A 55,995-nucleotide genomic window follows, 5' to 3' on the forward strand; every position below is an offset into this window, starting at 1 on the left:
GTTTATGGGAGGTCCGCCTTTTTCCGGCTTCGCAATTATACCTCCAACGCTGGCTAAGCGTGCAGAGGGAATAGCAGGGGGCTTGACCCGCATTTTTCGTAGGGCGGAGTTTCCGCAAGGCTGGTCGGGTAGGGATAGTTTGCGTGCAAAAGGCAATGCAGGGCTATCATTAAGACTGGAAGCTGCAATATTTGAACTGGAACAGTTTCAGGCACTGGAATTTGCAACCGTGGCACGTATCATCCAGCAGTTTCACGATGTGGCAGATAGGTTGATAGCTGATATGGGCGCGCATAAAATTCGTAGTTATCCGCCTGGTGATAAAGGTGAAGCAGACTGCCATCCTATAGAAATGCGTACATTGGTGACCATTGACCTGGGTGGTGACAGGCATGATGATCTGGACTTTGACCGGGCGACGGCAATCCAGAAATCCATGGTGGATGACAATGTACGGCTGGGCCAGCCTGTGCGATGTGCCGCGATAAGTGCCGCTTGCGATGAGAAAAAGCATCGTGGGACATTGCGTGTGGGGATTTCCATGCCGCAAATAACCGCCCTTGCGGAGATGTCAGAGCAGGATGCCGCGGCTAGCCTCTCCCGCGATATAGCACAGATTTTACGCGCATATCATAACGCCATGCAGAGCTGATAATGTATAATAAAACCCGGCCTGAATGGTTCAGGCCGGGTTTTTGGATTTGATAGGCTTGATGAGCGCACTCATCATAGGGCGCTTTAGCCAAAAGTGCGCTGCCACCAACCCTTTTTGCTGCCTGCACCGCCATTGGCGTCGTTGCTTGCTTCAGGATTTTTATCAGGCGCGGCGTCTTTTTGTGCCTTGTCTGAGTCAGCGGCTTTTTTAGGTGCCGCCTTGCGCGGTTTTCTGGCGGGCTTTTCCGTTTTGTCTGCGGCATCCTCTTTGGCCTTGGCAGGTGCACGTTTGCGCGGAGCAGCCTTTTTGACAGGTTTGTCTGCTGTTTTTGCACTGTCCGCCTTAGTATCCGTATCAGCTTTGGGTTCCGCCTTCTTGCGTGGTTTGCGCTTTGGTTTTTCTTCTTTCTCAGCCTTCGTGTCTTTGGCTTTCACATCGCCATCATCGGCTTTCTCCGCTTCGGCTTTCTTATCGGTAGCCTTGCGTGTGCGGCGGCGCGGTTTTGGTTTTTCTTCTCCGTCTGAAGCTATTCCTTCAGCTTTTGTTCCGTCTTTTTCTACGGAATCTTTATCAGCGGATTTTTCACCGGTACCGGCCTGTTCGGCATCGTCATTAGTTTTTTTGGAGGCACCGCGGCCACGTCCGCCGCGGCTACCGCGCCGGCTGCGTTTTGGTTTATCCTCTGATGCTTTATCCTTGCCGGAATCTGAATCTTTGGCTGATTTGTCATCTGCGCTGTCATCACCACTGGAATCCTCGCCGTCATTCTGGACAGCATTTTTGCGGTTTTCCTTGCGGCCACCGCGGCGACCACGACGGCGACGTCGGCGTTTTGGCCGATCACTTTTTTCGTCGTCATCACTGTCATCGACCGCGGAAACATCATCCTCATCTTCATCATCATCAACAATGGGTTCGAACTTGGGCGCATTGGCGGGTTTGGGACCAGAGGAGGACACGGTCATTTTGGCGCCTTCTTCCTCACCATCGGGCAGTATTTCCACGTTGACGCCATAGCGTTCTTCGATTGAGGCAATATCGTTGCGCTTATGGTTCAACACGTAAATCATCGCTTCGCTGCTGGTGCGCATGGCGATGGATGTGCCTTTGCCTTTGCCTGCTTCTTCTTCCAGTAGGCGCAGTGCGGCCAGACCGGCGGAAGAGGCAGTGCGGACCAGACCGGTGCCGTCACAGTGCGGGCATATCCGTGTCGTAGCCTCCAATACGCCTGTGCGCAGGCGCTGACGGCTCATTTCCATCAGGCCAAAGCCGGAAATGCGGCCCACCTGAATGCGTGCACGGTCGGATTTCAACGCATCACGCATCGCTTTTTCAACCTTGCGGACATTGGATCCATAATCCATGTCGATAAAATCAATCACGACCAAGCCGGCCATGTCGCGCAGGCGAAGCTGACGCGCAATTTCATGCGCGGCTTCCAAATTGGTGGCAACCGCAGTCTGTTCGATGCCATGTTCCTTGGTTGAACGGCCCGAGTTGATATCGATGGAAACCAGTGCCTCTGTCGGATTAATGACGAGATAACCGCCAGATTTCAGTTGCACTACCGGGTCATACATGGCGGAGAGCTGGTCTTCCGCGCCGTAACGCTGGAACAGTGGAACAGGATCGGCATAGCTTTTGACCCGCCGGGCATGGCTGGGCATGAGCAGTTTCATGAAATCCTTTGCAGCCCGGTATCCATCCGCGCCTTCAACAAGGACTTCCTGGATTTCGCGATTATATATGTCGCGAATAGCACGCTTGATCAGGTCGCTGTCGCTATGGATCTGCTGTGGCGCGGATGCACCCAGGGTCTTTTCCCGAATTTCATCCCAAAGCCGCGCGAGATAATCAAAATCGCGTTTGATTTCAGTCTTGGTGCGCGACAGTCCAGCGGTCCGTACAATGCAGCCCATGGTTTTGGGCAGTTTCATTTCCGCAATAATGGACTTGAGCCGTTTGCGGTCGGCACCGTTGGAAATTTTCCGGCTGATGCCGCCGCCATGTGAGCTGTTGGGCATAAGTACGCAATAACGGCCGGCCAGTGACAGATAGCTGGTAAGGGCTGCGCCTTTATTGCCGCGTTCTTCCTTTACAACCTGGACCAGCAGGACCTGGCGGCGATGGATAACATCCTGGATCTTGTAACGGCGGCGCAGCGCAAGGCGTTTCTTGCGGGCTTCATCGCTCGCCTTGGCACGGCCGCCCTTGCGGCCGCCGCGACGGGGGCGTCTGCCTCTTTTGACTTTCGTGTCTTTGCTCTTGTCTTCTTCTTCCGCTTCTTCCAAATTATCATCGGCGTCATCGTCATCGGACGCAGCTTCACTTTTCTGCTCGATAATACCGTTTTCTTCGATCAGCTCTTCTTCGAATGAAGACCGGCCTTCGTTATGTTCTTCATCGTCGACGGAAGGCGGGCTTAAATCACCGCTTTCCTCTTCCTGATCACGAAGTGCCGCTTCTTCTTCAGCATGCTTGGCTTCTTCGGCCAGTAATGCGTCGCGGTCTTCTTTTGGTATCTGGTAATAGTCGGGGTGAATTTCGGAAAAAGCGAGGAAACCATGGCGGTTACCACCATAATCAACAAAGGCAGCCTGTAGCGAGGGTTCAACCCGCGTCACTTTTGCTAAATATATATTACCTTTTATCTGCTTGTGTTCAGCAGAGTCGAAATCAAACTCCTCAATCCGGTTCCCTTTGAGCACAGCCACGCGGGTTTCTTCCCGGTGGCGCGCGTCGATTAGCATGCGCGTTGTCATTAATTCGTCTCCGCGCAAGTCGCCGTGACAGCTTATGTCCGGTGGGCTTGCGCATATCTGTGATGGAGCGTCCGCGAAGCAAAGGCTGGGCGGGCTTCCAATGGTTTAATAAAGAAATAAACGTGTCTGCTGATAGGACGTGAGCTGCGACATTGGCGCAGTGTCCGCGAGCTATCCGCGCGATATCGCTTGGAAGCGACTGCGGTGCTCGGGCGTAACTCAATTCCATATAGCATCAACCTGGTCATAGCCGCCGCAGAAATGCACGGGGGCTGAGAAAAAGGGGCGTTTGGCAAGCAGTTGAACAGCTTTACCAGCCCCTATATTGTCATAGCTAGCACCGGTTTACATATGCAGCAACCAAAAGGTTGCGCAAATTATCGCTTTTGTAAAATTATTGGCATCTGCACAGGGAGATTAAAACGTTTAATTTTTGTTAACTATTCGGGCCTAGACCATTTTGAAACTGTCCCAAAACGGGATTCAACGATAAAAATGGCGGGGAAGAGCTTATGTTTTTCAACTGGATTAACGAGGTTAAAAAGTGGCACAAAGCGCGCATGTTTATGATGTTGTCGCTTGCTGGCCTATTGTTCGCACCAAATTTTGCATACGCGGGTGAAGTTTCGCGCGTTGAATTGCGGGGCCATGACGTCACGCTGCACTTTGACGGTCTGATCACGCAGGCATCGGGCTTTACGCTGGAAGGCCCTGATCGTATTGCAATCGATATAAAAGGCGCAACTGCGCACAAGGGTGCGCATGGCGGTAACGGTCTTGTACGCACAATCCGCAAAGGACAGTTTTCACCTGATACAGCGCGTATTGTGCTTGACCTTGATCGGCCTGCCACCATCGGTTCCGGCCGTTTCTCGAAAAATGGCCGTATGCTCACGCTTTCCCTGATTGAAACGGACCGGAGCAGATTTGCCCGGCTTATCAAGTCAGGCCGCAAGCAGTTCCTCCCACCACTCAATTTTCGCGCTAAACCGCCGCGCAAGCAATATAGCGTGCGCGTGCCGCTGCCCAAAGCGAAGCCTGCCGTGAAGCTACCCAAAATATATGGCCCGAATGATGATAGCCGTCCGCTGGTCATTATTGATGCAGGGCATGGCGGCCATGATCCGGGCGCGATCAGCCCGCATGGCGGCAAGCGCGAAAAAGACGTAACACTGGCCATTGCCAAGGCGATGCGTGACGAATTGCTCAAAAAAGGACGTGTGCGTGTTGCCCTCACACGTGAAAATGACCGCTTTCTGGTCCTGCAGGAACGTTATGGCATCGCGCGGCGGATGAACGCAGACTTATTCATTTCGGTGCATGCAGATGCCGCAGGTAATGAAGATGCGAATGGTGCCACGGTATATACATTGGCTGAAGCCGCATCCGACCGGGAGGCAGCACGTTTGGCAGCGCGCGAGAACAAGGCAGATATCATCAATGGCATAAATCTTGGCGATACACCGGATGATGTGAATTCGATTCTCATCGACCTGACACAGCGCCAGACCATGAACCTGTCTGCTGATTTTGCGAAATTGGTGTTACGCGAAGGACGGGGTAATATGACATTTCGGACCAATTCACACCGCTTTGCATCATTCGTCGTGCTCAAGGCGCCTGATGTCCCGTCTGTCCTTTTGGAAAGTGGGTATCTCACCAATGAAAAAGATGTGGATTTCCTGACCTCCAGTGCGGGTAGGGACAAGCTGGCAAAATCAGTCGCCAATGCAATCAATGTTTATTTTGCGCGACAACTGGCCATGCGTTGAGGCCGAGGCTTTCTGAATTGCGGCTTAACTGCATTTTGAAATTATAGACAATTTACCGATTTTAGCGTCTGGCCTATCCGCGCAAAGCTGTGCTAACCAGCGCAGTAATGGAACAGACAGATGATATGAGTTTCGCAGCGCGGATGCGCCAGTTCACAAGCGATTTCGCCGAGCGGTTCAAAGCATTGTGGCAAAAACGGTGGTTTAAGCTTGTCGCCATTATTATCGGTGCCATGCTGTTTGCATGGTTCCTGCTATGGCTGCTGGTGATACGCAACCTGCCGTCTGCCGAAGCCTTGGTGGATTACCAGCCCGAGCTGCCGACTATGGTGCGCGGCTATGATGGGGAAATCACCCAAAGCTATGCCCGCGAACGCCGCGTGCAGCTGCAATATATCGATTATCCCGATAAACTCATCGAAGCGTATCTGTCTGCCGAGGATAAGACGTTTTTCGACCATGGCGGGCTCGATTATCCGGGGCTTGCCGGTGCAGTCTTTGATTATGTCACCAAAATCGGTTCGGGTCAGCGCGCCCGGGGCGGTTCGACTATCACGCAGCAGGTGGCGAAAAACCTGTTAATCGGCGATGAATATTCAATCGACAGGAAACTTAAAGAGGCCCTGCTTGCCTATCGCATAGAAGATGCACTGACCAAAGAGCAGATACTCGAGCTCTACCTGAACGAGATTTTTCTGGGCCGCAGTGCCTATGGCGTGCAGGCCGCAGCGCGTGCCTATTTCGACAAGGATGTGGGCGATCTTGAGCTGCATGAAATGGCCTATCTGGCGATCCTGCCTAAAGGACCGTCCAATTATCGTCCCGAAAATAACGAGGCCCGGGCTATTGAACGCCGCAACTGGGCGCTCGGCGAAATGACGGACAATGGCTTTATCAGCGCAGCGCAGAGAGATGCGGCGCGTGGGCAGCCATTGGGCACAGTGCGCAGCAAAAGCGATGGTTTTACAAGGGTTGGCGGATATTTTATCGAAGAAGTCCGCCGCCAGCTTATTGAAAAATATGGCGAGGACAGCGAAGATAGCGAACACGGCATCTATTCAGGCGGCCTTTGGGTGCGCACTTCACTGCGCCCCGACATACAGGTTGAGACAACCAAGGCATTGCGTGATGGCTTGCGCCGTTATGCTCGCGGTAAAGGCTGGAGCGGTCCCATCAACACTATCGAAATTGACGAACAATGGGCGAGCCGCCTGCGTTCGACCTTTATCGGGCTTGATTATTCCAACTGGCGCGTGGCTGTGGTTGTTTCAAAAGAGGGCCGGACCGCCACGATTGGCTTTACCAATGGTGAAACCGGCACGTTGCCCAGCTATGCCGCATCATTGCGCGGCAAGAAAGGCACGGCGTTCAACATGATGAAGCCGGGTGACATCATCGCAGTCGCACCCGATGGCAATAACTGGACATTGCGCAATATCCCCGAAATATCCGGCGGCATGGTGGCGCAAAATCCATATAACGGGCGTATCTATGCGATGCAGGGCGGGTTCGACTCGCGTATCAGTTCCTTCAACCGCGCGACACAGGCGGAGCGCCAGCCGGGTTCGACGATCAAGCCATTTGTATATGCCACTGCGCTGGACCAGGGCATGACTCCGGCGACCAAGCTGGTTGACGATACATTCTGTGTCTATCAGTCGGCGACATTGGGCCGCAAATGCTTCCGTAATTTCGGCAATGCGCGCGGTGCGGGTTCGCAGACACTGCGCTGGGGGCTTGAACAGTCACGCAACCTGATGACCGTACGTGCGGCCAATGATGCCGGCATGGAAAATGTGGTAAAAACCATCGCCCGCATGGATATTGGCGAATATGAGCCATATCTCGCCTTTGCGCTGGGTGCGGGCGACACAACGGTCATGAAAATGACCAACGCCTATTCAATGCTGGTCAACCATGGCCGGGAGCTGAAGCCGAGCGTGATCGACTATGTGCAGGATCGTAATGGCAAGGTTATTTTCCGCACTGACAGCCGTGACTGTGCGGGGTGTAACATGCCCAAATATGACGGCAAACCGATGCCCCGGCTCAATCCGGTTGGCAAACAGCTGATGAACCCGATGACCGCCTATCAGGTGGTACATATGCTCGAAGGCGTGGTGCTGCGCGGTACGGCACAGAACCTGCGCGACCTTGACCGGCCCATGTTTGGCAAGACAGGCACGTCTTCGGGCCCCACAAATGTGTGGTTCGTGGGCGGAACGCCCGATGTCGTGGCTGGGGTATATATGGGTTATGACCAGCCGCGTAACATGGGCAGCTATGCCCAGGGCGGTTCGCTCGCCGCACCGATATTCAAACAATTCGCCAGAGCAGCGTTCAAGGATATGCAGATCACGCCGTTCCGTGCACCGCGCGGCATCCGCATGGTCCGTATCGACCGCAAGACCGGCCGCCGCGTCTATGGCGCATGGCCGGGCGATGATCCCAAGGCGGCGGTGATCTGGGAAGCGTTCAAACCCGAAACCGAACCGCGCCGCACGATCCGCAAGGAAGAGATCGAGCAGACAGCGAAGAAAAAAGCGGCACCCAAGGCGCAAAGAAGGGTGGAAAGACAACAACAGTCCGACAGCGACTTCCTACAGGACCAGGGCGGGATTTATTAGAGCTTTGGAAATCTTCTTACCGGTAAGATGGGACCGATGAATTATCGATATAGATGATACCGTCATATTGGTCGCTTGCTATTATCGAATAACTCCCGAATTGTCCGCCCCAATTATATGCGGATGTCAGTTCGAACAGGAATTGATTGCCGTTTTGGCGTGATTGGCTTTTCGAACTGTCAACATAGATTGCGGCCTTGCGAACCGAATAGGCGATTGCTTCCAGGCTGTTATTTTGCGGGATCAGGACCGAAACTCCGCGCTGGTTATTGCCGGCTGTGGTCCCGCGCAGCATGTACAGGCCGATCGTGTATAAATCGTCGGGATAAGCCTGACGCAGGTGAAAGCCCATGGGAGTGTCCGGCCAGTTGGGGATTACATTGGGCGCTGGAACCGTGTCGCTCTGTTCATTCGCTACATGCCGGTTATGCGCCCAGACCACAATTTTTTCGTCTGGATACAGCCTTGAGCGTATCTGACCCAGTACCCCGGCCATGTTCCGGTCACGGACATTCCCGGTATCACGGCTGCGGTAGGTGGCAATGGAATTTTCGAGCTGTCCGGCCGCAGCGAAAACTGAAATATACAGTATCTTATGTGCCTGTTCCGGGTTTGTGATACTGTCCAACGCTTGCAGGTCCTGCTGCAGCCGGGTGCGCAGATTTTCGCTCTGCTGGACAATGGTTGTGCAAGTGGCGGTTTGCTGCGCAAAGCAGCCTTGCTGTGAAAACCGGCCTTGCAGGTCCCGAAAGGTCTGGATATTGGCGCGAATACCAGCTTTGTCATTTGCATCCAACTGCGCCGATACGGGTAAGGAGGCAATGAAGCTGTCGATCTGTGCGTAATAGCCGGAACTTATCTGTGTATCGAAACCGACCAGCCGAAGAGGTTTGCTACCTGTTTGTGTATCCTTGACATAGCTGAACAGTTCGAAAACTTCATCGGTGTGCCATACCGGAAAAATGAACCGCATCATCTGGTCAGCTGTCAGGTTGTCCTGGTTACTATCGACATGAAAACCTCCAAAAAAACCGCTTTCAAATGCAACAACAGTAAAATCCATTTCCTGATGCAGATATTTTATCAGGCGGGTTTTGACATGGTTGAATTCCCTGGTGCCATGCGAACTTTCACCCAGCTGCACGATTTTTCTGTCGCCAATCAGGCCTGACAGGAAATCCAGATCGGAAAAATCCTGGTCATATGTAATTGACCGGATCGGATAATGGTTGGCCGAAAGCCACTGCGTATAGGCCTGCGGTGCTACAGGGCCGGGGGAAAGTGCGGGGGTGCGTAGTTCCTCATTTGACAGAAGTTTGTCCTGCGTGAGGTCGGGCGATGTTGTTCCGCTGGGCGGAGGCGGAGGCGGCGGAGGTGGAGGCGGTGGTGGAAGTATTGTGGTAGGCGGTGTGCTGGAGCTGTCGCCGCCGCCACATGCAGGCAACAGCAATGTCATAAACGCGGATAATACAAGTGCTATTTTTCTATTATCACAAACGTCCATAAATATCCTCCACACGATTCCACCTTGCCGACTCAATACTATTGCGTATCAGCCAAAAATTCAGACTACAAGTATCAGGCTGGGTCATGGCGCAGCTTGCTTAACTCCGAAATAGCCATGTCTAGGCATCAGCGCAGTCACACCATTAGCGCAAAGGTTGTCATTGCCGCGCTTTACATATGCGCGCAATCATTTATGGCGCTTCAGATAGCAATTTAACGACATCTGTGACGGAGAGATGCCATGCGTGCCGAGGGGCAGGGCCATATTGAAACGATTGAGGCAGCGCTGAATCTTGTGCGTACGTCGCTGGACTGGGATAATGCTCTGCGCCGCCTGGATGAGCTGAATGCGCGGGTGGAAGATCCCACGCTTTGGGATGATCCAAAGGCCGCCGAGGAAGTGATGCGTGAGCGTCGCCGGCTGGAACAGGCCGTGTCCACCGTCAATGACATCAGCCAGGAAATGGCTGATGCAGTCGAGTTTATCGAAATGGGCGAGGCCGAGGGCGATAACGAGATTGTCGATGAGGGCCATGACACGCTCGAAAAACTGGCCGCGCGTGCAGAGAAGGACAAGGTGCAGGCGCTGCTCGCACATGAAGCCGATACGCTCGACACCTATCTGGAAATCCACGCCGGGGCAGGGGGCACGGAGAGCCAGGACTGGGCCGAAATGCTGCTGCGCATGTATCAACGCTGGGCCGAAAAGCGGGGGTACAAGGTGGATATGATTGAATATCAGGCGGGTGATCAGGCTGGCATCAAGTCGGCGACGCTGCATATCAAGGGTGAAAACGCTTATGGTTATGCCAAGACCGAAAGCGGTGTACACCGGCTCGTGCGCATTTCACCCTATGACAGCGCAGCCAAGCGGCATACCAGCTTTTCCAGCGTCTGGGTCTATCCGGTGATTGACGACAGTTTTGAGGTTGAGATTAACGAAAGCGACCTGAAAGTGGATACCTACCGTGCGTCGGGGGCAGGCGGGCAGCACGTCAACACCACTGACTCTGCGGTGCGTATAACACACGTGCCATCGGGCATTATCGTCGCCAGCCAGAATGACCGATCACAGCACAAGAACCGGGCGACAGCCATGGGCATGCTGAAAGCGCGGCTGTACGAAGCGGAAATGCAGAAACGTGAGGCCGAAGCGAGCGGTGAATATTCGGCCAAGACCGAAATCGGCTGGGGCCATCAGATCCGTTCCTATGTGCTGCAGCCCTATCAGATGGTGAAGGACCTGCGCACGGGCCTTACATCATCGGCGCCATCCGACGTGCTTGATGGCGCGCTCGATCCTTTTATGGCCGCCGCATTGTCACAGAAAGTCACGGGCGAAAAAGTTGATGTCGAGGATGTCGACTAGCCATTCGCTTAAACTTTTGATGGGCTGTGTTTCTAAGCCTTGGACAAGCACGTAGGTCCACGTTAAAGACGAGGCATGTTACAAGTGAAAAATCTGTGTACAGGGGCAATATTGCTGGCTTTGGCCGCATGCCAACCGGTTGATACCGATACTAGCCGTCCGGAGACGTCGCGAGCATTTCCATCGCCTGACCGTCCTGTGTCAAAGGTTATCGGCAACAGTTTTTCGACCGAAGAAGCCCGTGATGACCGTGATGAAGCCAATAAAGTCATGGATATGGCGGGCATTGAGGCGGGAACGACGGTTGCGGATATCGGTGCGGGTGGGGGTTATTATACTGTCCGGCTTGCCGAACGTGTTGGCGAATCCGGGCGCGTGCTGGCACAGGATATTGACGCAGATGCGCTTAAGAAACTAGGCACACGTGTGGAACGCGAACGGCTCGACAATGTGTCGATCAAACCCGGTGAAATTGACGATCCAAAGCTTCCCCAAAACAGTTTTGACCGCATATTCATGGTGCATATGTACCATGAGGTAACTGAACCTTACGCCTTTATCTGGCGGATGCGCCCGGCGCTTAAAAAAGGCGGGCAGGTGATTGTGGTCGATGTTGATCGCCCGACAACGAAACATGGCATTCCGCCCAAATTGCTGTTCTGCGAATTTGCGGCAGTTGGATACAAGCTGGTGGAGTTTGAGGAAAAGCCGGACATTGCCGGATATTTCGCCCGCTTCGAGGCTGAGGGGGAACGGCCCGAACCATCTGAAATTAAAAGCTGTTCCAATCAGAAAAGCTGATATTGAAACATAAATCATTTGAAAGACGGAAGATTTATTCCGCGCATTTTGACCGCCATTTCTATATAGCGGGTCGCAAGTAAGGGGAATGCACATTGTTTAAAGGGTTGAAGCCAATCCAGTATGCTGGCCGTGAAGTCTGGCCGCTTATCGAAGGCGGTAAAGGCGTGTCGGCAACAAACCACGCGAGCTCCGGCGCGTGGGCCGCCGCTGGCGGTATTGGTACCGTATCGGCGGTAAATGCTGATAGCTATGACGAAAACGGCAATGTCATTCCGCAGACATATGAAGGCAAAACACGCGGTGATCGCCATGAAGAACTGATTGCCTATGGCATTGCGGGCGGCGTTGCCCAGGTTAAACAGGCTTATGAGATTGCAGGCGGCAAGGGCGCGATCAATATCAACGTGCTGTGGGAAATGGGCGGTGCGCAGGATATCCTTCACGGCATATTGGAACAGACCAAGGGCATGGTGCAGGGCGTAACGTGCGGTGCGGGCATGCCGTATAAACTCTCTGAAATAGCACAGCAATATGGTGTCTATTACTTGCCGATCATCAGTTCCGCGCGCGCATTTCGGGCGCTATGGAAACGCGCCTATCATAAGGTGCCGGACCTTTTGGGCGCTGTTGTTTATGAAGACCCGTGGCTGGCAGGCGGGCATAATGGCTTGTCCAATGCGGAAGATCCACGTGAACCGCAAGATCCTTATCCCCGTGTAAAAGCCGTGCGTGACATCATGCGCGATTGCGGCATTGATGACAGCGTGCCTATCGTGATGGCGGGCGGTGTATGGTTCCTGCGTGATTGGGAAAACTGGATCGATAATCCAGACCTTGGCCAGATTGCATTCCAGTTTGGCACGCGGCCGCTGCTCACTAAAGAAAGCCCGATTCCGCAAAAGTGGAAAGACGAGCTTACCAAGATTGAAGAAGGCGACGTGCTGCTCCATAAATTTTCGCCGACAGGATTTTATTCGTCGGCTGTACGCAATGATTTCCTGAATTCATTGGAGGCACGTTCGGAACGACAGATACCATTTTCGAAACAAGCTGATGATGAACACACTGAACAACTTGATGTGGGCGTGAAGGGTAAGAATTACGTCACGCCGGAAAACCTGAATAAAGCGCGTAGACTGGTAGAGCAGGACTTTACTGCCGGACTTAAAACGCCTGACGACACTATTGTGTTCGTCACACCCGAAGACCGCGATATGATCCGCAAGGATCAGCAGGATTGCATGGGTTGCCTGTCGCATTGCGGTTTTTCGTCATGGAAAGATCATGATAATTTCACGACAGGGCGTCTCGCCGACCCACGCAGTTTCTGTATCCAAAAATCACTGCAAAATATCGCACATGGTGAAGACGTTCAGGAAAATCTGATGTTTGCTGGACATGCGGCCTATAATTTCGGGACCGATCCGTTCTATTCCAACGGGTTTGTGCCAACTGTGGAAGAGCTGGTAAACCGGATATTGACGGGAGATTAATGCATGTTTGAGCGGGTGGCATGGGGCATATTGGCACTGATCCATTTATCTCCTGCTGCGGCATTTTTCCTACCTTCGTTGATCACGAAACTATATGGAATTTCATCTGGCAGCGACACTTTCATCTTGCTGCATCACCGTGCGGCATTATTTCTGGTGGTTTTCATCGGCTGTATATGGGCAATTTTCGATCCTGATGTACGCAGGCTTGCTGTCGTGGGCACGGCCCTGTCGATGCTTGGTTTCCTTGCGATTTATATTATGGGAGGACAGCCGGATGCACTTCGCTCCATAGCGATTGCGGATAGCATAGGTCTTCCGTTTTTGGCATATGTAGCCTGGTTGGCCTTCAGGCATTAAGTAGTTTTACTGACTACATCCAGCCATCCAGAACCTGGTCCGGTGGTCTGTGGCCGTCTGCCCAGATGCGAATATTGGCAATAACGCGTTCACCAGAAGCCTCGCGGCCTTCAAAAGTAGCGCTGCCGACATGCGGCAAAAGCGTTACATTTTTGAGCGCCAGCAGACGCGGATCGACTGCCGGTTCATGGGTGTAGACATCAAGCCCGGCACCTGCGATTTCACCTTTTTCCAAGGCAGTAATCATGGCTTCTTCATCAACAATCTCGCCGCGTGAGGTGTTAATGAGATACGCGTCGTTTTTCATCGCCGCGATCCGCTTTGCGTTTATCATTTCATGCGTTTCAGCATTATGCGGACTATGCAGCGTTATGATGTCGCTATCCTGGATCAACGCATCAAGGTCACCCCGATATTCCGCGCCCAGCATCTGTTCGAGATGTTCGGGCAGACGGCGGCGGTTATGGTAGATGATGCGAAGACCAAAAGCGCGTGCCCGGTGGGCGACGGCCTGTCCGATACGCCCCATGCCGATAATGCCCAAAGTCTTGCCGCCAATGCGGTGGCCCAGCATGCCGGAGGGTTTCCATCCCTCCCATTTGCCCGAACGCACCAGTTTTTCGCCCTCGGCAAAGCGGCGTGGTACGGACAGGATCAGCGCCATGGTCATATCGGCGGTGTCATCGGTAAAAACACCCGGCGTGTTGGTGACCATGATGCCCCGTGCACGAGCGGCCTTCAGGTCAATATGGTCCACGCCGGTGCCAAAATTGGCTATGAGCTTAAGCCGGTCGCCGGCACCATTGATAAGATCAGCATTGATATCGTCCGTCACAGTGGGGACCAGAACATCAATATCCTGCATCGCATCATGCAGCTGTTCAGGTGTCATAGGAATGTCTGCGCGGTTAAGAGACGCTTCGAACAGTTCTTCCATCCGTGCCTGCACACTATCGGCAAGATCACGCGTAACAGCGATTTTGGGTTTGGCGATAGGGGTGGAGAGGCGGGCACTGTTGGGCATATGCACGCTATCTGGCAGATTTTACCAAAGGTCAAGCGGGCGGCGCTTGAAAGTTATGGGTTAATCCCTGTAAGAGGCATGCATATGATATATGGTAAGCGGAGCAAGCATATGCGGCCCTTTCACAGGCGCATGATACAGATATTTTCAGGCATATTTTTGCTGAGCGGTATGGTGTTTGCCAGCGCGCCCGCACATGCGCAAAATGTCGAAACGCCCTATTGGGCTTCTATCAGTGACGAGAAGGCAAATGCCCGGGTCGGTCCGACGCGTGATTACCGGATTGCATGGGTATACCAGCGTAAAAACCTGCCGGTTAAAGTGCTGAAACGGTATGAAAGCTGGCGTCAGATTGAGGATCATGACGGTGATGTTTCATGGATGCTGGCTTCGCTGCTGTCACGCAAGCGGACTGCGGTTGTCATTGACGGTATTCAAAAAATGCATGCAGAACCTGAATCCGCATCGAAAGTGATATGGCGTGTCGAGCCGGGTGTTGTTGGCGTGCTGGGAAGCTGTTCCAATAACTATTGTGAATTCGATATAGATGGACAGTCCGGCTATGTGGCTGCGGCTGGTTTATGGGGCGTTGGCAAGCCCTGACATTACCAACTATTCCATAAAAGTGCCGCCCGGTTTAATGGGCGGTACTTTTGGTTTTCCTGCAAGGTTGGATTAATCGAGCAATTCAATTGCCACTGCTGTTGCTTCGCCGCCGCCGATGCAAAGCGAAGCGATGCCGCGTTTTTTGCCATGGGTTTGCAGCGCAGCGATCAGTGTAGTCATAATCCGCGCCCCGCTGGCACCGATCGGATGGCCTAGTGCGGTTGCGCCGCCATGCACGTTAATCTTATCATGCGGAATGCCCAGATCCTGCATCGCGAACATAGCGACGCAGGCAAAAGCTTCATTGACTTCGAAAAGGTCAACATCATCCATCGACCAACCCGCTTTTTCCAGAACCTTGTTTACCGCGCCTACCGGAGCCACCGTAAACTGCGAAGGTTCCTGCGCATGTGCGGCAAGGCCGACAATGCGTGCAATCGGTTTCTTGCCATGCGCGTCCGCTACGCTTTGACGGGTCAGTACCATCGCCGCGGCACCATCGGAAATTGAGGAGGAGGTGGCAGCGGTAATCGTGCCGTCTTTTGCGAATGCTGCTCGCAGGTTCGGGATTTTATCCGGGCGGCCCCGGCCAGGTTGCTCGTCAGTATCGACGGTAACGTCTCCCTTGCGGGTGGAGAAAGTGACGGGCACAACTTCGCGGTCAAATGCGCCGCTCTCAATTGCGGCATTGGCACGGCGCAGTGATTCGATGGAATATGCATCCTGTGCCTCACGGGTCAGCTGATATTCGTTCGCCGTGTCTTGCGCAAAAGTGCCCATGGCACGGCCTTCTTCATAGGCATCTTCCAACCCGTCGAGAAACATATGGTCATACACGGTATCATGGCCGATGCGCGCGCCGCCACGATGCTTTTTCATCAGATAGGGCGCGTTGGTCATGCTTTCCATGCCGCCGGTAACGATCAGGTCGATCGAACCTGCCGCAAGTGCTTCTGCGCCCATAATCGCTGATTGCATGCCCGATCCGCACACCTTACCGACCGTTGTGGCTTCGACTGATTTGGGCAAACCGGCTTTTAGCGCAGCCTGACGCGCTGGCGCCTGACCCAGACCAGCGGACAGCACATTGCCCATATAGATACGGTCGATATCATCGGTATTCACACCTGCGCGCTCCACTGCGGCCTTCACCGCAGTCGCGCCGAGTTCCGTTGCCGATACATCGGAAAATACGCCCTGCATGCCGCCCATCGGGGTGCGGGCATAGGACAGAATGACAATCGGATCGTTTTCGCTGAATGTGGCCATGGGGGGACTTTCTGTGTTCGAGTGAAAATTGTTATGCGATGTAGGTAAGCCTTTCCGCCACATTTTTCAAATCCAATATTGCGCTGCAACATCAACTTCTTCACGAAATTATATTACAAAAATCCGCGAAGCTGATTATGGTGCCTGACAAAGATTTGGCGTTTAAGGAGTCTCACATGTCAGCAACCCCCGATTTTGATTTCCAACTGGGCGAAATGGCGGACCAGATTCGCGACACCACACGCCGCTTTGCCGAAGATAAAATCATGCCGATTGCGGCTAAAATCGATGCAGAGGACTGGTTCCCCGAAGACCTGTGGCCGCAAATGGGTGAGCTTGGCCTGCACGGGATTACTGTGGCAGAGGAAGATGGCGGGCTGGGGCTTGGCTATCTGGAACACTGCATCGCGGTGGAAGAAATCAGCCGCGCGAGCGCCTCGGTAGGCCTCAGCTATGGCGCACATAGCAATCTGTGTGTCAATCAAATGGCGCGCTGGGCTTCACCTGAACAGAAAGCAAAATACCTGCCCGGGCTGGTGTCGGGCGAACATGTTGGCTCGCTTGCTATGTCCGAAGCAAATGCCGGCAGCGATGTGGTGTCGATGAAACTGAAAGCTGACGCGGTGCAGGGTGGGTATCTGCTCAACGGTACGAAGTTCTGGATCACCAATAGCCAATATGCCGAAACGTTGATCGTCTATGCTAAAACCGGCGAGGGCAGCGGCGGCATCACGGCGTTTATTATCGAAAAGGACATGGAGGGTTTCTCCATCGGTCAGAAAATCGACAAAATGGGCATGCGCGGAAGCCCTACGGCGGAACTGGTATTTAACGATTGCCATGTGCCTGAAGAAAATATCATGGGCCCCGTCAATGGCGGTGTCGGCGTGCTTATGTCGGGTCTGGATTATGAGCGCGCTGTGCTCGCCGCGATCCAGCTCGGTATCATGCAGGCGTGCCTTGATGTAGTGATTCCGTTTGTGCGTGAGCGTAAACAGTTTGGACAACCCATCGGGTCGTTTCAGCTTATGCAGGGTAAAGTGGCCGACATGTATGTCGCGCTGCAATCTGCGCGCTCCTATGTCTATGCCGTGGCCAAGGCGTGTGATGCGGGCAAGACTACGCGGTTCGATGCGGCGGGGTCTATCCTGCTTGCCTCCGAAAATGCTGTCAAAGTTTCGCTCGAGGCGATTCAGGCACTCGGCGGCGCAGGCTATACCAAGGATTGGCCGGTTGAACGCTTTATGCGCGATGCAAAACTGCTCGACATTGGCGCAGGCACCAACGAAATTCGCCGTATGTTGATCGGCCGTGAACTGATCGGGGCTGCTTGATGGTGTGGCACTGGCTTTCCGCCGCCGCGATGGTTGTTGTGGCCGTGCTGCATTCAACCGGCGGGGCACAGTTGGTGCTGGAACCTATGCTGGCTAAAGGCAATCCGCTTCCCGAAATGGCGATAGCCCCGGCACTGCTGCGCTTTTGCTGGCACGCGCTTTCGCTGCTTATGCTGTTCAGTGCGCTGGTGGTTGCATGGCCTGCGACGCCGCGTATTCTTGTCATTGCAGCAGGGGCGGTCTGGATAGGCATGGCAATTGCTGACATAGTAACTTCACGTTTTGAACATCCCGGCTGGATTCCGATGGGGATTGCCGGCGCCCTTGCACTTATTGGAGCGTTTCGATGACCGCACCTGTACTCGACACGAAAATCAATACCGAATCTGAAGCATATCGCGGCAATACAGCGCATAACACTGCGCTGAAAGACGAGCTTTGGGAGAAAGTTGCCGAAGCGGCGAAGGGCGGCAGTGAACGGTCGCGTGAACGACATGTTTCGCGTGGAAAGCTGCTACCGCGCGAGCGGGTTGAACGCTTGCTTGATCCGGGCTCACCTTTTCTTGAGGTCGGGCAATTGGCGGCTAACGAACTTTATAAAGATGATATTCCCGGTGCTGGCCTGATCTGCGGTATTGGCCGCGTGTCGGGGCGGCAGGTAATGATTGTGTGCAACGATGCCACCGTTAAAGGCGGCACATATTACCCCATGACCGTCAAAAAACATTTGCGGGCGCAGGAAATTGCCGAGGCGAACCATCTGCCGTGCGTCTATCTGGTCGATAGCGGCGGTGCGAACCTGCCGCATCAGGCCGAGGTTTTCCCCGACCGTGACCATTTCGGGCGGATTTTCTTTAATCAGGCGAATATGAGCGCGAAGCAAATCCCGCAGATCGCATGCGTGATGGGGAGCTGCACCGCGGGCGGTGCCTATGTGCCCGCCATGTCGGACGAGACCGTGATTGTGCGTAATCAGGGCACGATTTTCCTTGCCGGACCGCCTTTGGTGAAAGCCGCGACGGGCGAAGAAATCAGCGCCGAAGACCTAGGCGGCGGCGACCTGCATGGGCGTAAGTCCGGCGTGGTCGATCATGTTGCGGAGAACGACGAACATGCGCTCACCATTGTGCGCGATATTGTCTCGACCTTGCCCGAAAGCCGGGAGCCCGATATCGCCATCGTTGACCCGCGTCCGCCCAAATATGACGCCGAAGAGATTTACGGTATCCTGCCCGACGATGTCCGTGCGCCCTATGATGTGCATGAGGTGATTGCGCGGCTGGTCGATGGCAGCGAATTTCACGAGTTCAAGGCGCTGTACGGCACATCATTGGTGTGCGGATTCGCGCATATATGGGGCATGCCGGTCGGCATTATCGCCAATAACGGAATTTTGTTCAGCGAAAGCGCGCAAAAGGGCGCGCATTTCATTGAGCTATGCTGCCAGCGCCGCGTGCCTTTGCTGTTCCTGCAAAATATCTCCGGCTTTATGGTCGGCGGCAAATATGAGGCGGAAGGCATTGCCAAGCACGGCGCAAAGCTGGTGACGGCCGTAGCCACCGCCAGCGTGCCGAAAATCACTGTCCTGATCGGCGGATCATTCGGCGCGGGCAATTACGGCATGTGCGGCCGCGCATATAACCCGCGCTTCCTGTTCAGTTGGCCGAACAGCCGTATTTCGGTGATGGGCGGCGAACAGGCGGCATCGGTGCTAGCCACCGTCCACCGCGATGCGGACAAATGGGATGAGCGCGAGGCCGAGGCTTTCAAAGACCCGATCCGCCAGAAATACGAAGACGAAGGCAACCCCTATTACGCCACCGCCCGCATGTGGGACGACGGCATTATCGATCCCGCGCAAACACGCGATGTGCTGGGGCTGGCATTCGCGGCGACTCTGAATGCGGAAGTGCCAGAGCGGGCGCAATTTGGTGTGTTTAGGATGTGATGATGGGGGGGCGGTAATATGGATCAGAATGAGAAAGAATATTTAGAACGTCCAGATGGTGGAACTGTGATAGGCGCTGGATCGTTCCTGCTATGTGTCGGCATTATTGCAATGTTTGTTGTGGTGAATGCTGAGACCGTCAACACGTTCACAATATCACTCGCTATCGCGCAAATTGGGATCGGATTGGGTGTTCTGCTTATAGCTTTAGGCTATGTGGTGCGTGCTATATGGTTTTTGCCAGGGCGTGAAATTGAAAAGCAAGTGATCGCTAGTAGCAATGCTGCCGTAAGTGAAACGTGTGAATTTTGTGACCAAAAAGTATTTGCACCCAATAAGCCGTGTCCAAAAATTCCATCTGAGCGGCTTACCAAAATAGCTTCGCAAATCGATAACGAGCAGTGCCGCACATATTGTATTAAAAACGGATATTTGGAAGAAGAGCAAACGGATGATTAAATCCCTCCTTATTGCAAACCGGGGTGAAATCGCCTGCCGGATTATCCGCACCGCGCGGGATATGGGCATTCGCACGGTGGCGGTTTATTCCGATGCCGATGCAAAGGCGCTGCATGTACGTGAGGCCGATGAAGCGGTGCATATCGGGCCATCGGCGGCGACCGAGAGCTATCTGGTGGCCGATAAGATACTCGCGGCGGCGAAGGAGACGGGCGCGGAGGCGATTCATCCGGGCTATGGTTTCCTGTCCGAAAATGCCGATTTTGCGCAAGACGTGATTGATGCGGGACTGATCTGGGTCGGACCAAAGCCGGATAGCATCCGCGCAATGGGCCTGAAAGACGCGGCCAAGACATTGATGGACAATGCGGGCGTGCCCACCACGCCAGGCTATATCGGCGACAATCAGGACGCGGATTACCTCGCCGAACAGGCCGGGAAAATCGGCTATCCGGTCCTTATCAAGGCGGTCGCGGGCGGCGGCGGCAAGGGGATGCGCAAAGTCGATGCGGCGGCGGATTTTGCGGATGCACTTGTGTCGTGCCAGCGCGAGGCGGCGGCCTCATTCGGCAACGACATCGTCCTCATTGAAAAATGGATTGAAAGCCCGCGCCATATCGAGGTGCAGGTGTTCGGTGACAGCCACGGCAATGTCGTACACCTGTTTGAACGCGACTGTTCGTTGCAGCGCCGCCACCAGAAAGTGATCGAGGAAGCCCCCGCACCGGGCATAGACGAAGCCACCCGCGAAGCCGTATGCGCCGCCGCTGTACGTGCGGCACAGGCGGTGGATTACGAGGGTGCGGGTACGATCGAATTTATCGCCGACGGGTCCGAAGGCCTGCGCGCCGACCGCATCTGGTTTATGGAAATGAACACGCGGCTGCAGGTCGAACATCCTGTCACCGAAGAAATCACAGGCGTTGACCTGGTCGAGTGGCAGCTCCTTGTGGCGAGCGGCGCGCCCATTCCGGTGCAGCAGGACGAACTTAGCATTGATGGCTGGGCCATAGAGGCGCGCCTCTATGCGGAAGACCCCGTCAATGGCTTCCTGCCCAGCACAGGCCCGCTTGACCGGCTGTTCCTGGATGCCGACCGCATTGAAACGGGTGTGGAGGAAGGCGATGAAGTCAGCCCGCATTACGACCCGATGATTGCCAAGCTGATCGTGCATGATGAGACCCGCGAAGAGGCAATCGCTGTTCTGGCTGAATGCTGTGAAGCGACCGAGGTATGGCCGGTAAAAACCAATGCTGGTTTTCTGGCGCAGTTGCTGCATCAACCGGAATTTCAGTCAGGTGATATGACAACCGGATTTATCGGTGGTCTGGATGAGGCCATTACGGCCAAACCCGAACTGGATGGCGGTACAAAGGCTGCTGTGGCACAAAGCCTGGCCGCCAATTATGCCGATCTTGCTTCTCAGCAGTCGGGCTTGCTCAATTTCCGGCTTAACAGTCCGCACAAGGATGGCTTTACCGTGCGCGTTGATGGTGGACCCACTACTATACCCATGGACGGCAGTGAAATGGCCGGTCTGATGCCGCTCGCCAGCAATGAGTTTATCCTGTTCGACCGCGGTTTTGCTTATTCGATCAGTCGCCGCGCGACGGGCGCAGGTGAAGGTGCAGCCTCCGATGGTGCGATCCTCTCCCCGATGCCGGGCAAGATTATCGCGGTGAATGTCGCGGCCGGGGATGCCGTGACCAAAGGGCAGAAACTGCTTACACTCGAAGCCATGAAGATGGAGCACAGCCTGGTCGCGCCGTTTGACGGGACCGTGGCGGAGTTAAATGCCGAGCTCGACGGGCAGGTGAGCGAAGGCACATTGCTAGTAGAGATTGGGCTGGCAGAGATTGATGCGGGCGAGGATAGCGAATAATTGAACGCTGGGTATCTTGCATATTTAGCACCGTCGTTCGGCCTTATCCTTGGCGCGATATTTGGTAGTTTTATCGCTGCATTGGTGTCACGCTGGCCGAATGGCAAGTCAGTGATGGCAGGGCGGTCACAATGTGATGGGTGCGGCAAAAAGCTGCGTCCGCACGAACTTATCCCAATAATATCCCATATCCTGCAACGTGGAAAGTGCCGGTCCTGTGATGCCACCATTGACCATGAAGCTTTGTTTATCGAGCTTTGTGCGGCGGCAATAAGCGGGCTGGCATTGTGTATGTCGCCGGATTGGTATGGCGTGGCGGGGGCGGTCTTTGGCTGGATATTGCTGGCACTTGCTGCATTGGACCTGCGGCATTACTGGCTTCCCGACCGGCTCACCTTGTTGCTGGCGGTAACCGGACTTATCGCAGTTTTCATTTTCAACCGCGGCCAGATTACGGATCATATTGCGGGCGGTGTCGCCGGATTTGTGCTGCTGTGGCTGATCGGATGGGGGTATAAACACCTGCGCGGGCGTGAGGGTCTGGGCAGCGGTGACCCCAAAATGCTGGGCGGCATCGGGATATGGCTGGGCTGGGCTGGGCTGCCCTTTATATTGTTAGGGGCAAGTGTACTGGGGTTATCGATCGCTGCTGTACTGATGCTAACGGGACGGAAAGTCGCCGCCGATATGCACCTGCCGCTGGGCGCGTTGATGGCACTGCCTGCGTATATCTATTGGCTCGTGTTCAACTGAAACCGGCAGCGGTTCAATCCCCCATTTCATATTGCAACCTTTTCGCTTATGCTACGCACAAAGATAAAAGGAGAGCATCATGCCCGAGGCCAATTCATCCGATAAGTCCACTGAAATGCAGGCAGCGTTGAGTAAACAGCGTGCTGATTTCACCGCGTCCATGCCCGAAGCGATGAGTGTGCGGCGTGACCGGATCGACCGCGCAATTGCGCTGCTGATTGATTATAAAGACCAGTTCGCAGATGCCGTTTCCGAAGATTTCGGTCACCGCAGCACTGAACAGACATTGATGACTGACATCATGCCTTCGGTCAGTGCGATGAAACATGCGCGCAAGCATTTTGAAAGCTGGGCCCGCGGCGAAAAGCGCAAGGCGACTTTTCCGCTCGGCCTGATCGGTGCAAAGGCTGAGGTCGTGTATCAACCCAAAGGCGTGGTTGGTGTGGTGGCTCCGTGGAATTTCCCGGTTGGCATGGTGATGGTACCGATGGCGGGCATACTCGCCGCGGGCAATCGTGCGATGATAAAACCGTCTGAATTTACGGAAAATGTGTCGGCACTGTTTGAGGAAATTGTCCCTAAATATTTTGATGAAACCGAAATGGCGGTGTTTACCGGTGGGCCAGAGGTTGGGATCGCCTTTTCGCAGCTTGCCTTTGACCATATGATCTTCACAGGTGCGACCAGTGTCGGCAAGCATATTATGCGCGCGGCAGCGGAAAATCTTGTGCCGGTAACGCTCGAACTGGGCGGCAAGTCACCTACTATAGTCGGGCGCAGCGCGGATCAGAAAAAAGCGGGTGAACGCATCGCAACGGGCAAGATGATGAATGCCGGGCAGATATGCCTTGCGCCCGATTATCTGATGGTTGCGTCCGACCAGGAAGAAGATGTGATCGAAAGTGTGAAGCAGGGCGTGCATGCGCAATACCCCGCGCTGATCGACAATGATGATTACACATCGGTGGTGAATGAGCGTAATTATGATCGGTTGCAGGGCTATCTGGCCGATGCGCGCGAAAAGGGTGCGGAAGTGATCGAGGTCAATCCGGCTGCAGAGGACTTTGAAAGCTATAATGGCCGCAAAATGCCGCTGCATATCGTGCGTGGTGTTAATGATGACATGAAAGTTATGCAGGAAGAGATTTTCGGACCGATCCTGCCAGTAATGACGTATCGCAGCATTGATGAAGCGATTGACTATGTGAACGATCATGACCGGCCGCTGGGTCTTTACTATTTCGGGTCAGACAAAGCAGAGGAGCAGCAGGTGCTGAACCGTACAGTTTCTGGCGGTGTAACGGTGAATGACGTGATTTTCCATAATGCGATGGAAGACCTGCCTTTTGGCGGCATTGGCCCGTCTGGTATGGGCCATTATCATGGTGCAGACGGGTTCAAAACATTCAGCCATATGCGCGCGGTTTACCGTCAGACCGGCGTGGATGTCGCGGGCATGGGCGGGTTTAAACCGCCCTATGGCAAAAGCACACATGCGACTTTGAAACGTGAACTTAAGAAATAAGGAGCCAAGCGACTATGAGCAACAGGAACCGGGCACTGTTATTTGGTATAGTGAGTGCAATCTTTTTCTTTCTCGCCCTTGAAAGGTATCAGGAAGGTGAAAGTGTGTTGAGAGCAGGCATGAGTGCTGTTGCTGCAATATGTTTTGCGATCATTGCCATTATATCGTTTCGAAAGAAAAGCGGCGACATACAGGAGCCGTAAAGAAATCATTGCATATGGCCCATTGCATCCGGTAACGCTCTCAGTTAGAGACGCAATCGCTTTACGGCATTGCCCGTGAATATGTGCCCCTGTGGTGGAATTGGTAGACGCGCCGCACTCAAAATGCGGTTCCGCAAGGAGTGTCCGTTCGAGTCGGACCAGGGGCACCATTACCTAATGCCATGACCCTTCACTGAATTATTCCGGCCGCGGCTGTGAATAATCGACTGTGTGGTCACAGCTGCCATCATTTTCACAATCGTTGATGCCGTCCTGGTCCTTGTCCCAGCTTGGATGCAGACCAGCTGTATATTCAGGGCAATATGTGGCACCGAATGCGGCGTCCGGAAGGCGTGTCGCACGAGCTTCTTCATCGCTGGCATATCGGTTGCCCTTGTCATCGCAAACTCCGGATTCCTGCACGGTTTCCGCAACCTCTGGCACTGTAGTTTCTTCGTTTTGCTGATCTTGCGTGTCTGGTTGTTCTGCGGGACTGCACGCGGCTAATACGAATGTGGTAATGACAAGCCCGGTTCTTATAAACATGATTTCCCTCTTTCTTTAGTATGTGCCGAATATTTGAGTCGACAGGGAGGCTCGCATTCCTTTCTTTTATAGTCAAATGCGTATCATGGTTTCATTCTTTATCGCTTTATGCCTAAATGCGAAAAAGATAAGGAGAAAATATGACATCTATTTCAGGCAAGACAGTTTTCATAACAGGTGCGGCAGGCGGCATAGGCCTGGAAATAGCCCGCAGTTTCGCCGCGCACGGTGCCAATGTTATGATGTCAGATATTGATGGTGATGCATTGGAACTAGCTGCTGCAAAGCTGAAAAAAAGCCACAATAATGTGGCGACGATCCAGTGCGATGTTGCCGATTATGACGCTATGCAGAAAGCTGCGGAAGCGACCATCGAACATTTTGGCAAGGTGCATATGGTCGTCAACAATGCGGGTGTGGGTTCTGGCGGCAGGACGGGTTCCATAGCGATGCGCGACTGGCAGTGGGTTGTTGATATCAACCTGATGGGCGTGGTCAACGGCGTGGAAATATTTACACCGTTGATGGAATCGCATGGGGAGGGCGGACATATCATCAACGTTGCATCGATGGCAGGGCATGTCTCCATGGCTGGCATGGCACCCTATCATGCCACGAAATTTGCCGTTGTGGGGTATAGCGAAAGCCTGCTCCAGGAAATGAAAGAGCGTGGGATTGGTGTGAGTGTCCTGTGCCCGGCTTGGGTCAAGACACAGATCCACCTGAGTGGCAATGATGCACCGTCAAGGGCAGGCAAGGAGCCTAACCCCGACGACCCGCTTGCACAGCAAATGAAAGCCGTGATCGAAAGCGGGATGCCCGCCGATATTGTGGGGGAATGGGTTGCCGATTGTGTGGAAGCGGGCCGTTTCTATATATTCACCCATCCCGATTTTTATGACGCCATTGCAGCGCGGCATAAGCATATCGCGGCTGATTACCAGGCGACAAAAGATGATCCGCGATTTGCGCCTTATAAGGCATCGTAAAGATAAGCAGGGGAGCAGTATAAAATGGCACAGATAATGGCCAATGGCATTCCGATTGAAGTTGAAGATCATGGAGATAAGGGCAATCCAGTTATCCTGCTTATAATGGGGTTTTCGGTACAACTCACTTTCTGGCCAGAGGATTTTGTGCAGTCGCTGGTTGATGCAGGATACCGCGTTGTGCGTTTTGACAACCGCGACATCGGCCTGTCGCACAAGTTTGACGGCGTGAAAGCGCCCAACCCGCTCTGGCACCTGCTGGTTAAGCGCTTCCTGCCATCGCGGCGTATGGCGCCTTATTCGCTCGAAGATATGGCGGCGGATGCAGTCGGCGTTCTGGACGCGCTGGAAATTGAAAAAGCGCATGCCATCGGCGTGTCTATGGGCGGAATGATTAGCCAGATACTTGCTGCCGATTATCCGGAACGTGTGCAGAGTGTTATCCCGGTGATGACATCGACCAATAACCCAAGACTGCCGCGGGCAGACCCACAAGTGCAAAAGGCGCTGTTCGCCATGGCGGGCAAAAGGCCCGAAGGCGAAGATGAAGCTGTCGCCATGTCGATGCGGTTTTTTGAGATTATCGGTTCAAAAGATGCGGGCCGTGACCTTCAGGAAGTCGAAGATATTGTCCGCACGGCCTATCGCCGCAGTCATTATCCGGCGGGTCCGAAGCGGCAGATGGCGGCGATTATCGATACATGGGACCTGCGCGGCTGGACCCGGCGGATACAGGCACCGGCACTTGTGATCCATGGCGCGGCCGATCCCTTGATACCGCCTGCCTGCGGCGAGGATGTTGCCGCAAATATCAAGGATGCGAAGCTGGAGATTGTGGAGGGCATGGGACATGACCTGCCGCCCAGCCTGCTGGACAGTATTACAGCCAAAGTCCTGGCGCATATCGGTCAGAACAAGGGTCCGTAGTGATGATAAATACCATATTGTCGGTGATGGTAATCGCTGCCGTCGCGCTTATTGGCGGCGCGATCTATCTATTGCGCCGGGGCGGCGCCAGAAAACAGCCATTACTGATGCTACTCCTCGCGGCAATATTATTTGCCAATGTAGCGATACTGGCTATCCCGAATGAACGCGGCCTGTCACCCGCAAATAACGATGTGGATACCCCGGCTGACGCGCAGCCTGGCCAGTAGTCTTTCTATGTAGTGAATTACTTGATCGGTGAGTCCGGTGCCAGCCGCATGTCGAGGTAATTGTCGACCGATTTCATCATGTCTTCCAGTTCGTGCTCGAAGAAATGGTTGGCACGTGGAATTTCATCGTGGTGAATGGTGATATGTTTTTGCGTGCGCAGTTTGTCGACCAGCTTTTGAACAGCCGCCGGGTTAACAACCTCGTCGCTCGCGCCCTGCACCATAATGCCCGAAGCGGGGCAAGGGGCAAGGAAGCTGAAATCATACATATTGGCGGGGGGTGCAACCGAGATGAAACCGCGAATTTCCGGACGACGCATCAAAAGTTGCATACCGATAAGCGCACCAAAACTGAACCCCGCAACCCATGTGGTCTGTGCTTCGGGGTGAAAGCTCTGCACCCAGTCCAGTGCAGCTGCTGCATCGGAAAGTTCGCCTATGCCGTTATCGAAGCTGCCCTGTGAACGGCCAACGCCCCGAAAATTGAAGCGCAGTGTCGCAAAGCCGCGCTTGACGAATGTCTTATACATTGCCTGCGTAATCCGGTCATTCATGGTGCCGCCGCCCTGCGGATGCGGGTGCAGGATCATTGCGACAGGCGCGCGTGGGCGTGGAGCTGGGTTGAAGCGGCCTTCAAGGCGGCCTTCTGGTCCGGGAAAAATGACTGATGGCATAGGGTGTGGTTTTCCAGTTTTATCTGTTTATACAGGCTTTACGCTGTGATTTTGAAGTGCATGCTATATAGGAAATATTCGTAAAAGCGCAACAAAATGCGTGAACATCGCGTCAACAGGACAGAAAGCACATCAGCCCATGGCCAGCAAGCCGCGCATATATCTGGATCATGCTGCGACAACCCCTATCGGGGATGCCGCGCAAAAGGCGTTTGCAGGAGGCATGGCAGCATGGGCCAACCCGTCCTCGCCGCATATGGACGGGCGCAATGCCCGTGCGGCGCTGGAAGATGCGCGAAGCCGCATCGCCAATGCGCTGGACTGGGACGGCGATATTATTTTCACCAGTGGAGCGAGTGAGGCTATCTCGATCGCACTGGGGCGTACGAAAAAAACGCGTATTGTCACTACGCCCGTTGAGCATGATGCAGTCCTGCGCATAGCGAAGAATGCGGAAAAGCTGGCCGTGGATTTGCAGGGGCGCGTAGTGCTTGCCAACCTTGAAAAACAGCTTGGAAACATGCCGGAAGAAACCCTGGTCGCTGTACAGTCGGTCAATAATGAAACCGGCGTGATGCAGGACATGATGGCGATTTCCAGCGCCGTAAAGGAAGCAGGCGCTGTGCTGTTCGGCGACTGCGCACAGTCAGCGGGCAAGAAAGCCTTGCCCGATGCCGACATGATATCGATTTCTGCACATAAATTTGGTGGCCCGCCGGGCTTTGGCGCTTTGTTGATCCGCGATCTTGCGCATATCCATGCCTCAGGCGGTCAGGAAAAAGGCTATCGTTCGGGTACAGAAAACCTGCCCGCAGCACTTTCCATGGCGGCGGCGCTCGAAGCATCACGCAGTTGGACGGAACGTGCCGCAGAGCTGCGCGAGCAACTGGACAAATCCATCGCGGTGGCGGGCGGTGAACTGGTTGCAGGCGATGCAGAGCGATTGCCAACCATTGGTGGATACCGGATGCCCGGTGTCGCCGCCAATGCGCAGCTTATCCAGTTCGACCTTGCGGGCATATCGGTCTCGGCGGGCAGCGCCTGTTCGTCCGGTACGCTTAAGACGAGCCATGTGCTGTCGGCCATGGGCTGGGAGGACATGCCGGCAAATGAAGTTGTAAGGGTGAGTTTTGGACCTGATACGAGCCGCAGTGATATCTATGCATTTGTTGATGCGTGGAAAGCGATTTTCGAACGGGCAAAGGGGCAGAACGGGGCATGAGTGAACCCATTTACCTCGACTATCAGGCAACCACGCCGCTGGCACCGGAGGCCTATGCCGCGATGGAGCCATGGTTGAAAGCTGGTTTTGCCAATCCGCACAGTTCGCATGGGGCAGGCCGGAAAGCCGCCGCCACAGTCGAGGTCGCGCGCGGGCAGGTTGCGGGGCTATTGCCTGGTAATGGCGAAGTTATTTTCACCAGCGGCGCGACCGAGGCGATTAATCTCGCCTTACGCGGTGCCCTGCCGCATATTGGTAAACAGCGACGCAAACTGGTTACCATTGCCACCGAACATGCCGCCGTGCGTGATACTTGTTTTTGGCTTGAGAAACAGGGCTATGAACTTGTGCTGTTGCCTGTAGGTCCGGACGGATTGGTAGATATGGATGCAGCACAGGCTGCAATTAATGATGAAACCGCGATGGTGGCGGTCATGTTGGTCAATAATGAAATTGGCGTGATCCAGCCGGTACGCGAACTTGCCGATATGGCGCATGATGCTGGCGCGCTTTTCCTGTGTGATGCTGTGCAGGGTTATGGCCGCGCAAAGATACCAGGCAATGTAGACATGATTGCCCTGTCTGCACACAAGATTCATGGCCCCAAAGGTATCGGAGCGTTGTGGCGGCGCACTGGTACGGCGCTGGAACCCATAGTTTATGGAGGTGGGCAGGAAAACGGTGTGCGTTCCGGTACGTTATCACCAGCTTTATGTGCCGGGTTCGGTGCAGCCGCGAAACTGGCAGCCGAACGGTTTGATGAAGATCATGCACATATCAACGGGCTTTGGGAGCAGGCGCGCGCCTTATTTGCCGACTGGACTATCAATGGTTCCCTGGAACATCGTTATAAAGGCAATTTCAACATACGCCGTGACGGGCTGGATGTGGCCAGACTCATGTCGGATGTGCGCGGGGTTTCGTTTTCGGCGGGGTCTGCCTGTGCCAGTGGTTCGGGCCGTCCCAGCCATGTGCTGAGTGCGCTAGGCCTTGAACCGGGACAGGTAAAATCGTCCATTCGCCTTGGTTTTGGACGCTACACAGCCGAACAGGAGCTCACCCGTGCAGCGTTCATGATCAATACAGCTGCAGAAGCGATTATAGGATGATATGACCCGGATTACGTTTATCAGTGCCAATGGAAATACCGAAACCCATGTCACCGGCAATCCGGGTGATCGGCTGCTGGATATAGCGCAGAATAATGATCAGCCGCTGGAGGGTACATGCGAAGGGCAGATGGCCTGTTCAACGTGCCACGTGATCGTATCGGATGAAGATTTTAGTGCCCTGCCGGAAGCAGAAGAAATGGAAGAGGACATGCTGGACCTGGCCGCCGGGGTCGCACGCACCAGCCGCCTTGCGTGTCAGATTTTCCTAACCGAGGATATGGAAAGCCTGACGGTTCGCATCCCGGGTGAGGCACATAATATGCAGGGAGTGTAGACATGATGCCAATTTGGTCGCGCAGGACATTTTTATCAGCCTCACTTGCTTCGTTCGCGCTCAGTGCCTGTAAGCAGGACGTATCGCTGCCTGTCGCCGTACCATTGATCAACGATCCGGCGTTACGGAAACTCGAACAGGAATCAGGTGGCAGACTGGGCGTTGCCTGCATCAATGCCGCGGGCGACACCCTGTTTGCCAATCGCGCCGATGAACGCTTTGCCATGTGCTCAACATTCAAGGCGCCATTGGCTGCCGCGCTGTTTGAGGCGCATGATCGCGGTATCGCCGACCGCTTTGCGCGTATCAGGGTGCGTGAAGATGACTTTGTGCCCTATGCTCCTTTTACTGAGAACCTTGTGAAAGAAGGGCAGGATACGACGCTGGACGAGATGGCTTATCAGGCTGTCATCATCAGCGATAACGCGGCCGCGAATATCGTGCTGCGTGCAATTGGCGGGCCGGAAGCATTTACGGATTTCCTGCGCAGGCAAGGCGATGATGTGACCCGGCTCGATAGATACGAGCCGGAGCTTAATGAGAACGCGATTGATGATCCGCGTGACACAACCAGCCCGTTGGCCATGGCAGGGTTGCTGCGGCGGTTGCTGCTCAAGAACGAAGGCAGTGCGGCACATGCGGACAGGCTCATAAAGTGGATGCTGGACACCAAAACCGGAATTGCTCGTATTCGGGCCGGGTTGCCAGACGCATGGCGTCTTGGCCATAAGACGGGGACGGCACCGCAGTCGGCGCCCTGCTATAACGACGTTGGTATCATTTTCCCGCCGGATCAGCCGCCTGTCTTGCTTGCGGTTTATTTTGACAGACCGGATGTCGCCTGGAAAGAAGCTGAAGCGGTGATTGCCGAAACCACGCGGCTGGCGGCACAGAAAATAGTTGTAAAATAACACATAAAACCAGTTTTCTCAGACTTCCTGCCCTTGTATCGGAAGCTGCGTCTCTCCATAATATCAAGTCTAAACAAAGGAGAGAAACATGAGTGTAGCAAAAACAAGTGAAATTATTTCCTCATCCAGCGTGAGCGTTGAAGATGCCGTAAAGCAGGGCCTGGCGCGTGCTGGCAAGACCATCAAAGGCATCACAAGCGTGTGGGTAAAAGACACCAAGGCGACCGTTGAAAACGGCGAGATCGCGGAATGGCGCGTGAACATGGTCATTACGTTCGTCCTGAACGACTAATTCTGGAAACGGGCGGCTTGCGGGTATAGTCCATGCAGGACTTGCATTTGCCGCAAAGCCACGCCATATGGCGCATGGGAGTCGGGTGGACGCAGTGTTCGCCAATCTGGTCAGATCCGGAAGGAAGCAGCCACAACGATTTTTCTGCGGGTCGCCCGGCTCCTACCACATCTAATGCAATGAAAACCCCCGCTTGTCCGGGGGTTTTTCATATGTAGCGCGATGGCGCTGTGGATATGTCACAATCTGTTTCGACAAAAAGGCAATAAGCGCCTAAACTGTTTCCATGGCTGATTCCCCAGAAAAAGATCTGATAAGCGATAATGAAGCGAAGCCCGTACGTGACAGCGCAGAGGGCAGTTCAGGCGATATGCCTTCGCTTGGTATGGATATGCCTGCGCTGGATATTCCTGACGCATCATCATCTGCGTATGCAACTGAACCGAAAGCAGAAATGCCTGTTGCCAAAAATCCTGTAGCCCCAAATACCGATGACAATGCTTACCGGGTTCTGGCACGTAAATACCGGCCGCAGACTTTTTCAGAGTTGATCGGGCAGGATGCGATGGTGCAAACGCTTGGCAACGCTATAAAACGCGACCGGCTGGCACATGCATTCCTGATGACCGGCGTGCGCGGGGTTGGCAAGACATCAACTGCGCGCCTGATTGCCAAGGCGCTTAACTGTATCGGCACGGATGGTGAAGGTGGTCCGACCATCGATCCATGCGGCCAGTGTGAGCCATGCACTGCGATTGCAGAGGGGCGTCATATTGACGTTATCGAAATGGATGCCGCGAGCCATACCGGCGTTGATGATGTCCGCGAGATTATTGAGGCAGTGCGCTATGCCGCCGTGTCGGCGCGTTACAAAATCTACATTATCGACGAAGTTCACATGTTGTCCAAAAACGCATTTAATGCACTTTTGAAAACACTGGAAGAGCCGCCTGCACATGTGAAATTCCTGTTCGCTACCACGGAAGTCAACAAGGTTCCGATCACTGTATTGTCGCGCTGCCAGCGTTTCGACCTGAAACGCATTACGGCAGACATGCTTGCCAGCCATTTTGCAAAAATCTGCGTGGCTGAGGGCGTGGAAGCTGAGGCGGATGCGCTAGGCATGATCGCACAGGCCGCAGAGGGTTCTGTGCGTGACGGCCTGTCGATCCTCGATCAGGCGATAGCCCATGCCGATATGCAAAGCGATGGCGAAAACACGCAGGTTACCACGCTGCAGGTGCGTGACATGCTCGGCCTATCGGACCGTGGTGCGGTGCGGCGGTTGCTCGGTCATATATTGGAGGGTGATGCGAAAAAAACGCTTGCCGCAATGGATGAACAGCATGTGCTGGGCGTTGAACCGCTGGCACTCGTGCGTGCACTGATGGATTATGTGCACCAGCTGACCCTAGCCAAGATCAAGCCACTGGATCAGGTCACGATGAGTGAAAATGAGCGAGCGCAACTCAATGATTGGGCGGCACGGCTCACGCATCCGCAGCTGCACCGTCTGTGGCAATTACTTTTGAAAGGGCATGACGAGGTGCAGCGTGCGCCCATGCCTGCACAGGCATGCCAGATGGCATTGCTACGCCTGCTTCATGCCACCAATATGCCCGATCCCGGTAAGTTGATAAAGGATCTGGCTGAAGGCAAGGCTGTACCCACCCAAAGCGCGCAGCAGGATCATTCTGCACCAGATGGTGATGCACAAGGTACCGCCGCGCAGCAGAACAAAAATCCGCATGCCGGTGTGCCGGATAATTTTGCGGATTTTGTGGAGTGGCTTGACCGTACCGGAAACCTCACACTCGCGCAGATACTGCATGACCGTATTCGTGTGGTGGAATATGAGCCGGGCAGGCTCATTTACCAGACAGCGACTGATTTCACCCAGGATTTCGCACCGCAGCTACGTGATGCACTGCTGCAGCTGACGGAGCAGCGCTGGCAGATTGAAATAGGCGAGGGGGAAGCTCAGATAAGCCTGATGGAACAGGCCGAGGCGCGAAAACAGGCGGCACGGGCAGAGCTTGAAAGTTCGCCAATGGTGAAGGCAGCCAAAGCGGCTTTTCCGGACGCGGAATTACTGGATAATGATGCCGTGCAGCGCGGCAATGGACAATGGAGCAAAAGCGCATGAAGAGCATGGAAGAAATGATGAAAGCGGCACAGGAAGCCGCACAAACTGTGCAGAAACAGATGCAGGAAGCACAGACCAAGCTGGAGGCTATTGAAGTGGAAGGCGTGGCCGGTGGCGGTTTGGTCAAGGTGCGCGCAACCGCCAAGGGCCGGGTGATTGGTATCAATATTGATGAAAGCCTGTTGGTGGCCTCTGAGAAGCAGATTACTGAAGATCTGGTGGCGGCGGCATTCAACGATGCGCGTGCCAAAGCGGACAAGGCGAGCGAGGCTGAGATGGGCAAAATGTCTGGCGGGCTTAACTTGCCCGAAGGCTTTAAAATGCCATTCTGACAGGCGGGTCACGGTCCGTTTGCTTAACAATGCTTGTTTCGCCTGAAGTGACGCCCATATTCATGGTAAGAACCGGCGCGCCTATTCAGGGTGTCCGTCAAAAAAATATGTGAAAGTAGTATATGAATCAGCAATTTCCTCTTCTTCCACTTCGTGACATTGTGGTGTTTCCGCAGATGATCGTGCCGCTGTTCGTGGGCCGCGATAAATCCGTTGCGGCGCTCGAGGCAGCGATGAATGCGGATAAGGAAATCTATCTGGTATCGCAGCTGGACCCTGCCTGTGATGACCCGGTGCGTGATGACCTGTATGACATGGGCGTAGTGGCAACGGTTTTGCAGATGCTGAAACTGCCAGACGGCACGGTACGTGTGCTTGTTGAAGGCAAGGAACGGGCAAATCTGACGGGACTTGAGGAATCGGGCGACCTGGTGATGGCCAGTGTTCAGGTAGTCGCACCGGTATCCGTTGGCGGGACCGAGGTATCTGCGCTTATGCGTTCTGTAGTTGATCAGTTTGAGCAATATTCGAAACTGAACAAGAAAATGCCTGCCGAAACTGCGGTGCAGATGGCGGAAATCGACGATGCTGCGCAACTTGCCGATGCGGTTGCAGCCAGCATCAACGTGAAGGTTTCTGACAAACAGGCGCTGCTGACCGAAAATGACCCGGTCAAGCGTCTCGAAATGGTGTTCGGCTTTATGGAAGGCGAGCTTGGCGTTCTGCAGGTCGAAAAGAAAATCCGTGGCCGCGTTAAACGCCAGATGGAAAAGACGCAGCGCGAATATTACTTGAACGAACAGATGAAAGCGATTCAGTCTGAACTGGGCGGCGGCGAAGGCGAGGGCGATGAAATGTCCGAGCTGACCGAGAAGATAGAAAAGACAAAACTGTCCAAAGAGGCGAAGACCAAAGCCAATGCCGAACTTAAAAAACTGCGCGGCATGCAGCCCATGTCGGCGGAAGCCACAGTGGTGCGCAACTATCTCGATACGTTGCTTGGCCTGCCATGGGGCAAAAAGTCAAAGTTGAAAAAAGATATCAAGAAAGCGGAAAAAGTGCTCGATGCCGATCACTTCGCGCTTGAGAAAGTCAAAGAACGCATCATTGAATATCTGGCGGTGCAGACACGTACCAACAAGCTGAAAGGACCGATCCTGTGTCTGGTCGGGCCTCCAGGTGTGGGTAAGACTTCGCTGGGTCGCTCGATTGCCAAGGCAACAGGCCGCGAATTTGTACGCCAGTCGCTGGGCGGCGTGCGCGATGAAGCCGAGATACGCGGCCATCGCCGCACCTATATCGGTTCGATGCCTGGCAAGATTGTCAGCAATCTGAAAAAAGCGGGTTCCGCCAATCCGCTGTTCCTGCTCGACGAAATTGACAAGCTGGGGCAGGATTTTCGCGGCGACCCGGCTTCGGCACTTCTTGAAGTGCTCGACCCGGAACAGAATGATAAGTTTCAGGACCATTATCTAGAAATCGATATTGACCTGAGCGACGTGATGTTTGTGACTACGGCCAATTCGCTCAACTTGCCGCAACCTTTGCTCGACCGGATGGAGATCATCCGATTGGAAGGCTATACCGAGGATGAGAAGGTCGAAATTGCCAAACGGCACCTGATCGAAAAACAGGTGGATGCGCATGGCCTTAAAGAAGGTGAATTTACCCTTGAGGATGATGCGTTACGTGACCTGATCCGCTATTATACGCGTGAAGCCGGTGTGCGTACGCTGGAGCGTGAAATTGCGCGCCTGGCACGTAAGTCACTACGTAAAATTCTGGAAGGTGAAGCCGAAAGTATCACCATTACAACGGACAATCTTTCCGATTTTGCCGGTGTGCGCAAATTCCGCCACGGCATGGGTGATGAGGAAAACCAGATTGGCGCAGTGACCGGTCTTGCATGGACTGAAGTCGGCGGTGAACTGCTAACTATTGAATCTGTGACGGTGCTGGGCAAAGGCCAGATCAAGACCACCGGCAAGCTGGGTGAGGTCATGAATGAATCCATCCAGGCCGCGTTCTCGTTCGTGCGCGCCCGTGCGCCTTCCTATGGCATCAAACCCAGCATTTTTGCGCGCAAAGATATCCATATCCACCTGCCCGAAGGCGCTGTGCCCAAGGACGGTCCGTCCGCAGGTGTGGGCATGGTGACTTCCATTGTTTCCACGCTGACCGGTATTGCCGTGCGCAGCGATGTCGCGATGACAGGTGAAGTCACATTGCGGGGGCGCGTGCTGCCAATTGGTGGATTAAAAGAGAAATTGCTGGCAGCGTTGCGCGGCGGCATTTCCAAAGTGCTGATCCCGGCGGAAAATGAGAAAGATCTTGCCGAAATTCCGGACAACATCAAAGAGGGTCTGGAAATCGTTCCCGTAAGCCATGTTGATGAAGTGCTGACTCATGCGCTGGCGGACAAGGTTTCCCCGATTGACTGGACCGATGCGGACGAACTGGCGGCGCAGCCAGGCGCACCTGGACAGTCGCCAGCAGGTGGGCCGGTGGCACATTAAACCATTATGGTGTGCGAAACATTATATCGGATAGTGTTTTTATCGGGTGTAATTGTTTCACATGTCAGTACATATCGCACGAGCGACTCATGCTAACATGCCTTTGTCATAGCCGCGCTTTTCTGCAGAAAACAGCGTTCTGGTGGCGGGTAATGCCTGTCAATTGTATAAAAACGCACAATTCGTCGTAAAAACTGCTGAAAACCGCCAAAAATCCGGGTTTTCCCCTTTACAGCAGGTAATTATTGGTCCTTATTCTTTCTCAGCCAAAGCGGCGATTCTATTATTACAATTATAATCAGGGGTTCCTAAGGTATGAACAAGAACGAACTTATCAGCTCAGTCGCGGATCACAGCGGCCTCAGCAAAGCAGACGCAGGCAAAGCAGTGGAAGCTGTATTTGACACAGTAACAAGTGAACTCAGCAAGGGCGGTGAAGTCCGTCTCGTTGGCTTCGGCACATTCTCTACAGCGCAGCGTAAAGCCTCAACAGGCCGCAACCCGCGCACAGGCGAACCAATGACAATTAAAGCCTCTACACAGCCTAAATTCAAAGCTGGTAAAGGTCTGAAAGACGCCGTTAACAAGTAAGAAATATAGGGGAGCAGGTAAGCCTGCTCCCTTTTTTCTTGTCGCAGCTTTGTAAACAGCTTTTTCGAGCTAAGATAAAGGGAGCAGGATCCATTGGATCCGCTCCCTTTTATTCATCCTATCACTTACGCATGTATTATCGCCAGCCGGCAGCCGAGGTTGCATGGATATAGCTGTTGCAAGTCCGCTTATTGTGACAGGCGTAGCAATGTTTCCGGCGCGTTTTCGGTGCGCGGGGTAATGGTCCAGCTAAGCACGCGTTTGTCACCGCTGACGCTGGGACCTTCTTCTGTATTATTGGTCAGTATTTCCGCATTGGTGGTGACGGTAAAAACGCCGTCTGGCATCGGGATGGTGGGGACTTTGCTGTCTTCACTGTCCGCGGCTTTTTCATCCTTGCTCATCATGGCGGCAAATCCCATCATGCCTGACATGCCGCCGGACTGTTCCTTGGTAGCAAAACCGGGTGCATCGATACGTACAGTGCCATCATTACGAACAATGGCGATAACAAATGGTGTTATGCCCTGCATTTTTTCGAGCACGGGGAACTGGAAGTTACGGTCCATTTGACCACGCATTTCATAAGAAATATCAAAAACGCCTTCGCCGCGATGTACGACTGATTTCCAACCCTTTTGCTTCGCCATCCGCTTCACATATTCATCAACAGCATCGGGATCGGAAGGATCAAGGTCGCCCATCATTTGTTTCATCATTTCCGTGCTGCGGGCTTTTTCCTGCGCGCGCTCTGCGGCTTTTTCTTCCCATTCGGCGCGTTGCTCCGTAATTTCGTTACCGCTACATTCGCGCGGATCATAGTCATCGGTGTAACATTCAGCTTCAAACTCGTCCTTATCCGCCTTGGCCGCCATGTCCATGATGCTGCTCATGCCGAGCATGAAAATTTCACCATCATAGGTGAAGGTAAATGAGCCATCACGGTCGATATCCAGGTTGGATGTGAACTTGCCCGGTGTCAGTAGGCATGCCGTCAGCAGTAATGGCGCTGCAAGTACAGCAATCACGCCTAAAATCTTACGCATGGTTTTCCCCTTCTAAACTGTTCCTATCGTGTCGCGATGGCATATAGCGCAATGGCTGTAGCATTGGATACGTTAAGGCTTTCCATATTTTCCGATATTGGCAGGCGCGCAAGCTGATCGCAATGGGCTTCAACATTTTGGCGCATGCCTTCGCCTTCTGCGCCCATGACAAGGCAGACCGGACTGCTTTCGGGCAATGTCTCTGCGAGCAATTCATCAGCATGGCCGGTCAACCCGATACGCCAGTAACCGGCTTCGGCTATTTCCTCCAGTGCGCGAGACAGGTTGACCACGCGCAGCCATGGCAGCGTTTCCAATGCGCCTGAGGCAGCTTTGGCAATCGTTCCATTTTCGGATGGTGCGTGCCTGTCCTGCGTAATGATGGCCGCGGCATTAAAAGCGGCGGCGGATCGGAATATCGCGCCAATATTCTGTGGGTCGGTAACCTGATCAAGTATCACCAGCGTCCGCCCATCCGCTGCATCCAGTACATCGCCCAGATACAGGTCAGGCAATGGTTCAATTTCCGCCACCAACCCCTGGTGAGGGACATCGCTGGGCACCATGCGCGCCAGATCGGCAGCTTCGGCATAATGTACTTCCAGCCCGTCCGGGATCACAATCTCGCTAATTGCAGCGTGGGTGCCATATAGCTTACGGATTGTGCGTTCGGGATTATCAAGCGCAGCATAGACCGCGTGTTTGCCCCAAAACCGGGGTACTTTCAGCCCGCCTTTACCGCCCAGAGTTTTTTTGCCGCGCTGGCGGCCTTTCCATTTATCGCGCTTCATCGCTTCTTATCCGTACTTTCCACTAAAAATTATATTTTCATGGCGCTTTTCACCCAGAAAGCATTGACAGGCAAGCTCTCATTCGCCATTGAGCCGCCTTCGTGATGTGAATTATACATCACCGATGGACAGGTGGCCGAGTGGTTAAAGGCAGCAGACTGTAAATCTGCCCGCGCAAGCGTACATAGGTTCGAATCCTATCCTGTCCACCACCCTTTCAGCTTTGTGTAACACTGCAGGCATTGCGCCTGGTTGAGGTGTAGTACGAACCTATGAGTCTTTGTCTATTTTGATCGGCAAGCGATCAAAATGGTTCGAACCCTATCCTGTCCGTTACTCTTGCAGAGTCGCTAATGCGGCCCTTAACTGTGTATCGAGTCCGGCGTCGGTCAAGCAGCTCTTTTCCATGTCGAAATTGTCATAGAAGCTGCCGATTGAAAGGTCAGCCTTCACATCGCCGCCGAAATGCGGGGCGGATGCCTTTATGGTCGCCATAACGGTTGCAGCTCCACGCGGGCCGGGGGAGGCGGAGAGCAACACCATGGGCTTACCCTGAAACACCTTTGCATCAATGCGTGAGGCCCAGTCATAGATGTTTTTGTAAGCGGCGGTATAGGAGCCGTTATGTTCGGCAAAGGAAATCACCAGTGCATCGGCCGCACCAATCTTGCCATAAAAGTCATGCGCTAGTTGCGGAATACCACCGGCCTCTTCGCGGTCTGAGCTGTAAATCGGCATTTCATAGTCGTTGAGATCCAGTATCTCTGTGTCTGCATCTTCCAATAAACTGCACGTATAGGTGGCCAGTTTTTTGTTGATGGATTTGCTGCTGCTGCTCGCTGCAAAGGCTAATAATTTCATATCTGTTCCTTCAGTGGCTATTTGTCTTATTTTGAAAAAGCGGAGAGGCCTATATATTCAATAAATTCAATCACATTGCCGTCAGGGTCACGGATAAAAAATGAACTGCCTGTCGGATGTTGCATAAGGTCTCCGCTTAGCGGAATATTTAACTGCTCCATTTGTTCCAAAGCGGTTTCAATATTGGTAACTTCCAGTGCGATATGGGTATAGCCGGTATGTTTAGTAGCAATATCCATTAGCTGGTTTGTGTTGTCTTCTTGATCGGCATTTAAGATGAAATTGATGTTTACACCTGACGGGTGCTCGACAATGGCGACGGGTTCAGGGCCGCCTGGGCCAGTGATATATTTGAATCCCAGTCTGGCGTAGAAATTACGCGCTATTTCGAAATCCTTGACGCGCAGGCCGATATGATTAATCCGCGTAATTATTTCCATATTGCATGCTTTCTGTTTTTCAAAATAAGCCATTTGGCACGACATGCTTTTAACAGCTATCACTTTTCATCTGGACAAACCATCTTTGCTGGCCGCATAACATATCTTAATCGAGCGATTAAAAAAATGAGAGGAATGCGATATGGCTGCTCCCGGCGCCAGCAAGCCGACTGAGGCTGAGCTCACGGAATATAGCGTTCAGGCACAGGCCTGGTTTAAGGAAAACACCGTGCGCGATCCCGGCTTCATGCTGCCGCTCACGTTTATGGAAGTCAGCACGGACGAGCAGTTCGAGTTCCTGTGCGACTGGCAGCGCAAGGTGTATGAGGCGGGTTATCTGGGCGCAAGTTGGCCAAAAGAATATGGCGGCGGCGGTCTGCATCCCGATTACCAGCGCGCGGCGACGCGGGCGATGAAGGATCATGATGCACCGATTATGATCAACGCCATCGGCATTGGTTGGGCCGGACCATTGTTGCTGGATATCGGCACTGAAGAGCAGAAACAGAAATATATCAGGGGCATGTTGAGCGCAGAGGATATCTGGTGTCAGGGTTTCTCCGAGCCGGAACATGGCAGTGACTTGGGCAATGCGCAGCTCAAAGCTGTGCGAGACGGTGATGAATATGTGCTCAATGGTTCCAAGATATGGACCTCTCTGGGCGATCGCGCCAAATATATGATCCTGCTGGCGCGCACGAGCAATAATGAAGGTGACAGCAAATACGCGGGGCTCAGCTTTTTCCTCAATCCAATGAAAGTGCCGGGAATTGAAACGCAGCCAATCAAGAAACTGACCGGCGAATATGGCTTTGTGCAATGCTTTTTCACCGATGCGCGCATTCCGGCCGAAGGATTGATGGGCAGCGAGGGCGATGGCTGGAAAATCGCCATGAAAACGCTCGAATATGAACGCGGGGCCAAAGTCAATCTGGCTGGTGGATATTTCCTGAAAGAGCTGGACGTGATGGGTATTGTCGATGTGGCGCGCCGGTCGACACGTGGTGGGAAGCCGGTGCTGGATGATCCCATAATGCGTGATCAGCTGGTCGAATATATGATCGATATTCAGGCGCAGAACCTCAATAATTATCGCCGCCGCATGCCGGCATTGGTGCAGGACAGGCCGATGGGCCTGCCGCTGATGAGCAAACTGGCGCGCACCGAGATGATCCGCGAACTCACTGAGTTTTCTTTGCAATTTCAGGGCGCAAAAGCCGGTTATTATGTCGGTGACGACAATGCTGTCGATGATGGATACTGGCATCGCAGTTATCTCAACAGTTTCTCCGCCACGATCGGTGGCGGCACATCGCAGGTGCAGAAGAACATTGTGGCCGAGCATGTGCTGGGCCTGCCCAAAGGCCGGTAACGGGAGGATAAGATATGGATAATCTCGGGACTATTGGCTCTAGCGAAGAGCAGGTCGAATTGATGGACGTGGCGACCAGTTTTTGCCGTGATAAATCGCCAGTGGAAAAAGTGCGCGCTCTTATGGAAGACGTGCGGGGCTATGATCCAGGCGTGTGGCAGGAAATAGCTGAACTTGGTTGGCTCGCCATTGCCATTCCAGAGGAATATGAGGGGGTCGGCCTGTCGCTGGCGGAAGTCGTGCCGATTATGGAGCAGATGGGCCGCCACATGCTGGCCGGACCGTTTATGGCGACGACATTGACCGCGCAGGCTCTTGTAGCAGGCGGCAACGAGGCGCAGAAATCAACATGGCTTCCCAAAGTCGCAGGCGGCGCAATTGCCACATTGGCGCTGACCGAAAAAGAAGGTGACTGGAACCTCGATAATGTTACCGCGCAGGCAACAGCATCGGGTGACGGCTATGCGCTTTCCGGCACAAAACAGTTTGTCACCTATGCGCAGGATGCGGAGCTTGTCATTGCTTCTGTCATATTGGACGGCGTGGTACGGCTTGCCTTGATTGAGCGCAGTGTCATTGCCGATAGGGCGCTGCGCCGTGAAGCCATTATTGATGAGACCAAGCGCAGTTATGAGCTGACACTGGATGAGATATCCATTGGCGCCGATGCATTGATGGATGCAGATACGTCCAAGGCGGCACTGGCGCATATCGACCTTGCGGCAAACCTGCTCCAATCGGCTGAAATGTGTGGCGGCACGCAGGCGGTGATTGATTACACGCTCGATTACCTCCAAACGCGCAAACAGTTTGGCAAGGTGATTGGCGAGTATCAGGCGCTTAAACACCCGATTACCGATGCCTATATATCCTATGAAAAGGCGCGCTCGCATATGTTCAGCGCCGCGCACAGCTTTGCGAACCAAGGCAGGGGAGAAGTCGCAACCCGTATGGCAAAGGCAGCAGCGGATAAGGCCTACAGCCATGCTGCGGACCGGGCGATCCAGTTTCATGGCGGTTTTGGGTTCACGCATGACTGCGATGCACAGCTTTATCGGCGCAATGCGATCTGGAACGCGTCGCAATTTGGTGATGCCGCATGGCAGAGATCGAAACTGGCCAATTTACTGTTTTGATATTCAGGAGAAAAACATGACCGAGCAAGTACTTACCGAAACGCAGGACGGTGTCCTGATCATCACCATCAACCGGCCTGAAGCCAAAAATGCCGTGAACCGGGCCGTGGCTGAAGGCGTGGCAGATGCGATGGAAAGGCTCGACAGCGATAAGGGGCTTAGCGCGGGCATTATTACCGGCGCGGGCGGCACATTTTGTGCGGGCATGGACCTGAAAGCTTTTCTAAAAGGCGAATTGCCGACAGTGAAAGGGAAGGGCTTTGCCGGATTTTGCGAAGCCCCACCTGCAAAGCCGCTTATCGGCGCGGTTGAGGGTTATGCTCTGGCGGGCGGCATGGAAGTTGCTATTGCCTGCGATATGGTAGTGGCGAATGACAAGGCGCAGTTCGGCATTCCTGAAGTCAAGCGATCACTGGTCGCAGCGGGCGGCGGGTTGCTTTCGTTACCATCCATTATTGGCAAGCGAATGGCGATGGAACTGGCTTTGACAGGAGATTTTATCACCGCAGAGCGGGCGTATGAAATGGGTTTTGTAAACCGGGTGACCGAAGGTGCAGCGCTGGAAGGAGCGCTAGAACTCGCAGTCCGCGTGGCGGCCAACGGCCCGCTGGCCCTGATCGCGTCGAAGCGGATTATCAATGAACGTCCCGATTGGTCCAGTGCGGAAATGTGGGCCAAGCAAATGGAAATTGCAGGCAAAGTGCTGGCCTCACAGGATGCACGTGAGGGTGCCGCGGCATTTGCCGAAAAACGCAAACCGGAATGGAAAGGCGAATAGTCTTTGCGAGTCGTTATTTATCGCTTTTCTTTGCGGCTATGTCTTTTTTGAGCTGTGCCAGTTGTGCGTCAATATCGGCAGTTTTCCGGGAAGTGTCCATATCTGCACTTGCGGCTTGATCGCTGTCATCTGTGGGCCTTGAATTGGACACGGTTTCCATGACAGATTCTGCTCTGTCCAGTATCGCGCTGATTTTCGCACGTACCGATTCTTCGAACGTTTCTACCAGTTCGGTTTGACGCCGGCCTTTCAAGAATTCGGTAAGCTCCCGCTGCACACCCTCCCTTTGCACAGCCATGTCATGCAGCGCGGTTTTGAGAAACTCTGCTTCTGTACGGGCGATTTCGGCAACGCCTGAAAATGCTTCCACCATTTTCTCTGAATCCTGCTGCATTTCTGTAGCAGCTTGGGCTAAGTCATCGCGTCCCTTGGCAGCGGAAAAGCCGGCTTCTTCCGCCCATTGCATTGCTTTTGCATGCGCATCATCAGCGGCGGCTATGGCCTGCTCCAATCGCCTGACAGCCGCGTGGTGTTCGTGTTCCAGTTTTTCGATAGCATAATCAGTCTCACGCACAGCCTGCCGCATCAGGGCAGGTTCACTCAATTGTTCCAGCCTTTCCAGGCCGTCTTCAATTGCCGCGCTGATATAGCGGCCCGTGCGTGAGAAAATGTTATCAGCCATGTCTTTGTTCCTGCGTAGCGAGGAGCTATCCTGCTGAAAAACGCTTCAGGCGATCATTGATGATACCATCGGCTTCGGACATGATCCGGTCGATCAGTTCTTTTACCGTGGGAATATCATTGATGAGGCCTGCAACCATGCCGCAGCTCCACGCGCCGGCGTCCATATCGCCTTCCATCATGATGGTCGGGTAAACACCGGCCACCTGTTCAAGGATATCGGTGATTTGCAGGTTGTCGCCTTTTTCCTTTTCGATTTTTAGGATTTCTTCAACCGCTTCATTTTTGAGTACACGTTCGGTGTTGCGTAACGGCCGCATGACCAGTGTTGTGTCGAGCTCACTGGCAGCAACAATCGCGTCTTTCACATTTTGATGCACGGGCGCTTCTTTGGTAGCGATAAAGCGTGTGCCCATATTCATGCCCTCTGCGCCCATGGCGAGGCTGGCAACGAGTGAACGCGCATCTGCCTGTCCGCCACTGGCCACAAAAGGAATGTCCAACTCATCGGCTGCACGTGGCAATAGGATCATGTTCGGAATGTCATCTTCACCCGGATGTCCGCCACATTCAAAACCGTCAACGCTGGCTGCATCACAACCAATCGCCTGCGCTTTGAGCGCATGACGGACCGAGGTACATTTATGAATAATCTTGATGCCCGCTTCTTTCATGCGCGGCAGGTGCTCTTCGGGATTGCGCCCGGCGGTTTCCACCGCTTTTACGCCATTGGCGATAATCGCGTCGATATATTCTGGATAGGGCGGGGCGGTAAAGGCGGGCAGGAAAGTGAGGTTCACGCCCACCGGCTTGTCAGTCAGTTCCTTGGCCTTTTTAATCTCCTTATCAAGATCTTCGGGCGTTTTCTGGGTCAGGCCGGTAATCATGCCTAACCCGCCTGCGTCGGATACGGCGGCGGCCAGTTTAGCGAAACCCACATAATGCATGCCGCCCTGAATGATCGGATGCTCAATGCCGAAAAGCTCTGTAATACGTGTTTTCATATGGGTTTCTCCTCTGGAATTATTATATTCACACAAATAATGCGACGCTTTGCATGGCACGCATCACTGGCTTTCTATCACTGTTATAGACAGTCATATACTGGCTGGACGCACCGTCATGCGCATGGTGTGTTTCGGATTCGAGCAACCACCAGCCATCTTTTGTTTGCGGTGTATTGGTGAGCATATTGACCTGCCAGTTCATAGAGCTGACATTGCCAGGCTCGGTCATCAGGCCCATGGCAGATGGCGGCAGCGCGTCACCCACACATAGCAATTCGGTTATCGGGTCCAATCCATCGCGTTCGCGCAGCCGGTGCCACTGCATCAGCTTTGGTGTCCCCAGGCCCAGTTCGAGCCGTTTTTCGGGATAATCCATATGATGGGTGAAAAATTCGGGCGGGCCGTTTCGGATGTCGTCCTTGCCAGGAGGCGGGGGAAAATCAGGCGCGCTGATGTCATTATGCTCAACGGTGCTGACGCGCGGGTTCATGAAAATGAAGTTGCAGGCAAGGCCGGTACCATCCCTGGATGTGGTGCGGGTTTCGACAAAAGCAGTGTTGCGGCCGCGGCGGAGCAGTTCGGCCGTTATGGTCACGTCACCTGCCAGAGGGCCTGCAAAAGCAATTTGTGCAGAACGCAGCGGTGGGCAATCTGTGACACAGGCCGTGGCGCAATGATGGGCGACGGCGCTGCTCAACCCGCCATAACTGGTCCGGCCCTGCATCCATGTACCGGGAATGGTAACGGTCCAGCTATTGTCCGCGCGCGCCATGGAGCCGAGTATCTGTGCAAGCGATGTCATACACTGCACTTAAAACCAATGCCTGCTAAAAATCCATGACTAAGTTTCGAAAACGCACTGATTTTGACAAGATTAGAGTGAACCATGCCTTTATCGCTGGCCCTTCCTATCCGCATTTGTTAAATGTGGCCGAATGGCAAAACCGGGCAGATCAACCGATTGGGGCTTTCCTCGCTGGCGTGGCTATGACAGCTCGCGTGAGGCGCAGAATGTGCGCCTTTGTGACCGTTATGGCTGTGATGAAGTGGGCGACCGTCCCGCACCTAAATCTCCCAACAGTCCGGAAAAATGGTATTTCTGCGAAACACATGCCGGGGAATATAACCGCAACTGGGACTATTTTCAGGGTTTGAGCAAAGAAGAAGCGGCCGAACGCGAGCGCAAGGAACGGCGCGAAAACGCCGGTTATCAGGAATCGGCACATCATGGCTGGGCTGGCCCCGGTGATGGTAGCCGGTCACGTGATGAAATGACTGCGCTTGATGTGCTGGGTGTGGAAGTGGATGCGTCGTTCGGGGATATTCGCAAGGCATATCGCTTGCTGGCCAAGCGGAACCATCCCGATGTGAATCAGGGGGATGAGGAAGCCGCCAAGCGCTTTCAGGCGATTCAGGCAGCATATAATGTGCTGCGTGTGGCGGAGGAAAACCGTAGCTGGAAACCCGAAGAAAGAGTTTAATTTTCGTCGCTACTATCAAGTTTCAGGGCAAGTAGTTTGCGCTCGACTTCCAACGCTTCCTCCAACGACATTGCACCGCTAATCTGCAATTTGCGGCCTTTAACCTTTTCCCTCCAGAATGCTTTGGAGACAAAAGTTCCATCTGCGAATATAGCAAGGTCTCTGCCTAAAGCTTTTTGCTGGATTTTGCCGAAGCGTTCTGCCGCATCATCCGATAGCGTGATTTTGACGCTGTAATAATCATGTCCGGCCACGGCACGAGCAACATAGACATTTGCTTTCACAATATCACCGAATGCAAGGTCGAACCTACATGATCTTTCAACTTCACTGGCAGAGGCGCAAGGCGGTACGTTTTCATATTGCGTCGCGGCTGGCATGGCCAGCAAGGCAAGCGCAATGATCATTATGCGTAACGCTCCGCCGTTTCACGGATCAGCGCAATCATGTTAGGGATGCCTTGCGTGCGGTTGGAACTGAGCTGGTTTTTAAGATCAAACGGTTCCAGGGCGACAGTAATATCGGTAGCCAATATGTCAGCTGCCTTTTTTCCCTGCACGGTCTTCAGCACCAGTGCGATAATGCCTTTGGTAATAGCGGCATTGCTGTCGGCCAGAAAATGCAAATGGCCATCGTCCTTCTGTGTGGGATAGACCCAGACGGCGGCCGAACAGCCGCGTACAAGTGTGGCATCGGTTTTGAGCGCATCGGGCATATCGTCCAGTTCCCTGCCCAGATCAATAATCAGCCGGTAACGGTCATCTGCGTCCAGAAACTCGTATTCTTCAATGATGTCGGCCAGTTCAGCCGTTTTGCATTCGGTCATACTGCGCCAATAGCAGGGCAGGGGAGCAAGGCAAAGCCCCGCAATGCTGAAATTATAGCTCCACCCCTGCGGCAATGGCTTCCAGTTTCTTGAGCCGTTCCTTCAGGTCCGCAATTTCGATACGGGATGTGGCGTTAGGGCCCATATTATCACCATTTTGTGCCATGTGGTGCATTTCGCGCAGTTCCATGCGTTTATATGCCACCCATTCGCGCCAGCCATGTAGCAGGCTTATGGAAAGAATCGTGATAGCAATCAGGCCTGTCGCGGCCATTGTCAGGTAAAAAGGTGCGTCTTGCATTTTATCCGTCCTCCCGGACTATCCCCTTGCCCAGAGAATATCTTACCAAGGAATGTGTTCAACGGTCGCGCAGGCTTTCGATTTCCTGTTCCAGTGCGCGGCTTCCGCGTTCGTCGGTTGCAATGCGTTCCAGCACGGCAATGCGTTTTTTCAGAACCTTAATCTCGTCGCGCATCCGCTCTGAGTCCGGATCATGTGCGACAATCTGGTTACCTTTTTCATCCTCAAAAACACCGTGTTTTGCTTTCATGCGTGTATTTACGATTTTACCGATCGTCACCACGGCGATGATCGCAACAACCATTTCAAACGGTCCCATAATTTCCTCCTCGAATTGCGTTATGCTCGTTTTGAGCGTTGTTTTTCAATTGATACGCGGGGGCTCGTCGCGCAGGTCTTCAATCTGCTCGGCCAAATCCATGCCTTTATCGGTAACTATACGTTCCAGCACGCGGACACGCTGCTCTAGTTGTTCGCTCTGCGCCGCATATTGTGCTGCTTTTTCGGCCGTTATTTCTGACTGGTGCTCCATCATTTTGCGTTGATGATGCGTCCAGATTGCAAAGCCGCCTATTATAAATGGGGCCAGTGGTATGAGCAGTGCGATAAAACCTAAGTCCATTGTGTCCTCCTCGTGATGTTGCGTCTATTCAGTCGCGCAGCTTTTCTATTTCTTCGGCAGTGCGGCGGGCGGGGTCCGTGGCGATCCGTTCCAGCACGGCGATACGTTCTTCAAGGCGCGATACTTTACCCGTCAATTGCTCGTTTTCATTGGTGAGCAATTCGACTTTGCGTGCGGCCTGTGGGTCTTCGCTGTTTGTTTTTTCAGTGCTACCTGACCATTCGTTTTCCAGCGGATATCCATGTTTGGCTCTGATCCAGCTGCTGACGAGCCAACCAATGGTGCTGATCGCAACGATCGCGATTATAAATCCGGGGCCACTCCAACTCATAACTTCCTCCTCGTAAATCTTCTTGTTTTATTTAGTAGCGTCTGTCGGTGAGCCTTTTGATTTTGGCGATCTCTGCGTCTCTGTGACTATGCAGGCGGTCCTGTGTGTTCAGGCGATCTGTCCATGCATGTCCGTAACGCCTCTTGATGAAAAAGAAAGCAATGGCTCCCAGTATAAGTGTCCAAAAGATGCTCATTTCATTTCTCCATCAAGAGTTTAGGTATTCAGCGCAGGCGTTCGATTTCATCTGACAGGCGTGAATTGGTCGTCGTGTAATAGATTTCCATATCGGCCAGGCGGCGGTCTATTTCGCGAAACCTTGCGCGGACATCGCGTGCCGTGCGTTTGGGTGACTGGCGTACGCCCTGCCAGAACTTCTGCTCGCGATCATCGCGGTACAGGTCAATCGGCTTTTTATCCGCCAGCCATGCAGCCATGAAATAGGCGATGATGGTCCAGGGGAAACCGCCCATTAGTGTCAGGAGAACCGCGCTGATGCGCACCCAGACAACATCGATACCGGTATAGTCCGCTATCCCTGCACATACGCCTTTCCACTTGGCATTCATCTTGTCGAGATAGAATTTGGTACGGCTTGTGGACATTATCTGTTCCTCTCTTGCAATAGGCGCTCAACAGTGTCGAGTGCGGGGTCATCCTGGTCTGCTGCACTTGTCAGTCGGTCAGGGCGCCAGTCTGGATTGTCAGCGCGGATAATGCGCTCAACGGTGTCCATCCGGTCATCGAGGCGGCGAGCCATGGAATAAAGTTCCTCCAGCAAATCTTCATCCTCGGTAGTGATTGTCCCCATAGTTTTCCATTTTGTTATATAGTGGAAAATGATCCATGGCAGGCCGATAAATAATGTGGCTATTGCCATAAACGGAATGAAATCATCCATTTTGCTTACCCTTTCTTCATTGATTTTTTGAGGGCTTCGAGCTCTTCATCAACGACATCGTCGCCTTTGAGAGCTGCGATTTTGTCACCCAGTGTTTCGGGTTCTGAAGCGAGTGACAGTGCGTCGGCATGGCCCTCTGCCATGTCCACGCGGCGTTCCAGCTGGTCAAAACGGGAAAAGGCGTCCTTCACCTTGTCGCCATTATACATGGTGCGCAGCTTGATACGGTTTTCCGCACTTTCCAGTCGCGACATGATCGTGTTCTGCCGCGAACGTGCATCGCGCAGCTTGTTCTGCAGGCTGGCAATATCAGCTTCCGAAGCCCGCAGGCTGTCATCAAGTACGGCGACTTCCTCTTTCAACTGATCGGCCATGTCGCTGGCTTTCTTTTTTTCCACCAGCGCAGCACGGGCCAGGTCTTCACGGTCTTTCGACAGTGCGAGCTCTGCTTTTTCGGACCAGTCGGCCGTCAGCGTCTCAAGCTTGTCGATATGACGGCGCATTTCCTTTTGGTCTGCAATAGTGCGCGCGGCAGAGGCGCGAACTTCCACCAGCGTCTCTTCCATTTCCATAATGATCATGCGGATCATTTTTTCCGGATCTTCGGCGCGTTCCAGCAAATCGGTAAAGTTTGCGGCGACAATGTCGCGGGTGCGTGAAAATATTCCCATATTAAAACTCCATCTAGAGGAATGCGTATTTCTGAAAAAACCGGTGCGATTTTGTGTGTCGCTGTCCAGCTTAACATATTCGGTGTGGCGGGATAAGACCGGGACGGTGTGGGCAAGGGGGGTTAAAACACCGCCCGGCCTTATCTCGCTACTCTGTCCATCAATCATGTTCTGGCCCTGCATTATATTCAGGCCAGATAATGGACAGAGGAAGTGCTGACCGAATTTTGAGAAGGTGATGGCATTATGCTCTGCGTTTCCAGTCCCGGCGCGATGCTGAGGTAGATAATGCAGGTCAGCATCATTGCCACTGAAATCCACGATGCAGTCTTGACTGTCAGGCCAGGACCCGCTTCCTTGCGGCTCTGCTGTTTCTGATATGTCATTTGCGATGTGGTCATTTTTGCCTCCTCAAATTGTCTTGCCCATAATATAGCAACAAGCGTGCCAGTTTTATAAGATATTGAAATATAAGTTTATTTCTATTTTACATGGTTTTGCATAATGGGGAAAACCCCAGTTAATGGGAAAAAACACTATATTTTAGCCAAGTTCTGGCTTAAGCGGATTTCATGGAACGCGAGAATCAGTTTATTGGCCAGTCAGGTGCCTTTCTGGATGCCGTGGAAAGGGCCAGCCGTGCAGCCGGTCTAGAGCGCCCAGTGCTTGTCATAGGCGAGAGGGGTACAGGTAAGGAACTTATAGCAGAGCGTTTGCACCGTCTCAGTCAGCGTTGGGATGGCCCGCTTGTTATCATGAACTGTGCTGCGCTCCCCGAGACTCTTATTGAGGCAGAATTATTTGGTCATGAAGCGGGTGCTTTTACGGGCGCGACCCGCGCACGCGAAGGCCGGTTCGAAGAAGCGGATAGGGGTACATTGTTCCTGGATGAGCTTGGTACATTGTCGATGGCGGCACAGGAACGACTTCTCCGCGCTGTGGAATATGGTGAGGTGACGCGTATTGGTTCATCGCGCCCGGTGCGCGTCGATGTACGTATTGTTGCGGCCACAAATGAGGATCTTCCTGAGCTGGTGGAGCAAGGGCGTTTCCGCGCTGATCTGCTTGACCGCCTTTCCTTTGAGGTTGTCACGCTGCCACCGTTACGGATGCGTGATGGTGATGTTGAGGTTTTGGCTGACTATTTCGGTCGGCGCATGGCGGCGGAACTTGGCTGGAATGACTGGCCGGGTTTTGGCGATCTCGCAATGCAGGCAATGGTGCGTTATCCATGGCCAGGCAACGTACGTGAATTGCGTAACGTGGTCGAACGTGCGGTTTACCGCTGGGACAATCCCGACCGCTCGGTTGACCATATCGTGTTCGATCCGTTTGAAAGCCCGTGGAAGCCGCTGCCTTCGAAAATGCATTCAAGCGAGGATGAGCCGAGTGAAAAACCCGCTTCAACCATGTCTGCTGTTGAAGAGGCGGGATCGCCCGAGCTGCAAATACTGGCCGGAATAGATGGGATTGATGATCTGAAAGCGGCGATCGATTCCCATGAAAAGACTATCCTTCAGCATGCCATGGCTAAGCACCGCTATAACCAGCGGCAGACGGCAAAGGCGCTGAGCCTCAGTTACGATCAGCTGCGCCATGCGCTGAAAAAACATGATTTGCTGGGCTGAAAAGACTCTTTAATTACCCCATTGCAAAGCCGCGAATCCTCACCTATATCATCGCTATCCCGACATTTTGGAACATGAAGGGGCTGGCGCCAGAAGGGGCCGGCACAATTGGCATTGCATATAACTGCACGAAGCCGCAGAATTTGAAAGAGACAGTATCATTGGCTGATATGGACGCATTGACACAGTTGATTGAACCCGAAGTAAAGGCTTTGGGTTTTGCGCTTGTGCGTATCAAGCTGACGGGCAGTGCAGGAGAGCGCACGTTGCAGGTTATGGCCGAACGCCCTGACACGCGGCAATTGGTGATAGAGGATTGTGCGGAACTGTCACGCAGACTGTCCGAAAAACTGGATGAGAGTGATCCGATTGAGGGCGCTTACCGTCTGGAGGTCAGTTCGCCTGGTATCGACCGCCCGCTGACGCGGCTTCAGGATTTTGCCGACTGGTCCGGTTCTGATGCACGTGTTAATCTACGCGAAGCAGTAGGCGGTAGCAAAACACTCACCGGCATTTTACGCGGTGTGGATGGGGACCAGATAAGCTTTGAGGACCGTACGGGACAAAGCTTTACTTTCGGCCATGACACTGTACATGCCGCAAAGCTGATTTTGACCGACCGCCTTATTGCGGAAACGACGCCTATCTCCGCTGATGATGCGGAAGAAATTGAAACAGAAACTCTTGAAACGGAACAGGAAGACTAACCATGGCCAGTGCCATTTCTGCAAACAAGGCTGAACTGCTGGCAATTGCGAACGCAGTTGCATCGGAAAAAATGATCGACAAAACGATCGTTATCGAAGCGATGGAAGAGGCGATCCAGCGCGCCGCGCGTGCCCGTTACGGCGCGGAAAATGATATCCGTGCAAAACTGGACCCGCAAACTGGCGATTTACGCCTGTGGCGTGTTGTTGAGGTGGTTGAGGAAGTCGAGGACTATTTCAAGCAGGTTGATCTGAAAGGCGCAAAAAAACTGGAAGACGACCCCAAGCTGGGTGATTTCATTGTTGATCCGTTACCTGCTGTCGATCTGGGCCGTATTGATGCCCAGGCTGCAAAACAGGTCATTTTTCAGAAAGTGCGTGATGCTGAACGCGAACGCCAATTTGAAGAATTCAAGGATCGCGGTGGTGAAATTATCACTGGTGTGGTGAAATCAGTCGAATTCGGTCATGTGATCGTCAATCTGGGCCGTGCAGAGGGCGTTATCCGCCGCGACCAGCAGATCCCGCGCGAAGTTGCCCGTACAGGCGACCGCATCCGCGCTCTGATCATGAAAGTGGAGCGCCAGAACCGCGGTCCACAGATTTTCCTGAGCCGCGCGCATCCCGATTTCATGCGCAAGCTATTCGCGCAGGAAGTGCCCGAAATTTATGACGGTATTATCGAGATTAAAGCGGCCGCCCGTGATCCGGGCAGCCGTGCCAAAATCGGCGTGATCAGCCATGATAGCTCGATCGATCCGGTTGGCGCATGTGTCGGCATGAAGGGTAGCCGCGTACAGGCCGTTGTGCAGGAAATGCAGGGTGAGAAAATCGACATTATTCCATGGTCTGAAGATACAGCGACATTTGTCGTGAACGCGCTTCAACCCGCAACTGTCAGCCGTGTGCTGATTGATGAGGAAGAAAGCCGCATCGAAGTGGTTGTCCCCGATGACCAGCTGTCGCTTGCCATTGGCCGCCGCGGACAGAATGTGCGTCTGGCATCGCAGCTCACCGGGTCTGCCATTGATATCATGACCGAAGCGGAATCGAGCGAGAAGCGCCAGAAAGAATTCTCCGAACGTTCCGAAATGTTCCAGAACGAGCTTGATGTTGACGAGACATTGTCGCAGCTGCTTGTTGCCGAAGGTTTCAGCGAGATGGAAGAAGTCGCCTATGTGGCGCCTGAAGAGCTTTCCAGTATTGAAGGTTTTGACGAAGAACTTGCTGCCGAGCTGCAAAGCCGTGCGCAGGAAGCTTTGGAGCGCCGCGAAGAAGCAGCACGCGGAGAGCGCCGTGAACTGGGCGTGGAAGATGATATTGCTGAAATGCCGCACCTGACTGAAGGCATGCTGGTGACACTGGGTAAGGCGGGTATCAAAACGCTTGATGACCTTGCCGATCTTGCCACGGACGAACTGGTTGCCCGCAAACGCGCCGAACCGCGCCGCCGTGATGGCAAGGGCAAGCGCAATGAGGATAAAGGCGGCATTCTGGCCAGCTATAGTCTGACCGAAGAACAGGGCAATGAGATCATCATGGCAGCCCGTGCACACTGGTTTGAAGACGAAGATGATGTGGGCAGCGATGCCGGCAAAGGGGAGGACGCAGTTGCGGAAACCCCCCAATGACACTTCAAATGATCCGGTAAGACGCTGCATCCTTTCGGGTGCGACCGCGCCCAGGGATGAGTTGATACGGCTGGCGCTTGGCCCTGAGGGTCAGGTGGCGCCCGACGTGCGCGCTGCTGCACAAGGCCGTGGCGCGTGGATCGGTGTGGCTCGTACAGAGCTCGAAGATGCTGTTGCCAAAGGCAGACTGAAAGGCGCATTGGCGCGGGCGTTCAAGGGCGAGGCAACCGATATTCCGGCTGATTTGCCTGCATTGATCGACACTGCGCTGGAACGGGCGTTTCTTGATCGCTTAGGTCTGGAAGCACGTTCGGGTAAGCTTTTCACGGGCTTTGACAAGATTAACGTCGCCGCGCGTCAGGGGCAGGTATATCTGCTTATGCATGCCGGGGATGCCAGTGAAGACGGCAACCGCAAGCTGGATCAGGCATGGCGGATGGGCAATGATGCAGAAGGCAGTAATTTGCGCGGGCTCGTCTTGCCTATAGACCGCTCCCCCCTATCTGTGGCATTGGGACGGGAAAATGTGGTCCATCTGGCAGTTACGGATCGCGCAGCGGCATCTCGCATAGGCACTATAGCGATCCGTCTGGCGCGTTATCGTGCCGGAAATATTCATGAAACCGGGTTTATGGCCGGTGTCTTGGATGAAAAAAATGGTGTTGGCACCACAGTTGGCGAGGATCATGTGATCCCTGCGATACAAGAAGAAGTAATGAAGGGCTAAGTCTGTTCGATGAGTGATAAAGAGAAAAAAGAGTCAAAACCGGCACGCAAACCACTGGGTTTGAAACGTTCGGTCGAGGCTGGAGAAGTCAAGCAGACGTTTAGCCATGGTCGTACCAACAAGGTAGTGGTTGAGGTCAAGCGCCGTAAACTGGTGGGTAAGCCGGGTGCGCAGGAAGCAGCCAAGAAAATTGATCCGGTGGCACCGCCTGAACAAAAGGCGCCTGAAAAACCGGCACCTGCGCCAGCGCCCAAACCAAAACCGAAAGCTGCAGATACACTGACCCGTCAGGAGCGACAGGAAAAGCTGCTGCGTGAAGCCGAAGAAGCACGTCTGACCGCGCTTGAGGAAACACGTCGCCGCGAAATGCAGAAAAAGAAAGAAAGTACGGCAGAAGAAAAACGCCGGGTTGAAGAAAACAAAAAAGCCAGCGCCGAAGAGAAAAAAGCAACTGAAGAAGCTGTCAAGCAGGCCAAAGATGAAGCTGCACAAAAAGCGGCGGAAGAACAAAAAGCCGCTGCGGATGCATCTGCCGCTGCAACGAGCGACAAAGCACCTGCACCGCGTAAATTTACGCCTGTCGAGCGGCCACCCCGGGCCGAACCAAAGAAACCGGCACCCAAGCCGTCGCGCTCACGTAACGAACGCCGTCAGTCGGGCAAACTGACTGTCACCAAGGCGCTGTCGCAGGGTGATGGTGGTGCACGCGCGCGTTCGCTTGCCGCACTGAAACGTGCGCGTGAAAAAGAAAAACGTGCGCAGATGGCCGGCCAGCCGCGTGAGGCCAAGCCCAAGCAGAGCCGCGAAGTCATCGTGCCCGAAGCTATTACGGTTCAGGAACTGGCTAAACGGATGGGTGAAAAGGGCGCAGACCTGGTCAAAGC

59 protein-coding genes, 2 tRNA genes and 1 other RNA gene (2 of these 62 running past the window's edge) are annotated in these 55,995 nt (G+C 53.7%); 39 read left to right on the top strand and 23 right to left on the bottom strand.

From position 1 onward, the window contains the following. Positions 1 to 652, top strand: partial view of a hypothetical protein gene (locus tag G6Q15_RS06930; RefSeq protein WP_164117120.1) — the 3' end only. Its footprint begins 824 nt before the window's first position; only the last 652 of its 1,476 coding nucleotides appear in the window; its start codon lies off the left edge, out of view; it ends in the stop codon at positions 650 to 652. 86 nt (positions 653 to 738) lie between these two features. On the opposite strand, the gene G6Q15_RS06935 is transcribed toward G6Q15_RS06930, so the two are convergent. Next, positions 739 to 3,417: a ribonuclease E/G gene (locus G6Q15_RS06935; protein ID WP_164117122.1), complete on the bottom strand. Its 2,679-nt coding sequence runs from the start codon at positions 3,415 to 3,417 to the stop codon at positions 739 to 741. A 560-nt stretch (positions 3,418 to 3,977) separates the two neighbouring features. Here G6Q15_RS06935 and G6Q15_RS06940 point away from each other — a divergent pair. Both G6Q15_RS06940 and G6Q15_RS06945 read left to right on the top strand, forming a co-directional pair. Beyond that, positions 3,978 to 5,189 (top strand): N-acetylmuramoyl-L-alanine amidase, encoded by a 1,212-nt coding sequence (locus G6Q15_RS06940; RefSeq protein WP_164117124.1) that lies wholly within the window; start codon positions 3,978 to 3,980, stop codon positions 5,187 to 5,189. A 125-nt stretch (positions 5,190 to 5,314) separates the two neighbouring features. After that, positions 5,315 to 7,816 (top strand): transglycosylase domain-containing protein, encoded by a 2,502-nt coding sequence (locus G6Q15_RS06945; protein ID WP_240330805.1) that lies wholly within the window; start codon positions 5,315 to 5,317, stop codon positions 7,814 to 7,816. Between the two features lie 16 nt (positions 7,817 to 7,832). Here G6Q15_RS06945 and G6Q15_RS06950 read toward each other — a convergent pair whose 3' ends face one another. Further along, positions 7,833 to 9,272, bottom strand: coding sequence for an erythromycin esterase family protein (locus G6Q15_RS06950; RefSeq protein ID WP_164117128.1), 1,440 nt, complete (start codon positions 9,270 to 9,272; stop codon positions 7,833 to 7,835). 291 nt (positions 9,273 to 9,563) lie between these two features. Here G6Q15_RS06950 and prfB point away from each other — a divergent pair, with 291 nt between their 5' ends. The 4 genes from prfB to G6Q15_RS06970 all read left to right on the top strand — a co-directional run bounded on the left by prfB (position 9,564) and on the right by G6Q15_RS06970 (position 13,348). After that, positions 9,564 to 10,691 (top strand): peptide chain release factor 2, encoded by a 1,128-nt coding sequence (gene prfB, locus G6Q15_RS06955; RefSeq protein WP_164117130.1) that lies wholly within the window; start codon positions 9,564 to 9,566, stop codon positions 10,689 to 10,691. Positions 10,692 to 10,766: 75 nt separating this feature from the next. Continuing rightward, positions 10,767 to 11,492 (top strand): class I SAM-dependent methyltransferase, encoded by a 726-nt coding sequence (locus G6Q15_RS06960; protein ID WP_164117131.1) that lies wholly within the window; start codon positions 10,767 to 10,769, stop codon positions 11,490 to 11,492. Positions 11,493 to 11,587: 95 nt separating this feature from the next. Beyond that, the gene (locus tag G6Q15_RS06965; RefSeq protein ID WP_164117133.1) at positions 11,588 to 12,988 is read left to right on the top strand and encodes a nitronate monooxygenase; all 1,401 of its coding nucleotides are present in this window, start codon (positions 11,588 to 11,590) and stop codon (positions 12,986 to 12,988) included. 3 nt (positions 12,989 to 12,991) lie between these two features. Beyond that, the gene (locus G6Q15_RS06970; protein ID WP_164117136.1) at positions 12,992 to 13,348 is read left to right on the top strand and encodes a hypothetical protein; all 357 of its coding nucleotides are present in this window, start codon (positions 12,992 to 12,994) and stop codon (positions 13,346 to 13,348) included. Positions 13,349 to 13,361: 13 nt separating this feature from the next. On the opposite strand, the gene G6Q15_RS06975 is transcribed toward G6Q15_RS06970, so the two are convergent. Continuing rightward, positions 13,362 to 14,372: a D-glycerate dehydrogenase gene (locus tag G6Q15_RS06975; RefSeq protein ID WP_164117138.1), complete on the bottom strand. Its 1,011-nt coding sequence runs from the start codon at positions 14,370 to 14,372 to the stop codon at positions 13,362 to 13,364. Between the two features lie 132 nt (positions 14,373 to 14,504). On the opposite strand from G6Q15_RS06975, the gene G6Q15_RS06980 reads away from it, so the two are divergent. Then, on the top strand, positions 14,505 to 14,975 hold the full coding sequence (locus G6Q15_RS06980) for an SH3 domain-containing protein (RefSeq protein WP_164117140.1): 471 nt from the start codon (positions 14,505 to 14,507) through the stop codon (positions 14,973 to 14,975). Positions 14,976 to 15,047: 72 nt separating this feature from the next. Here the strand turns inward: G6Q15_RS06980 and G6Q15_RS06985 are convergent, their stop codons facing one another. Beyond that, a complete protein-coding gene (locus tag G6Q15_RS06985; protein WP_164117142.1) occupies positions 15,048 to 16,247 on the bottom strand; it encodes an acetyl-CoA C-acyltransferase in 1,200 nt (399 codons plus the stop codon). Positions 16,248 to 16,423: 176 nt separating this feature from the next. On the opposite strand from G6Q15_RS06985, the gene G6Q15_RS06990 reads away from it, so the two are divergent. From G6Q15_RS06990 to G6Q15_RS07025, 8 genes are all read left to right on the top strand, one after another. Beyond that, entirely contained in the window at positions 16,424 to 17,581 is a 1,158-nt protein-coding gene (locus G6Q15_RS06990) for an isovaleryl-CoA dehydrogenase (RefSeq protein ID WP_164117144.1), read from the top strand. After that, on the top strand, positions 17,581 to 17,931 hold the full coding sequence (locus G6Q15_RS06995; RefSeq protein ID WP_164117146.1) for a hypothetical protein: 351 nt from the start codon (positions 17,581 to 17,583) through the stop codon (positions 17,929 to 17,931). Before G6Q15_RS06990 ends, G6Q15_RS06995 begins: the two co-directional genes overlap by 1 nt. Continuing rightward, a complete protein-coding gene (locus G6Q15_RS07000) occupies positions 17,928 to 19,529 on the top strand; it encodes a carboxyl transferase domain-containing protein (protein WP_164117148.1) in 1,602 nt (533 codons plus the stop codon). Before G6Q15_RS06995 ends, G6Q15_RS07000 begins: the two co-directional genes overlap by 4 nt. Before the next feature lie 18 nt (positions 19,530 to 19,547). Next, entirely contained in the window at positions 19,548 to 19,988 is a 441-nt protein-coding gene (locus G6Q15_RS07005; protein ID WP_164117150.1) for a hypothetical protein, read from the top strand. Then, entirely contained in the window at positions 19,981 to 21,870 is a 1,890-nt protein-coding gene (locus G6Q15_RS07010; RefSeq protein ID WP_164117152.1) for an acetyl/propionyl/methylcrotonyl-CoA carboxylase subunit alpha, read from the top strand. The genes G6Q15_RS07005 and G6Q15_RS07010 overlap by 8 nt, the downstream gene beginning before the upstream one ends. Beyond that, positions 21,871 to 22,623, top strand: coding sequence for an A24 family peptidase (locus G6Q15_RS07015; RefSeq protein WP_240330795.1), 753 nt, complete (start codon positions 21,871 to 21,873; stop codon positions 22,621 to 22,623). Positions 22,624 to 22,702: 79 nt separating this feature from the next. Further along, positions 22,703 to 24,148 (top strand): coniferyl aldehyde dehydrogenase, encoded by a 1,446-nt coding sequence (locus G6Q15_RS07020; RefSeq protein ID WP_240330796.1) that lies wholly within the window; start codon positions 22,703 to 22,705, stop codon positions 24,146 to 24,148. 288 nt (positions 24,149 to 24,436) lie between these two features. After that, positions 24,437 to 24,521, top strand: a tRNA-Leu gene (locus G6Q15_RS07025). A 28-nt stretch (positions 24,522 to 24,549) separates the two neighbouring features. Here G6Q15_RS07025 and G6Q15_RS07030 read toward each other — a convergent pair. Then, positions 24,550 to 24,897, bottom strand: a complete 348-nt coding sequence (locus G6Q15_RS07030; RefSeq protein ID WP_164117015.1) for a hypothetical protein — start codon at positions 24,895 to 24,897, stop codon at positions 24,550 to 24,552. Positions 24,898 to 25,037: 140 nt separating this feature from the next. Between G6Q15_RS07030 and G6Q15_RS07035 the strand changes: the two genes are divergently transcribed. Genes G6Q15_RS07035 through G6Q15_RS07045 form a run of 3 tightly spaced genes read left to right on the top strand, consistent with a single transcriptional unit; the run spans position 25,038 to position 27,043 of the window. After that, positions 25,038 to 25,886, top strand: a complete 849-nt coding sequence (locus G6Q15_RS07035) for an SDR family NAD(P)-dependent oxidoreductase (protein WP_164117154.1) — start codon at positions 25,038 to 25,040, stop codon at positions 25,884 to 25,886. 24 nt (positions 25,887 to 25,910) lie between these two features. Next, positions 25,911 to 26,813 carry an alpha/beta hydrolase gene (locus tag G6Q15_RS07040; protein WP_164117156.1) on the top strand — a complete coding sequence of 301 codons (903 nt, stop codon included), beginning with the start codon at positions 25,911 to 25,913 and terminating at the stop codon, positions 26,811 to 26,813. Between the two features lie 2 nt (positions 26,814 to 26,815). Further along, entirely contained in the window at positions 26,816 to 27,043 is a 228-nt protein-coding gene (locus tag G6Q15_RS07045; RefSeq protein ID WP_164117017.1) for a hypothetical protein, read from the top strand. 17 nt (positions 27,044 to 27,060) lie between these two features. On the opposite strand, the gene G6Q15_RS07050 is transcribed toward G6Q15_RS07045, so the two are convergent. After that, entirely contained in the window at positions 27,061 to 27,717 is a 657-nt protein-coding gene (locus G6Q15_RS07050; protein ID WP_164117158.1) for an alpha/beta hydrolase, read from the bottom strand. A 139-nt stretch (positions 27,718 to 27,856) separates the two neighbouring features. Here G6Q15_RS07050 and G6Q15_RS07055 point away from each other — a divergent pair, with 139 nt between their 5' ends. From G6Q15_RS07055 to G6Q15_RS07100, 10 genes are all read left to right on the top strand, one after another. After that, a complete protein-coding gene (locus G6Q15_RS07055) occupies positions 27,857 to 28,939 on the top strand; it encodes an aminotransferase class V-fold PLP-dependent enzyme (RefSeq protein ID WP_164117160.1) in 1,083 nt (360 codons plus the stop codon). Next, on the top strand, positions 28,936 to 30,048 hold the full coding sequence (locus G6Q15_RS07060; protein ID WP_164117161.1) for a cysteine desulfurase family protein: 1,113 nt from the start codon (positions 28,936 to 28,938) through the stop codon (positions 30,046 to 30,048). The genes G6Q15_RS07055 and G6Q15_RS07060 overlap by 4 nt, the downstream gene beginning before the upstream one ends. A gap of 1 nt (position 30,049) precedes the next feature. Beyond that, the gene (locus G6Q15_RS07065; protein ID WP_164117163.1) at positions 30,050 to 30,385 is read left to right on the top strand and encodes a 2Fe-2S iron-sulfur cluster-binding protein; all 336 of its coding nucleotides are present in this window, start codon (positions 30,050 to 30,052) and stop codon (positions 30,383 to 30,385) included. Between the two features lie 2 nt (positions 30,386 to 30,387). Continuing rightward, positions 30,388 to 31,296, top strand: a complete 909-nt coding sequence (gene bla / locus G6Q15_RS07070; RefSeq protein WP_164117165.1) for a class A beta-lactamase — start codon at positions 30,388 to 30,390, stop codon at positions 31,294 to 31,296. An 88-nt stretch (positions 31,297 to 31,384) separates the two neighbouring features. Then, a complete protein-coding gene (locus tag G6Q15_RS07075) occupies positions 31,385 to 31,588 on the top strand; it encodes a dodecin family protein (RefSeq protein WP_164117168.1) in 204 nt (67 codons plus the stop codon). A gap of 74 nt (positions 31,589 to 31,662) precedes the next feature. Beyond that, positions 31,663 to 31,757: signal recognition particle sRNA small type (gene ffs, locus G6Q15_RS07080), an RNA gene on the top strand. 117 nt (positions 31,758 to 31,874) lie between these two features. Further along, on the top strand, positions 31,875 to 33,734 hold the full coding sequence (locus G6Q15_RS07085) for a DNA polymerase III subunit gamma/tau (protein ID WP_164117169.1): 1,860 nt from the start codon (positions 31,875 to 31,877) through the stop codon (positions 33,732 to 33,734). After that, positions 33,731 to 34,066, top strand: coding sequence for a YbaB/EbfC family nucleoid-associated protein (locus G6Q15_RS07090; RefSeq protein WP_164117171.1), 336 nt, complete (start codon positions 33,731 to 33,733; stop codon positions 34,064 to 34,066). Before G6Q15_RS07085 ends, G6Q15_RS07090 begins: the two co-directional genes overlap by 4 nt. A gap of 122 nt (positions 34,067 to 34,188) precedes the next feature. Continuing rightward, positions 34,189 to 36,582: an endopeptidase La gene (gene lon / locus G6Q15_RS07095; RefSeq protein WP_164117173.1), complete on the top strand. Its 2,394-nt coding sequence runs from the start codon at positions 34,189 to 34,191 to the stop codon at positions 36,580 to 36,582. Between the two features lie 315 nt (positions 36,583 to 36,897). Continuing rightward, positions 36,898 to 37,173, top strand: a complete 276-nt coding sequence (locus G6Q15_RS07100; protein WP_164117175.1) for an HU family DNA-binding protein — start codon at positions 36,898 to 36,900, stop codon at positions 37,171 to 37,173. 188 nt (positions 37,174 to 37,361) lie between these two features. On the opposite strand, the gene G6Q15_RS07105 is transcribed toward G6Q15_RS07100, so the two are convergent. Together G6Q15_RS07105 and rlmB are read right to left on the bottom strand one after the other, a co-directional pair. After that, complete coding sequence (locus G6Q15_RS07105; protein WP_164117177.1) at positions 37,362 to 38,219, bottom strand: hypothetical protein; 858 nt, start codon at positions 38,217 to 38,219, stop codon at positions 37,362 to 37,364. A 23-nt stretch (positions 38,220 to 38,242) separates the two neighbouring features. Then, complete coding sequence (gene rlmB, locus G6Q15_RS07110; RefSeq protein WP_164117179.1) at positions 38,243 to 39,010, bottom strand: 23S rRNA (guanosine(2251)-2'-O)-methyltransferase RlmB; 768 nt, start codon at positions 39,008 to 39,010, stop codon at positions 38,243 to 38,245. A 126-nt stretch (positions 39,011 to 39,136) separates the two neighbouring features. Here rlmB and G6Q15_RS07115 point away from each other — a divergent pair. Beyond that, a tRNA-Tyr gene (locus tag G6Q15_RS07115) sits at positions 39,137 to 39,222 on the top strand. Between the two features lie 121 nt (positions 39,223 to 39,343). On the opposite strand, the gene G6Q15_RS07120 is transcribed toward G6Q15_RS07115, so the two are convergent. After that, the gene (locus G6Q15_RS07120; RefSeq protein ID WP_164117181.1) at positions 39,344 to 39,871 is read right to left on the bottom strand and encodes an NAD(P)H-dependent oxidoreductase; all 528 of its coding nucleotides are present in this window, start codon (positions 39,869 to 39,871) and stop codon (positions 39,344 to 39,346) included. A gap of 26 nt (positions 39,872 to 39,897) precedes the next feature. Then, positions 39,898 to 40,344: a VOC family protein gene (locus tag G6Q15_RS07125; protein ID WP_205518114.1), complete on the bottom strand. Its 447-nt coding sequence runs from the start codon at positions 40,342 to 40,344 to the stop codon at positions 39,898 to 39,900. Between the two features lie 109 nt (positions 40,345 to 40,453). On the opposite strand from G6Q15_RS07125, the gene G6Q15_RS07130 reads away from it, so the two are divergent. From G6Q15_RS07130 to G6Q15_RS07140, 3 genes are read left to right on the top strand one after another with little or no spacing between them, the layout of a single operon-like run. Then, on the top strand, positions 40,454 to 41,683 hold the full coding sequence (locus G6Q15_RS07130; RefSeq protein ID WP_164117183.1) for an acyl-CoA dehydrogenase family protein: 1,230 nt from the start codon (positions 40,454 to 40,456) through the stop codon (positions 41,681 to 41,683). 14 nt (positions 41,684 to 41,697) lie between these two features. Then, the gene (locus G6Q15_RS07135) at positions 41,698 to 42,819 is read left to right on the top strand and encodes an acyl-CoA dehydrogenase family protein (protein WP_164117185.1); all 1,122 of its coding nucleotides are present in this window, start codon (positions 41,698 to 41,700) and stop codon (positions 42,817 to 42,819) included. 16 nt (positions 42,820 to 42,835) lie between these two features. Beyond that, positions 42,836 to 43,597 carry a crotonase/enoyl-CoA hydratase family protein gene (locus G6Q15_RS07140; protein ID WP_164117187.1) on the top strand — a complete coding sequence of 254 codons (762 nt, stop codon included), beginning with the start codon at positions 42,836 to 42,838 and terminating at the stop codon, positions 43,595 to 43,597. Between the two features lie 13 nt (positions 43,598 to 43,610). On the opposite strand, the gene G6Q15_RS07145 is transcribed toward G6Q15_RS07140, so the two are convergent. The 3 genes from G6Q15_RS07145 to G6Q15_RS07155 are packed head-to-tail and all read right to left on the bottom strand — an operon-like array spanning position 43,611 to position 46,087. Further along, positions 43,611 to 44,279, bottom strand: a complete 669-nt coding sequence (locus G6Q15_RS07145; protein ID WP_164117189.1) for a hypothetical protein — start codon at positions 44,277 to 44,279, stop codon at positions 43,611 to 43,613. Between the two features lie 25 nt (positions 44,280 to 44,304). Continuing rightward, positions 44,305 to 45,282: a nitronate monooxygenase family protein gene (locus G6Q15_RS07150; RefSeq protein ID WP_164117191.1), complete on the bottom strand. Its 978-nt coding sequence runs from the start codon at positions 45,280 to 45,282 to the stop codon at positions 44,305 to 44,307. Positions 45,283 to 45,310: 28 nt separating this feature from the next. Then, positions 45,311 to 46,087, bottom strand: a complete 777-nt coding sequence (locus G6Q15_RS07155) for a thioesterase family protein (RefSeq protein ID WP_164117193.1) — start codon at positions 46,085 to 46,087, stop codon at positions 45,311 to 45,313. Positions 46,088 to 46,220: 133 nt separating this feature from the next. On the opposite strand from G6Q15_RS07155, the gene G6Q15_RS07160 reads away from it, so the two are divergent. Beyond that, complete coding sequence (locus G6Q15_RS07160; RefSeq protein ID WP_164117195.1) at positions 46,221 to 46,766, top strand: J domain-containing protein; 546 nt, start codon at positions 46,221 to 46,223, stop codon at positions 46,764 to 46,766. Here G6Q15_RS07160 and G6Q15_RS07165 read toward each other — a convergent pair. The 10 genes from G6Q15_RS07165 to G6Q15_RS07210 form a co-directional block, all read right to left on the bottom strand. Then, the gene (locus G6Q15_RS07165) at positions 46,763 to 47,173 is read right to left on the bottom strand and encodes a hypothetical protein (protein WP_164117196.1); all 411 of its coding nucleotides are present in this window, start codon (positions 47,171 to 47,173) and stop codon (positions 46,763 to 46,765) included. The two genes, G6Q15_RS07160 and G6Q15_RS07165, sit on opposite strands and share 4 nt — an antisense overlap. Continuing rightward, a complete protein-coding gene (locus G6Q15_RS07170; protein WP_164117198.1) occupies positions 47,173 to 47,592 on the bottom strand; it encodes a SufE family protein in 420 nt (139 codons plus the stop codon). Before G6Q15_RS07170 ends, G6Q15_RS07165 begins: the two co-directional genes overlap by 1 nt. 52 nt (positions 47,593 to 47,644) lie before the next feature. Continuing rightward, positions 47,645 to 47,893, bottom strand: coding sequence for a hypothetical protein (locus G6Q15_RS07175; RefSeq protein WP_164117200.1), 249 nt, complete (start codon positions 47,891 to 47,893; stop codon positions 47,645 to 47,647). Positions 47,894 to 47,951: 58 nt separating this feature from the next. Continuing rightward, the gene (locus tag G6Q15_RS07180; protein ID WP_164117203.1) at positions 47,952 to 48,212 is read right to left on the bottom strand and encodes a hypothetical protein; all 261 of its coding nucleotides are present in this window, start codon (positions 48,210 to 48,212) and stop codon (positions 47,952 to 47,954) included. A gap of 45 nt (positions 48,213 to 48,257) precedes the next feature. Further along, positions 48,258 to 48,515 (bottom strand): fructose-1,6-bisphosphatase, encoded by a 258-nt coding sequence (locus tag G6Q15_RS07185; protein ID WP_164117205.1) that lies wholly within the window; start codon positions 48,513 to 48,515, stop codon positions 48,258 to 48,260. Between the two features lie 28 nt (positions 48,516 to 48,543). After that, complete coding sequence (locus G6Q15_RS07190) at positions 48,544 to 48,846, bottom strand: hypothetical protein (protein WP_164117207.1); 303 nt, start codon at positions 48,844 to 48,846, stop codon at positions 48,544 to 48,546. A gap of 224 nt (positions 48,847 to 49,070) precedes the next feature. After that, positions 49,071 to 49,451 carry an envelope stress response membrane protein PspC gene (gene pspC / locus G6Q15_RS07195; protein ID WP_164117208.1) on the bottom strand — a complete coding sequence of 127 codons (381 nt, stop codon included), beginning with the start codon at positions 49,449 to 49,451 and terminating at the stop codon, positions 49,071 to 49,073. Next, positions 49,451 to 49,747 (bottom strand): envelope stress response membrane protein PspB, encoded by a 297-nt coding sequence (pspB, locus tag G6Q15_RS07200; protein ID WP_164117210.1) that lies wholly within the window; start codon positions 49,745 to 49,747, stop codon positions 49,451 to 49,453. Before pspB ends, pspC begins: the two co-directional genes overlap by 1 nt. A gap of 5 nt (positions 49,748 to 49,752) precedes the next feature. After that, a complete protein-coding gene (pspA, locus tag G6Q15_RS07205) occupies positions 49,753 to 50,418 on the bottom strand; it encodes a phage shock protein PspA (RefSeq protein ID WP_164117212.1) in 666 nt (221 codons plus the stop codon). A gap of 188 nt (positions 50,419 to 50,606) precedes the next feature. Then, positions 50,607 to 50,819, bottom strand: a complete 213-nt coding sequence (locus G6Q15_RS07210; RefSeq protein ID WP_164117214.1) for a hypothetical protein — start codon at positions 50,817 to 50,819, stop codon at positions 50,607 to 50,609. A gap of 171 nt (positions 50,820 to 50,990) precedes the next feature. Here G6Q15_RS07210 and pspF point away from each other — a divergent pair, with 171 nt between their 5' ends. The 5 genes from pspF to infB form a co-directional block, all read left to right on the top strand. Beyond that, complete coding sequence (gene pspF, locus G6Q15_RS07215; RefSeq protein ID WP_164117216.1) at positions 50,991 to 52,046, top strand: phage shock protein operon transcriptional activator; 1,056 nt, start codon at positions 50,991 to 50,993, stop codon at positions 52,044 to 52,046. Between the two features lie 161 nt (positions 52,047 to 52,207). After that, positions 52,208 to 52,753 carry a ribosome maturation protein RimP gene (rimP, locus tag G6Q15_RS07220; protein WP_164117326.1) on the top strand — a complete coding sequence of 182 codons (546 nt, stop codon included), beginning with the start codon at positions 52,208 to 52,210 and terminating at the stop codon, positions 52,751 to 52,753. 2 nt (positions 52,754 to 52,755) lie between these two features. Beyond that, entirely contained in the window at positions 52,756 to 54,384 is a 1,629-nt protein-coding gene (nusA, locus tag G6Q15_RS07225; RefSeq protein ID WP_164117217.1) for a transcription termination factor NusA, read from the top strand. Further along, positions 54,365 to 55,111, top strand: coding sequence for a DUF448 domain-containing protein (locus G6Q15_RS07230; protein ID WP_240330797.1), 747 nt, complete (start codon positions 54,365 to 54,367; stop codon positions 55,109 to 55,111). Before nusA ends, G6Q15_RS07230 begins: the two co-directional genes overlap by 20 nt. Positions 55,112 to 55,120: 9 nt before the next feature. Then, on the top strand, positions 55,121 to 55,995 hold the beginning of the coding sequence (gene infB, locus G6Q15_RS07235; RefSeq protein WP_164117219.1) for a translation initiation factor IF-2. 1,663 nt of this gene lie beyond the right edge of the window; only the first 875 of its 2,538 coding nucleotides appear in the window; the start codon lies at positions 55,121 to 55,123; its stop codon lies off the right edge, out of view.

It is taken from the genome of Sphingorhabdus sp. Alg239-R122 (assembly GCF_900537065.1).
Classification (GTDB): domain Bacteria; phylum Pseudomonadota; class Alphaproteobacteria; order Sphingomonadales; family Sphingomonadaceae; genus Alg239-R122.

Coding starts and splice junctions, on each gene's coding strand:
- G6Q15_RS06935 (WP_164117122.1), bottom strand. CDS start 3,417: ATGACAACGCGCATGCTAATCGACGCGCGCCACCGGGAAGAAACCCGC.
- G6Q15_RS06940 (WP_164117124.1), top strand. CDS start 3,978: ATGTTTATGATGTTGTCGCTTGCTGGCCTATTGTTCGCACCAAATTTT.
- G6Q15_RS06945 (WP_240330805.1), top strand. CDS start 5,315: ATGAGTTTCGCAGCGCGGATGCGCCAGTTCACAAGCGATTTCGCCGAG.
- G6Q15_RS06950 (WP_164117128.1), bottom strand. CDS start 9,272: ATGACATTGCTGTTGCCTGCATGTGGCGGCGGCGACAGCTCCAGCACA.
- prfB (WP_164117130.1), top strand. CDS start 9,564: ATGCGTGCCGAGGGGCAGGGCCATATTGAAACGATTGAGGCAGCGCTG.
- G6Q15_RS06960 (WP_164117131.1), top strand. CDS start 10,767: ATGTTACAAGTGAAAAATCTGTGTACAGGGGCAATATTGCTGGCTTTG.
- G6Q15_RS06970 (WP_164117136.1), top strand. CDS start 12,992: ATGTTTGAGCGGGTGGCATGGGGCATATTGGCACTGATCCATTTATCT.
- G6Q15_RS06975 (WP_164117138.1), bottom strand. CDS start 14,372: ATGCCCAACAGTGCCCGCCTCTCCACCCCTATCGCCAAACCCAAAATC.
- G6Q15_RS06980 (WP_164117140.1), top strand. CDS start 14,505: ATGATACAGATATTTTCAGGCATATTTTTGCTGAGCGGTATGGTGTTT.
- G6Q15_RS06985 (WP_164117142.1), bottom strand. CDS start 16,247: ATGGCCACATTCAGCGAAAACGATCCGATTGTCATTCTGTCCTATGCC.
- G6Q15_RS06990 (WP_164117144.1), top strand. CDS start 16,424: ATGTCAGCAACCCCCGATTTTGATTTCCAACTGGGCGAAATGGCGGAC.
- G6Q15_RS06995 (WP_164117146.1), top strand. CDS start 17,581: ATGGTGTGGCACTGGCTTTCCGCCGCCGCGATGGTTGTTGTGGCCGTG.
- G6Q15_RS07000 (WP_164117148.1), top strand. CDS start 17,928: ATGACCGCACCTGTACTCGACACGAAAATCAATACCGAATCTGAAGCA.
- G6Q15_RS07005 (WP_164117150.1), top strand. CDS start 19,548: ATGGATCAGAATGAGAAAGAATATTTAGAACGTCCAGATGGTGGAACT.
- G6Q15_RS07010 (WP_164117152.1), top strand. CDS start 19,981: ATGATTAAATCCCTCCTTATTGCAAACCGGGGTGAAATCGCCTGCCGG.
- G6Q15_RS07020 (WP_240330796.1), top strand. CDS start 22,703: ATGCCCGAGGCCAATTCATCCGATAAGTCCACTGAAATGCAGGCAGCG.
- G6Q15_RS07030 (WP_164117015.1), bottom strand. CDS start 24,897: ATGTTTATAAGAACCGGGCTTGTCATTACCACATTCGTATTAGCCGCG.
- G6Q15_RS07035 (WP_164117154.1), top strand. CDS start 25,038: ATGACATCTATTTCAGGCAAGACAGTTTTCATAACAGGTGCGGCAGGC.
- G6Q15_RS07040 (WP_164117156.1), top strand. CDS start 25,911: ATGGCACAGATAATGGCCAATGGCATTCCGATTGAAGTTGAAGATCAT.
- G6Q15_RS07045 (WP_164117017.1), top strand. CDS start 26,816: ATGATAAATACCATATTGTCGGTGATGGTAATCGCTGCCGTCGCGCTT.
- G6Q15_RS07050 (WP_164117158.1), bottom strand. CDS start 27,717: ATGCCATCAGTCATTTTTCCCGGACCAGAAGGCCGCCTTGAAGGCCGC.
- G6Q15_RS07055 (WP_164117160.1), top strand. CDS start 27,857: ATGGCCAGCAAGCCGCGCATATATCTGGATCATGCTGCGACAACCCCT.
- G6Q15_RS07060 (WP_164117161.1), top strand. CDS start 28,936: ATGAGTGAACCCATTTACCTCGACTATCAGGCAACCACGCCGCTGGCA.
- G6Q15_RS07065 (WP_164117163.1), top strand. CDS start 30,050: ATGACCCGGATTACGTTTATCAGTGCCAATGGAAATACCGAAACCCAT.
- bla (WP_164117165.1), top strand. CDS start 30,388: ATGATGCCAATTTGGTCGCGCAGGACATTTTTATCAGCCTCACTTGCT.
- G6Q15_RS07075 (WP_164117168.1), top strand. CDS start 31,385: ATGAGTGTAGCAAAAACAAGTGAAATTATTTCCTCATCCAGCGTGAGC.
- G6Q15_RS07085 (WP_164117169.1), top strand. CDS start 31,875: ATGGCTGATTCCCCAGAAAAAGATCTGATAAGCGATAATGAAGCGAAG.
- G6Q15_RS07090 (WP_164117171.1), top strand. CDS start 33,731: ATGAAGAGCATGGAAGAAATGATGAAAGCGGCACAGGAAGCCGCACAA.
- lon (WP_164117173.1), top strand. CDS start 34,189: ATGAATCAGCAATTTCCTCTTCTTCCACTTCGTGACATTGTGGTGTTT.
- G6Q15_RS07100 (WP_164117175.1), top strand. CDS start 36,898: ATGAACAAGAACGAACTTATCAGCTCAGTCGCGGATCACAGCGGCCTC.
- G6Q15_RS07105 (WP_164117177.1), bottom strand. CDS start 38,219: ATGCGTAAGATTTTAGGCGTGATTGCTGTACTTGCAGCGCCATTACTG.
- rlmB (WP_164117179.1), bottom strand. CDS start 39,010: ATGAAGCGCGATAAATGGAAAGGCCGCCAGCGCGGCAAAAAAACTCTG.
- G6Q15_RS07120 (WP_164117181.1), bottom strand. CDS start 39,871: ATGAAATTATTAGCCTTTGCAGCGAGCAGCAGCAGCAAATCCATCAAC.
- G6Q15_RS07125 (WP_205518114.1), bottom strand. CDS start 40,344: ATGGCTTATTTTGAAAAACAGAAAGCATGCAATATGGAAATAATTACG.
- G6Q15_RS07130 (WP_164117183.1), top strand. CDS start 40,454: ATGGCTGCTCCCGGCGCCAGCAAGCCGACTGAGGCTGAGCTCACGGAA.
- G6Q15_RS07135 (WP_164117185.1), top strand. CDS start 41,698: ATGGATAATCTCGGGACTATTGGCTCTAGCGAAGAGCAGGTCGAATTG.
- G6Q15_RS07140 (WP_164117187.1), top strand. CDS start 42,836: ATGACCGAGCAAGTACTTACCGAAACGCAGGACGGTGTCCTGATCATC.
- G6Q15_RS07145 (WP_164117189.1), bottom strand. CDS start 44,279: ATGGCTGATAACATTTTCTCACGCACGGGCCGCTATATCAGCGCGGCA.
- G6Q15_RS07150 (WP_164117191.1), bottom strand. CDS start 45,282: ATGAAAACACGTATTACAGAGCTTTTCGGCATTGAGCATCCGATCATT.
- G6Q15_RS07155 (WP_164117193.1), bottom strand. CDS start 46,087: ATGACATCGCTTGCACAGATACTCGGCTCCATGGCGCGCGCGGACAAT.
- G6Q15_RS07160 (WP_164117195.1), top strand. CDS start 46,221: ATGGCAAAACCGGGCAGATCAACCGATTGGGGCTTTCCTCGCTGGCGT.
- G6Q15_RS07165 (WP_164117196.1), bottom strand. CDS start 47,173: ATGATCATTGCGCTTGCCTTGCTGGCCATGCCAGCCGCGACGCAATAT.
- G6Q15_RS07170 (WP_164117198.1), bottom strand. CDS start 47,592: ATGACCGAATGCAAAACGGCTGAACTGGCCGACATCATTGAAGAATAC.
- G6Q15_RS07175 (WP_164117200.1), bottom strand. CDS start 47,893: ATGCAAGACGCACCTTTTTACCTGACAATGGCCGCGACAGGCCTGATT.
- G6Q15_RS07180 (WP_164117203.1), bottom strand. CDS start 48,212: ATGGGACCGTTTGAAATGGTTGTTGCGATCATCGCCGTGGTGACGATC.
- G6Q15_RS07185 (WP_164117205.1), bottom strand. CDS start 48,515: ATGGACTTAGGTTTTATCGCACTGCTCATACCACTGGCCCCATTTATA.
- G6Q15_RS07190 (WP_164117207.1), bottom strand. CDS start 48,846: ATGAGTTGGAGTGGCCCCGGATTTATAATCGCGATCGTTGCGATCAGC.
- pspC (WP_164117208.1), bottom strand. CDS start 49,451: ATGTCCACAAGCCGTACCAAATTCTATCTCGACAAGATGAATGCCAAG.
- pspB (WP_164117210.1), bottom strand. CDS start 49,747: ATGGATGATTTCATTCCGTTTATGGCAATAGCCACATTATTTATCGGC.
- pspA (WP_164117212.1), bottom strand. CDS start 50,418: ATGGGAATATTTTCACGCACCCGCGACATTGTCGCCGCAAACTTTACC.
- G6Q15_RS07210 (WP_164117214.1), bottom strand. CDS start 50,819: ATGACCACATCGCAAATGACATATCAGAAACAGCAGAGCCGCAAGGAA.
- pspF (WP_164117216.1), top strand. CDS start 50,991: ATGGAACGCGAGAATCAGTTTATTGGCCAGTCAGGTGCCTTTCTGGAT.
- nusA (WP_164117217.1), top strand. CDS start 52,756: ATGGCCAGTGCCATTTCTGCAAACAAGGCTGAACTGCTGGCAATTGCG.